The following is a 56751-nucleotide window of genomic DNA, read 5'->3' on the forward strand; positions in this document are numbered from 1 at the left end:
CGAGCTTCGGCTCGCTCTGGATCCGGCCGTGGACGCTCCGTATCAGCTCGGGCCGCTGATCGATCCGGAGTTCCACTCCTGCGGAAGCGTGGAACCGCACGGCGAGAGCCTGCTGGCGCATCCCGAGACCGGCTTCTACATCGTGGGAATGAAAAGCTACGGCCGGGCGCCGACATTCCTCATGGCCACCGGTTACGAGCAGGTTCGTTCGATCGCCGCCGCACTCGCCGGTGACCGGGCCGCCGCCGATGATGTGCACCTCGACCTGCCCGAGACCGGAGTCTGCTCAACCGACCTCGGTGGCTCGTGCGACGCACCGGCCTCCCCGCAGCTGATCTCGCTCGGCGCCACCACCTCTTCCTGCTGCTGAAAGGGATCTGCCATGACCATCGATGCACCCGAACTGGACGTCCACGTTCTCCAGCGCACGGCCGATGACCTCGCTCGGACATACGAGGGCATCTTCTCGGCCGAGACGATAGAACGCTACGTTTTCGAGTCCTACACCGCGCTGGCTCGCACGGCGACGATCAAGCGGTACCTCGCGGCGCTCGCCCGAAATTTCGCCTCCGACAGGCTCCGTGCACTGGCGTTGTCGCAAGGGAAGATCCAGTCGGACGTCCCGCAGGTGTTGTTCGTGTGTGTCCACAATGCCGGCCGCTCCCAGATCGCCGCGGCACTCCTCAAGCACTACGCCGGTAGCGGCGTCGAGGTCCGGTCAGCTGGCTCACTCCCGGCCTCTGAGGTCGACCCTGTCGTGGTGGAGACCTTGGCATCGCGCGGAATCGACATGGCGGGGGCGTTCCCGAAGCCACTGACTGATGACGTGGTGCGGGCTGCCGACTACGTCATCACGATGGGGTGTGGGGATGCCTGCCCGGTGTATCCGGGCAAGAACTATCTGGACTGGGACCTTGTCGACCCCGCGGAGCAGACTCCGGAGATCACCCGCCAGATCGTCGACGACATCGACGATCGAGTCCGCGCCTGGTGGGCCACGGTTCACAGGTGACCCGCCGCAACCCGGTGGTCACACGTCGTGTCCGGCATCGGATCCAATGACGGAACGAGACGCGACACCGCCTGGGATCGACCGCCCCCGGGGCGGACTCGCGGCTCTGTGTATCGCGCAAACTACCAGCTGGGGCCTACTTTTCTACTCACTGCCCGCGGCTGTCGCGCCGATCTCCCAGGACACCGCTGGAGTGGCACCGCCATCACCGGCGCACTGTCAGCTGGTCTCACAATCTCGGCAGTCGCCGGCCTCAAAGTCGGTTCCGTTCTGGATTCCCGAGGGCCACGCACGGTGATGACCCTCGGGGCGGTCATCGGTGTGGCTGCCCTGGCGCTGGTGGCGTGGTCTCCCAACCTGCCCATGTTCTATCTGGCCTGGCTCGTGGCGGGGTTCGCCCAATCGGCTGTCCTCTATCCACCCGCGTTCGCTGTCATCACCCGCTGGTACGGCCCGCGACGAGTCGGCCCCCTGATGACGCTGACACTCGTCGCCGGGCTTTCCTCCACCATCTTCGCCCCGCTCACTGCCTCCCTGATCGAGCAGTTCGGTTGGCGCACCAGCTACCTCATCATGGCCGGCATCCTCGCCGCCGTATCTGTGCCCCTGCACGCCTTCTTTCTCAACTCCACCTGGTCAGACACCGCCAGCGAGCCGACCGTGCAGCAGTCCCGAACCGAGATCCGCCAGGTCACCAGAACCCGCCAATTCCTCACCCTGCAAGTAGTGATGACGGCAGCCACGTTCACGCTATTCGCCGTCACGATCAACCTCATCCCACTGTTGCTGGAACGAGGAATCGACTACTCGACCGCAGCACTGGCCTTCGGACTGGTGGGCGCAGGACAAGTCATCGGCCGACTCGGCTACCCACCACTGACCCGAAGAACCACACCCCAACACCGCACACTGGTGATCCTCGGCGCCGGTGCACTCGGCCTGTGGGGACTGGCAACAACTCCCGGCCCGACCTGGCTGCTCATCGCTCTGGCCGTAGGTACAGGCGCGGCCCGCGGCTGTCACACCCTTCTCCAGGCCACCGCCGTCTCCGACCGGTGGGGCACCCAAAACTTCGGCGCCATCAACGCCCTATTCAACGCACCAATGACCGCCGTCACCGCACTCGCCCCCGTGTCCGGACCCCTATTGGCCAGCCTCATCGGTGGATACCCTGCAATGGCAGTCATCATGGCCGTCCTGCTCACCGTGGCCGCAGCACTAAGTGCCCGAACGTGAACAGGAGCTGACCACCATTTCGGACACAGACTGGACCCCGGAGCACCACGAGGCAATCATCATCGGCGGTGGGCAAGCAGGTCTGGCCACCGCCTACTACCTGCTGCGGTCAGGCGTGGACACCCTCGTTCTGGATAATCAACCCAACCCGGGTGGGGGCTGGTTACACGTCTGGCCGTCCCTGCGCCTGTTCTCCACCGCTGAGTTCTCCAATCTGCCGGGCTGGCCGATGCCCCCTTATGACGGGTTTCCACCGGCCTGCCATGTCGTGGACTATCTCGCTGCCTATGAACGGCGCTACCGGATTCCGGTCCAGCGTCCCGTCACGGTCAACGAGGTGATCTACGAGAAGGGCACCTACCACGTCTGGGCGGGCACGAAGTCGTGGACGACCGAGAACGTGGTCGCGGCCACCGGGACGTGGTCCGCCCCCTTTGTTCCCTCCCACCCAGGAACCTTCGCCGGCACGCAGTGGCATTCCGCCAACTACCCCGGTACAACTCCCTTTCGAAGTACCACAGTCGCGGTCGTGGGCGGCGCGAACTCCGGCGCCCAGATCGCCGCAGAACTCACGAGCGTCGCCGAGGTGACCTGGTACACCCGTCAGCCACCACGCTGGATGCCCGACGAGGTCGACGGACGGGTGCTGTTCCGCCGCAACCGACTACGTGCCCTTGCCCTGCAGCGCGGCGAGCCCGACCCCGGGACAGACTCAGCCTTAGGAGACATCGTCGTCCTGCCAGAGGTGCGCCGCGCTCGGGACACCGGACGGCTGCAGGCCACGCCGATGTTCACCTCACTGGATGAGATCGACGCCGATCACCTGATTTGGTGCACGGGTTTTCGCTCCGCGATCGGGCCGATACGCCGGTTGCTCGACCACGGTCGACCAAAGCATCCGGGCCTCCATGTGGTCGGCTACGGCGACTGGACCGGTCCCGGAGCGGCAACGATCACCGGTGTGGGGCCCTATGCCAAACAGGCTGCCCGGAGAATCGCCGCATCAGTTGGCAGAACCGTGAAATAGGCGCAGCCACCACCAGAGTGATCTCCCTCGGGGGTGAGGGGAGTGCGAGCTATGCCGCCAGTTCGGCGGGGCTCGGATCCCTCCCGTTGGTTATTACGCGCCCTGGGCTGGTGTCGGTCCCCACAGGGCCTGTGCGGACATCAGGGCGGGTTGCCCTTGGGAGCTGGCGAAGTTGTTAGGGAGCGGGCTCCAGGGTGGTGTGGAATGAGGCGGGGTATGAGCCGGACGTAGGTGACCATGCCGACGAGTTCGACGAGGGTTTGGGTGACCACGACGACCGCGACCAGGGCAAATGGGTCGGGCAGGGCCAGGGCGAGGGGCAGTATGACCAGCGAGTTGCGGGTCGCCCCGGAGAAGACCAACGCCCGTGTCGACGGGGCATCCTGGCTGAAGACCCGGCCGGTGAGGATTCCCAAGGGGATCATCACGACCAGGAAGCCGACATAGACCGGGATGACCCGCAGCAGTGAGGACAGATCCGTCCGGACGGCGTCGACTTGCGAGGCAACCACGACGGCGAGGGTGGCCATCATCAGCGGCACCATCAGTGACTCCATCGCGTCCATGAGCTTCCGGGCGGAGGCGGACCGTGCGGCCAGGTACTGCGTGATGGCCGCCAGAACCAAGGGTGTGACGATCAATAACAGGAAGGCCTCAAGGAACGGGGCGACGTCCAAGACCTCGAACAGGCTGGGGCCCATAAATAGGCCCAGGTAGGCAGGCAGCAACAGCATCTGCACGAGCATCAGCAGCGGGGCCGCGGCCAGTAGCCGGTCGTGCGCGGAGCCAGCTAACCCGGAGAAGACGATGACGTAGTCGATGCACGGGGCAAGCAGCACCAGCAATACACCCAGCAGCAGGGCCTGGTCGTCAGCGACGAACCGGGAGAGCCCGTAGACCACGACCGGGACGATGGCGAAATTCAGCACCAACAGCCCGGCCAGGAACCGGCCGTCACGCAGCGCGCGACCGAGCCGGGTCAGCGGCACGCCCAGGAATGTGGCGTACAGCAGCACCATCAGTACCGGGTTGATTGCCTGCTCCAGACCCGGGGCGGCGGAAGGGGTGGCCAGCCCGAACACGGCACCGACCCCCAGGGCCACCAGGTACAGGGGTATCTGCCACCGCTCCAGCCACGTGATCATTGTTCGTCCTCCTCGGGACAGGGCCTTGCCTTCGGCCTCACGTCGCTGACGATCCTGGTCGGCAGTGGCAGTGAGAGTGGGCGGCGGGAGGGCCGGCCGTGATTAGAGTCCGAAGGCTCCGCCGCTGACCAGGATAAAGATGCCCAGGCCGATCAGGACAATGGGGAACAAGATGTGTTCCCAGCGTTCTAAACCTCAATTCACCGATGAAGTAGCCGGGGCGGTCGCTGGCATGGTCGTGGGTCGTGACCGTATGGAGGGCGTGTGAGGTCCGCCGGTCTGCCCGGCTTTCCACTTTGGTTCCTGGTCGTAGGTGCTGGAGTTGGGAGTCAGATCGGCACGTTGGGCCGGCGCGGGGAGAAGACGGTGTCGTAGAGCGCCTGCCAGGCTGTTTGCCATGGCCAGCTTTCGGGTAGATGGAGTCGGAGCCGCCGGGCTGAGGAGGCGATCCGGGCCGGGATGTTGATGAGTTTGCGGCGGATCGTCGCGGTCGTCGCGCGTGCCAGGCTCGAGCTTGTGGTCAGGGTGGCGGCGGCGCGGGTGAGGTTGAACGCCATGACGGCGCAGGTCAGCCAGGCGGCGTTGGCGTTGAACACGCCCGAGGGCAGGTGCGCCAGCGCGGAGGCTTTCAGGTCAGCGTGGACGTTCTCGATGATCGCGTGTGCGCGGTGGGTCTTGTCGGCCGCCACTGTGTCGTACTGCTCTACGGATGTAGTGGTGAAGAACGCATGGAACCGCCAGGTATCGAACAGGCTCGCCTGCCCACTTGCAGCCTTGGGATTCAGGTCGGGGATACGGCGCACCACGAGCCGACCCGGCACCTGGTCGTTCTTGGGCTTCGAGGTGAATGCGGTGAAGTCGACCTCGGCGACTTCGGCGCGGGAGATCCAACGGTTGGTGTGTTCGTCGAAGATCGCGTCGGTGTAGTTGATCGTGGTCCACGCGTCGTCGTCGATGGTGGCGATGGCACGTTTGACCGCCGGGTCCATGCGTACGGTGACCGAGACCTCGGCTCCGGCGGCCAGGCAGGCGGTGACCATGCTGTGGGAGTAGAACGCCGAATCGCCTCGGACCAGCACGTCACGGCCGTGAAGGTGGGTGCGGCGGATCAGTGCCAGCGTGTCGGTGGCCAGCCGGGCAGCCCCTCGCGGGGACCCGGCAGAGCCCTTGCGCAGCCGTTGAGCGGCGATCACCGGAGCAGCCTGCTCGGTGGAGACCGTGGCCAGCAGCGCGTTCAGGCCACGTACCCCGGAGTAGCCGAACGAGGCGCCCTGCTTGGCGTGTCCGTAGACCTCCACGATCGTGTCGTCGATATCGACCATCACCGTCCCGGTGTCCGACTCATGACCGAGCAGTCCGGTGTGTTCGGCCAGTGCGCGCACGAACCGCGAGGCGATCGCATCGGTTTGGCGGACGTGGCCGAAGGTGAACTGCCGCAGGAACGATCCCAGCGTCGAAGGGGCGTACGGGCGGTCGAAGAGTGTGCCCATCGCCCCGTGGCGCAGCAGGGCCATGTCGTCGATGCTATCCGCGCCTGCGGCCATCCCGGCCACGAGCGAGGCCAGTTTCACTCCACCGTTGGAGCCCTTGTCGGTGGGCACGCTCAGATGCTCGTCACCGAGCCGGTGCAGGCCCGCCCGGTCGGCGAGTTTCATCAGCGGCACGAGGCCGGCGCCCGACACGAGGTTGGGCTCATCGAACGTCGCGAAGCTTACGGGCAGAGTGTGAGATAGTTGCATCTGCGGGATGCCCTTCTTGAATTGGCGATACGGACCTTAAGCAAGTCGTATCTTGCCAGTTCAGAAGGGCATTCTCGCGTTCCCACACCGCGCTAGAAGTTCATCTCATCGGTGGATCCAGGCTAAAGCCTCGGCGACTGGCCGACGGGTGGCCACGAACTTGGCCAGGCCCACCAGGACCGAGACCAGAACCAGGAACACGACGCAGTAGGCCACCACGGCTCCCGGGCCGACGCTGAGGAAGACTGGGACGTAGACGCCGATGTTGTCCCCGCCGTTGGCGAAGGTCACCGCGGCCACGGTCCACACGGTCACGTTCTTACCTTCGATTTTGGCGTCGTCGTCGTCATCGTCCCCACGCCAGGCCTGCCACGCGGCCCATAGTCCCAGGCCTAATGGGATCAGCCCGAAGTACGGGATGGCCTCCGAGGGCAAAAACGTCCCGGCGCCCAAGGCCACGAGCACAGCGGCGCCGAGGATGCCTAGGAATCCAAGGTACTGGCCGACCAGGATGCGTGCGGTGGTGCCGCGTTGGCCTGCGCCGCGGGCGAAGAACAGTGAGAGGACGATGATGTCGTCGATATTGGTGGCGATGAACAGACCGATCGCCTGCAGGGCTGAGGACAGGATCACCCCTGCACCTCCGTGGCGTAACAACCCGGCACCGAACAGGCCGGGTCCAGGCAGGAGGCGTTTTCATTGACTGCGAGGGTGACCTCGACCAGGGAGGCCAACGCCCGCGCCAGGTGCGGATCAGCGATCTCGTACCGGGTCTGGCGGCCTTCGGGCACGGCGACCGCGATGCCACAGTCGCGCAGGCACGCTAGATGGTTCGACACGTTCGAACGCGTCAGTTCCAGATCGCGGGCCAGCTCCGCCGGGTAGGCCGTCCGCTCCAGCAGGGTCAGCAGTATCCGCGACCGGGTGGGGTCGGCCATCGCCCGCCCCAACCGGTTCATCACATCCACACAAGACGATATAGTCAGCATTCACTGAACTGTACAGTAGGCGCTGAACTGACTGGGCGTCTGAACAGGTTAGACATTTCTGGGCTCTGTGACTCGGGCGCTACCGCCCCGGAAGGGCCGCGCAGAAGGTTAAATCGGCAGCGTCGTGCCGGTGATTGCGAAGTCCCGTAGCCAACTGATGAACAGTGCCCACACGCCACTGAACAGTGCTATGCCCACTGCGATGAGTAGGAGGCCGCCGATGATCTGGATTCGTCGAGTGTTGCGTTGTAGCCAGCCGACGGTTCGGATTGCCCAGGTGGAGCTCCAGGCGACGAGGATGAATGGCAGCCCCAGCCCGAGGCAGTAGGCGACGATGAGCATGACACCGCGCGTGCCGCTGAAGCCGCTTCCGGCGGCGACGGACAGTGCGGCGGCGAGCGTTGGTCCGAGGCAGGGTGTCCAGCCGAGGGCGAACACTCCGCCCAGGAGAGGCGCGCCGACCCAGGTAGAGACAGCCTTCGGCTGGAATCGGGTATCTCGTTGCAGCACCGGTACGAAGCCGATGAAGACCAAACCCATGAGGATGGTGATGACCCCGCCGATGCGCTGGAGCAACTCCTCGTGTGGTGCGAGGTATTGAACCGTTCCGAGGACCATTGCGCTAAGCGAGACGAACACAACGGTGAACCCGCCAACGAAGAGCAGAGATGCCCCGACGACCCGGTAGCGCGAGCGTTGTCTGGCCTTCTTTTCCTCGAGAGTGATCGTTCGCGACTCGCTGTGGCGCTGTTCGGCCTGCGCCACGGTGACCGGTGGTCGCTCGGCGCCGACGACGCTAGCGAGGTAGGCGAGATAGCCGGGGATGAGCGGGACCACACATGGCGAGGCGAACGAGACCAGACCGGCTAGTAGGCAGGCGCCGAGGGCGAGCAGAAGGGGTCCGCTGGCCGCTGTCTGTTGGAACGCCGAACCGATACCCTGCGCGAGCACCAGGCCGTCCATCGGCGGCATGGCACCGGCGAAGACGAGGTCGGCAACATTCGTCACGGCGTGGCACTCTCCTCGTCGTCCACCAATTCGGCGATGACGTCCCGAAGTTGGTAATCGGTGACCGCCGCCAAATACACGGCGGCCACCCGGTGTTGCCGGTCAAGCACGAGGGTTGTCGGCACGATCGAGGTGGGAAAGCCGCGAAGTGCACCTACGGCCGCGTTGGACGGGTCCCAGATCGACGGGTAGGTAAGGCCGTTGTCGCGCACGAAGTCGACCGGCTTATCGCGATTGGGATCACGCACGTTGATCCCGAGCACGGTGGCGCCCTGGGATTCGAACTCCTCCTGAAGGCGCTGAAGATCGTCGACCTCGGTGCGGCAAGGCCCACACCATTGGCCCCACGTATTGAGGATCACCACCTCGCCCTTGTAGTCAGCGAGCCCGATGGTCTGGTCTGGGTCAAGCAGATCCGGCCCGGCGAGTTCGGCAACCGGTTTCCGTTCTTCCTCGGGGTAGTGGATCTCCAGCTGTCCATCTGGACTGACGAACTCAAACGTGCCGCCCTGCGCGACCGCATCGGTGCCACTCCCACAACCGGAGAGGACAAAGGCGCCCGCACACAGGGCCGCCCAGAGGCGCGCGCGGAAACCGATTGCTCGGATACTGCCCATGCTTTTCACTCCGGTCTGCGACGGGTCATTGCCCCCTCGGCTCCGAACCGGCGGTGCCGCACGGGGTGGCTCTCTCGAACACCAGTGACGTGACCGGCACTGGCGAGATGTTCCCGCTGTCCGATCGTGCCATAGCCACTATCCGCCCTGTTAAACGCCCCAGAACGGCGCGGCAAGCGGGTGGGTTCCGGGGGTAGGCCAGGTACACCTGTGCCCATTGACTGTGTTGGCCTTGCGGTTTCGTCGTCTTTAGATGCGTGGTCACACCGCCAGGGACAGTTCACTGAGTCCTGTACTATTCAGTGCATGCTGACTGTTGCTTCGCGTCAAGGTGTGATGAACCGACTCGGTCGTGCGATGGCCGACCCGACTCGTTCTCGAATTCTCATGAGGCTGCTGGATGGGCCCGTGTATCCCGCCGAGATTGCCCAGGAGCTGGGGTTGACGCGTTCAAATGTGTCGAATCATCTCGCCTGTCTCAGGGATTGCGGGATCGTCGTGGTTGAACTCGAGGGTCGGCAGAATCGGTACGAGATCGTCGATGCCCATCTGGCACGTGCGTTGAACGCCTTGGTCGAGACGACTCTTGCCGTTGACGAGAACGCGCCCTGTCTGGACATGCAGTGTCCGGTCGAGGGTTGCTGCAGTTCGGAAGGGGGTCGGCGGTGACAACGTCCGCGTGTGGTTGTGAGCCGGCCGGGCCAGTGGCCGGCCCTGACGAGTCCGCTTCGTGGTGGCGCAACGGTGCCGTCCTCATCCCGGTGTTCTCTGGCCTGACGCTCCTGCTGGGTGTGATCCTCGAGTGGCTCGCCAACGGCCCCGGGGCGGAGACTGCAGCGGCGTGGCTGTTCTGGACCGCTCTCCTTCTGGGCGCCTCGCAGTTTGTTCCAGGCGCGGTGCGGGGTCTGCTCGTCCGGGGTCGGTTGAGTATCGGGCTGCTGATGACGATCAGCGCCGCCGGTGCGGTCGGGCTCGGGTTCATCGAGGAGGCCGCCGCTCTGGCCTTCTTGTACTCCATCGTCGAGGCGCTGGAGGATCGGGCGATGGACAAGGCCCGCTCGGGCTTGCGGGCCCTGTTGGCGCTGATTCCCTCCAGTGCCACCGTCCTCGGCGCCACCGGGGGCACCCGCACCGTGCCCGTTGAGTCTCTGGAACGCGGCGATGTGCTGCGTCTGGTCGCCGGCGAACGTTTGGCCACCGACGGGATCGTTCGTGTCGGGCAGAGCAGCCTGGATGTCTCGGCGATCACGGGTGAATCCATTCCCGTCGAGGTCGGGCCCGGTGACGCGGTGTTGGCCGGCTCGATCAACACCTCCGGCGTCCTGGAGGTCGAGGCCACCGCCGCAGGGACAGACAATTCCTTGACCACAGTGGTCGAACTGGTTGAGCAGGCACAGACAGAGAAGGGGGAGCGGGCACGTATCGCCGACCGCCTGGCCCGCCCGCTGGTGCCGGGTGTTCTCATCCTGGCTGCTCTGGTCGCCCTGATCGGCTCGATCTTCGGAGATTCCGGACTGTGGATCGAGCGAGCACTGGTGGTACTGGTCGCCGCTTCGCCGTGCGCACTGGCGATCTCGGTGCCGATTACGGTCGTCTCCGCGATCGGTGCGGCCAGCAAGTTCGGGGTGATCATCAAATCCGGTGCCGCGTTCGAGCGCATGGGCTACCTCCGGCATGTGGCAGTGGACAAGACCGGCACCTTGACCCGAAACCAGCCCACCGTCACGCAGGTCCTCACCACTGGCAACGCTGCCCAGGACGAGGTCCTGAGCTGGGCGGCCGCTCTGGAAACCCACAGCACCCACCCGCTGGCCGCAGCGATCACCGCCGCAGCTACCGAGGTCCCCGCCGCATCGGCGGTCACCGAGTCCGCGGGCGCGGGAATCGCCGGCCTTATCGATGGCGCGCACATCGCCGTCGGCAGCCCGCGCTGGCTCGACCCAGGTCCTCTGGCAGATCACGTTCACGCGATGGAGGCCCGCGGCATCACCGTGGTGGTCGTCCACCGCGACGACCACCCGGTCGGGGCCATCGGGGTGCGCGACGAGCTGCGTCCAGAGGCCGGCGAGGCCATGACGTCGCTGGCGTCGAGGGGTATGGGCGTGACGATGCTTACCGGCGACAACGCCCGCACCGCTGATGCACTGGCCGTCGAGGCGGGGATCACCGACGTGCGTGCCGAGCTGCGTCCGCAGGACAAGGCGCAGGCAATCGCCGAGTTGCGTGCCGACGGCCGGGGGGGCGTGTCAGATGGTCTGTGTGAGTTGAGCCGGAGGAGGAATCATGAACGCTATGGCTGTTGACGACCACGACGCTACGGATGTATCAGATGCTGCTGGGCTTCGCCGGGAGGTGTTCTCGGATGCGCTGATTGATCACGTACTCGCCGAGACCCGTTCGCGAGGGTTGGAGTTGACTGGCAAGGACGGCTTTTTGAACGAGATGCTCAAGGCCGTCCTTGAGCGGGGCATGGGCGCCGAGCTGACCGAGCATCTGGGCCGCGATGCCCACGCCCGTGGCGGGGACGGAAACCACCGCAACGGCACTTCGCGCAAGACCGTGGCCACCGAGGTCGGCCCGGTGGAACTGGATCAGCCCCGCGATCGGCAGGGCTCGTTCGCCTCCCAGCTCGTCCCGAAGGGCGCCCGCCGGCTCGGCGGGCTGGAGGACCAGATCATCTCGCTGTACGCCGGCGGAATGACCGTCCGGGAGATCGAGCACCACCTCGCGCGGACCCTGGGGGTGGAGCTGTCGCACGAGTCCATCGCCAACGTCACCGACGCGGTCCTGGACGAAGTCGCCGCCTGGCAGCACCGCCCGTTGGAGGCGTTCTACCCGGTGGTGTTCCTGGACGCGATCCACATCAAGATCCGCGATGGAGCCCACGTGAAGACCCGCGCTGCCCACATCGCGGTCGGGGTCGATCTTGAGGGCGTCAAGCACGTGCTCGGCATCTGGGTGCAGGCCAAGGAAGGCGCGGCGTTCTGGGCCAGCGTGTGCGCCGAACTGGCCAATCGCGGCGTCAAAGACGTCCTGATCGTGGCCTGCGACGGGCTGACCGGACTGTCCGAGGCGATTGCCGCGACCTGGCCTTTCGCCGAGGTGCAGACCTGCGTGGTGCACCTGATCCGGGCCTCGATGCGGTTCGTGTCCTACAGCGACCGCAAGAACGTGGCCAAGGCACTCAAGCCGATCTACACCGCCGCCAACGCCGAGGCCGCCAGAGCCGCACTGGAGGCCTTCGCCGAATCGCCGCTGGGCGCCAAGTACCCCACCGCCGTCAGGTCGTGGGAGGCCGCCTGGGAGCGGTTCATCCCGTTCCTGGCCTTCGGCCCAGCCACACGCAAGCTGATCTACACCACGAACTCGATCGAGTCGCTGAACTACCAGCTGCGCAAGATCACCAAGAACCGCGGGCACTTCCCCAGCGATGCCGCCGCGATCAAGCTGCTATGGCTAGCCATACGCAACATCGAGGACCGACGAGACCGAGAACGCGCCAAGGACGCTCAACGCCGAGCAGACGGCCACGCAGGCCCCCGGAAATCGATCCCCAGACTCGTCGAAGGCGCCACCATCCACGGTTGGCGAGCCGCACTGGCCGAACTCGCACTGGCCTACCCGGAACGCTTCGACCCCCACATGTGACAGACATCACTAACCAAAACTCACACAATTATCTTGACAGGCTCGGCCGGGGGCCAGTGGCGATGATCGGCGACGGTGTCAACGACGCCCCCGCGCTCGCCTCGGCGGACATCGGAATCGCCATGGGGGCCACCGGCTCCGACGCAGCGGTCGAGTCGGCGGATGTCGCATTCACCGGCGATGACTTGCGACTGATCCCGCGCGCCATAGACCACGCCCGCCGCGGTCGTCGCGTCATCAATCAGAACATCATCCTGTCCTTGGCGATCATCATCGTTCTGCTTCCACTGGCGATCACCGGAATTCTGGGACTCGCAGCGGTCGTCCTGGTCCACGAGGTCGCCGAAGTCTTCGTGATACTCAATGGCCTGCGTGCCGCACGCACCAGGCAGCTCGAGCGACCCTCGAGCCCAAGAACTGCCGACCGCGACGACAGCCGGCACATGCACCAGCTGGCACCGCTCCCTCATTGACACTGTGCCCGCGTGCCCCGCACCGCACACCGCCGGAAAAAAACGACGGCAACCATCACAACACTCGGTATCGACCGGACGGCCTTGCGCTGCGCCCCGGCATCGACGGGAGGGCATCAGCTGCCAGGCACGACTGAGCAAGAACAATGCGTACACCGATGGCCGAGACCCACCCGAACTTATCGACGGTTCGTGCTAACATCGCTCTATGGCGATCAATTATGGGGTGCCCGATTCAGTGACGTTCGAGGATCGAAACACCTATGCAGCGTTGTTCCATGCTCTGGCAGAACCAACTCGACTGGCGTTGTTGGAGCATCTGGTCAGTGGTGAGCATCGGGTTCGGGATCTGGTCGATCACATGCATCTGGCACAGTCCACGGTGAGCAAGCACCTGGCTTGCCTGCGGGATTGCGGGTTAGTCAGAATGCGGATCGAGGGGCGCTCCTCGTGGTTCTCGCTGGCTGAGCCGGCCCGGCTGGCGGACCTGGTGGAAGCCGCCGATGCGCTGTTGAGTGCGTCCGGGGTGTCGCCGTCGCTGCGCGATCACCAGGACCACCCCGACCTTGACCTCGGGCAGGAGTGAGTCGAGATGGGGCATAGCCACGGTCACGACCATGGAAGTACTTCTCCCCAGGCCGATCGCGGGACGCGTCGTCGGCTGCTGATCGCGTTCTGCATCACCGCGATCATCGTGGTGGCCCAAGCGGTGGGCAGCGTGGTCACTGGCAGTCTCGCGTTGTTGACCGACACCGCTCATGCATTGGCTGATGCGTCGGGATTGTTGGTTGCGGTCATAGCCGCGACGATGATGCTGCGTCCACCGAGCAGTAAACGGACCTGGGGATTCGCCCGGATCGAAGTCATCGCCGCACTAGGGCAAGCTGTCCTGCTGATCGTCGTCGGTAGCTATGCCGCGATCGAAGGCGTCCGCAGACTCTTCGAGCCGGCGGACGTGCCCGGTACCGAACTGCTGGTGTTCGGCGTGATCGGCCTGATCGCCAATATCGCCGCCATTGTGGTGCTGGCCTCCAGGCGAGGCGACAACTTCAACATGCGGGCGGCATTTCTGGAGGTGCTCAACGACGCTTTGGGGTCGGTGGGGGTGATCGTTGCGGCGATCGTCATCAACACCACCGGTTTCCAGCGAGCCGACACCATTGCCGCGCTGTTCATCGCCGCCTTGATCATCCCGCGCGCGTTCACGCTTCTGCGGCAGACGGTTCGGGTGCTGATGGAGTACGCGCCTACGGGGCTCGATCTGGATGAGGTTCGGGATCACATACTGGAGCTGGACCATGTTCGGGACGTGCACGACTTGCACGCATCCATGATTGGGACCGGCCTGCCGGTCATCTCCGCGCATGTCGTGATCGATGATCAGTGCTTCGAATCCGGTCACGCCCCGCAGATCCTGGAGGAGATCCTCACCTGCGTCAAGGAGCATTTCCCCGTCTCCATTGACCATGCCACCATTCAACTGGAGACTGCCGCCGTGCGTGACCGTGAATCTCCCGCAGTCCGACACGCTTGACCCGCTACGAGCCGGAGATGAACGGTTCACATTTCTGCACGATGGGTAGTGCGGGTCCGGCCAGCGGACTTGCTCGGCGCGGCGGCAGGAAAGGGATCGGCGGGCGCGGAGACGGCCACCAATGCGGGTGAAGGTACGACCCTGAAGGCCTCGGCAGGCTGGCCGACCCACGCGATCACCGCCCGAACCCGAGACTGTCTGATCAGCTGAGGCCCGGAGTCCGAGAGAGCGGCGGCCGAGTGGGCGCATGCGAGCAGGCCCGGTAGTCCGCCGGCAGGTGGACGGCCCGCATGAAACGTCGCCGGTCACGGGGGTGCGCAGAGCAGGCGCGAATCGGACCCCGGGATACCCGCTTCCTACGATAGGGATCATGTCGCCGTCGTCGAAGGCACCCTCGTCCAAAGCTTCCGCCACCGCCAGACCGCTGCGTACCCGCGGTGTGGTGCCGGTCGTGGTGCTGCTCGCGGTCGTGGCGGCAGGTGTGGTGGTCCCGCTCTCGCGAATGTCCACGGACCTGGCACTCGAGCTCCTCGGCGTCCCGAACCCGGGCCTGCTCACCACCGCCGGGCTCCCGGCGGTCCGCGCGATCGCCGAGCTGCTGGCATCGGTGGCGGTGGGAATGGCGCTGTTCGCCGCGTTCTTCACCCCGCCGCAGAAAGACAAGACCCTCGACGTGGACGGCTACCGCGCACAGCAGATCTCCTCGTGGATCAACATCGCGTGGGCGATCGCGGCGGCCCTGCTCATCCCGCTGACCCTGTCGGATGTGTCCGGGCGCACGCTCTGGCAGTCCCTGCCGCCGGACCAGTGGATCGTGGCGATCACTCAGATCGAGGTGGCGTCCTCGTGGCGCTGGGCCGCGATCATTGCACTGGTCGCCGGGATCGGGCAGCGGCTCACCGTGAGCTGGCGCTGGTCGGTCATCTGGCTGGGGGTCACGGTGCTCTCGCTCCTGCCCGTTGCCGCGACGGGCCACGCCTCGGGCGGCACCGCCCACGACATCGCCGCCAACTCGCTGATTATCCACCTGTTCGCTGCCGCGTTCTACGTCGGTGGGCTCGTCGCGGTGATCGCCCACGCGATGCGTGGCGGGGGCCGGGTAGCGCTTTCATTGCGCCGCTATTCGGTGGTGGCCACGGTGGCGATCGTCGCGCTCGGGCTGACCGGGATCATCAACGGGCTGGTCCGTCTGCACCCCGCCGACCTGTTGTCTTCGACCTACGGGCTGCTGATTGTGGCCAAAGCGTTGTGCCTGGCACTGTTGGCGGTGTTCGGGCTGGCGGTGCGCCGGCGCATCATCAACCGCATCGAGGGAACGTCGGCCAACGCCCCGGTGGACCGCGGCACGCTGCTGCGCATCGGACTGGTCGAAACGGTGATCATGGCGGGCACCCTGGGTCTGTCGGTCTCGCTCGGCCGCACCCCGCCCCCGGCACCGCTCTATGTGCCCACCCGGCAGGAGTCGCTGCTGGGTTTTGAGTTGCCGGGGCCGTTCTCCTTCGAGACGGTGTTCGGTCTGTGGCGCTTCGACCTGGTGCTGGGTCTGGCCTCGGTGATCCTGCTCGGGCTCTACGTGTGGGGGCTGATCACCCTGCGCCGACGCGGCGACTCCTGGCCGGTGGGACGAACCGTGGCGTGGGTGCTCGGGTGCGTGCTGCTGTTCCTGACCACCAGCTCCGGTATGGGGATGTACATGATGGCCGACTTCTCCAGCCACATGGTCGGGCACATGCTCATCTCGATGCTCGTTCCGGTCCTGCTCGCCCTAGGAGACTGCTGAACAAGCTGCGATCCTGGCACGGCCGGTGTGCGTGAGGGCCGGTTGGCCGTCGCGCGAGGTGCGGTGTTGGAGATTTCTGGGTTCGGCGAGAAGGGCGAGAGGTTCGCGGCGCCCACCGCGGGTTGTTCGAGCCTGTGCTGGGGCGGGAATGCCTGGCCCCGGCCCGCTGATCAGGCCAGGGCCCAGGTTCCGTTCTGGCTCGTTAGTCCCATCGCGACTAGCCGGCGCAGGTTCAGGGCGGCAACGCGGTGGTGGAGCCAGTCGTTGTTCTTCTCGACCCCGCGGTACGGCACGCGGCGGGCACCTCGGGTCAGCCAGGCGATCGAGCGTTCCACCATCGGTCGGTTCTGGCGGTAGACGGTCTTGAAGTCCTCATCGCCGGCCCGCTGGCGGTGCTGGCGTTGCAGCAGGTGATGCTCGCCGAGCACGACTTTGCGCCCCGTGGCTGAGGTGGTGCACCGCTGACGCAGCGGGCAGCCACGACACGCCGCCCCGAAGGTGGCATTGCCCTTGGCAGACAGGCCACGGGTGATGTTGGCGGGGCAGGTCAGGGTGCCCGCCACGGCGTCGAAGGTGAAGTCATCCAGGGTGAACCCGCCCTCGACTGCGGGCCGTAGCGGCCACGGCTTGACCAGGGGCAGCCACTGCTTGCCGGCCAGGGTGTGCAGCATGTCGCCGCTGGCATAGGCGGAATCGCCGAGCACTTCGACCGGCTCGCCGGCGTCGATGGTGGGATCGGCGGTGACCAGCTGCGCGCCGACCGCGGCATCGGAGTTGGTCGGCCCGTTGGGCTTGGTCAGGGAGCACATGGTGGTCAGGCCGGTGTCGGGCTCGACCACGATGTGGGCCTTGAACCCGTCTTGGCGGCGCTGGCGGGTCTTGTGGGCGTGGCGGGCATCGGGGTCCACGGTGGAGATCACCCGATCCGGGGCGGTGCGGCGGGCGATGCGCCACCGCCCGTCGGTACCGTCTGAATCCTCGGCCGGTTCGACATCCTGCCCTGCTACCAGCGCCAACAGGGCGACCGCTTCGGCCGGCTTGCCGCCGGCGGCGGTGATCGCCTGAACATCGAGTGCCGCCAACAGCGCCAGAGCATCGGCCACCAGGGCGGAGACCAACTCATCACGGGCGGCCTGGTCATCCCAGGCGATGCGCGGCTTACCGGCCTCGGTGTAGTCCTGCCCGCACACCGCCGCCAGCCGGGTGCACTCGGTGGCGATCAGCTCCTTCGCCCCGGGCACCTCGCGGCCGACCCGGCGGATCTGGGCGATGAGCTGGGTGATCGTGTCTTGACGGGCCACTGCGTCGTCCAAGACCGTTGAATCCAGCGCCCGGCGGGTCTTGGCCTTGACCGCACCGGTCTCGGCGATGACCTGGCGCACCACCTCGAAGATCCGCTGCGGTCGGTCACTGGCCGCCAGGCGGCGTCGCCAATAGGTCAACGTCGACGAGTTGAAACCCTTCGCATCGACCGGATACCCGCAGGCGGCCTTCCACCGCAGGTCGAACGTCAGCGCGTCGACCGCTTCCCGGTCTGAGTGACCGAACAGTGCCTGGAGCACGATGACCGAGGCGATCACCTCACCGGGAATCGACGGCCGGCCCCGGCCCGAGGGAAACAGGTCGGCGAACAACTCGTCCGGGAACAGCCGGTCCCGGTGCTCGGCGAGCAACGCGAACACGCTGCCCTCCTCGAGCAGATGCCCCGCCACCGACTCCACATCCAGCAACTCGCGCTGCCGATCCGACTCACCCTGCATGACCCACATCATTTCAGGGCCACCCCAACCCCGCAGGCCGGACACGCACTTTGTTCAGCAGTCTCCTAGGCGGGCCGCTGACACTGGCACTGCGGGCGCTCCCGGCGGCGGGCCGCGGCAACCCGCCGGGACCACGCGAGTGGATCGTGGAGTTCATCAACAACCCGCTCTCCCGATTCCTCACCCACCCGATCGTCGCCTCGGTGCAGTTCGTGGCCGGGTTCTACCTGATCTACTTCGGAGGGTTCTACGAGACGCTGGCCTCCGAGCACCTGGGCCACATGTTCATGAACGTGCACTTCCTCATCAGCGGCTACCTGTTCTACTGGGTGATCATCGGCGTGGACGCGGCGCCGCGGCACTTCTCGCCCTTCTACAAGCTCATGGTGCTGCTCGGTTCGCTACCGTTCCACGCCTTCTTCGGCATCGTGCTCATGAACTACAAGACCGTGCTGGCCGAGAGCTGGTACTCGGGGATCGGGCTGCCCTGGGTCCCGGATCTGCTGCAGAGCCAGCAGGTCGGCGGCGGGGTGGCGTGGGCGGCGGGGGAGATCCCGCTGTTCATCGTCATGCTCGCCCTGGCCTGGCAGTGGTTCCAGACGGACATGCGTGAGGCGCGGAGGGGGGAGCGGCAGGCCGAGCGGGACGACGACGCCGAGCTCAAGGCCTATAACGACATGCTCCGCGAGATGTCCCAGACCGACCGGAAGTAGGGGACAAGCGGACCCTCGTCGTCGAGGATGGTTCCCTCACACCCCCTTGTTCGTCCCCCAGGCACGTCGGCGATAGGAGCGAGCCCATGAACGAGATGGCCGCCCGCCGCAACATCCCCAACCCCACCAACCGGCGGGTGCGACAACCCGGTGGTCTCCACCTCAGTGGCGAGCAACCCCGCTACCAGGACCACGACACCGATCACGGCGAGGGGAAACAGAGAATGGGCGACGAACTGAGTCACAGCGCACGTAATCAGGCCGAGTTCACACGCTCGCACTGGCGGGCGATGCGAGAATTCGTGCTCGTCGGCCTCACCGCCATCATCGCGGGCGGCCTTGTCGCCGCGGTCACCGGTCCCACCGGTTTCGATGAGGGTTCCTGGGTGGCGGCCTACCTGGTGCTAGTTGCGGGGGTGGCCCAGGTAGGGCTGGGCGTCGGACAGGCACTGCTTACTGGCGGCACACTGTTCGGTCGCCTGCGTGTTGTCCAGCTTCTCGCCTACAACTTGGCCAACAGTGCGGTACTCGGTGGCACCCTGACCGGCTCCGTGATCGTGGTGGCCGCGGGCGGTGTGCTGTTGCTGATATCGCTCACGTTGTTCCTGGCCACTGTGCGTCACGCGCGCCCGCGTACGTGGTATCTCGTGCTCTACCGGATTGTCATTGCCAGCCTCGCAGTGAGTGTGCCGGTGGGCGTCGTCTTGTCAGTTGTTCGTCACAGTTAGAAGCCCAGTGTGGGGGAGCCAGGGCCTTGTCGGCCAGCCTGCGCCGTCAGAGTTCCGGCGTCATAGGGCGCTGCTGCTTGACCCCGAGTTGACCATGATGCCCCGTTCTGCCAGCCATGCCGACGGATCGACAGCCCGCGAGCCGCCGTCGGCCCATACCTCGAAGTGCACGTGTGGGCCGGTGGAGAAGCCGCGGTTGCCCATCACGCCGATTTGCTGACCAGCGACGACAGTGTCACCGACCTGAACTGTATTGCTCTCATTGTGGCCGTAGACGGTCATGAAGCCGTCCGGCGACATGATCCGAATCCAGATGCCGAAACCGGAGGCCGGGCCTGAATCGATGACGATTCCATCGGTCGCGGCGAACAGCGGCGTGCCGATGGCGTTGGCGACATCGAGACCCGAATGGGACGTGCCCCATCGGGGGCCGAAGGAGGACGTTGAGATGCCCACTGCCGGGAGGGCCACAATGGGACGCCGCGCCTGCTCCTCGGCAAGCTCACGCTCGTAGCTGAGTTCGGTGCCCCTCTGCAGACTGCCGACGAAACCCGCGGCGGTGGGTCCCGGCTCGCCTGACACGTTCGCGTCATCGGAGGTGAGGGGGAGCGGAGCCGAGGGGGTCGCGGCTTGGGCATCTTTGGAGTGTGCGTCATCGGTGCTACCGGCCGGGGGCTCGTCGGTCGCGAGAAGAACGATCCGCTGATCACTGACGGGAGCCGCTGCCGCAATAGAGGCACCCGCGGCCAGGGCCACGACCGCGGCGATACTGCGGTGGTTGTTCGGTGAAACCCGGCGATGGGCTCCGCGGCGGCGCCGCGGGGGGCTGGTCGACTGAGAGGCGTGCTTCGGTCCTGCTCGCTTCTCCACTGCTACCGAATCCCGTCGTCGTCTAACCGTAATCGTTTCGTGACCTGACCCCGGTTAAAGGTAGTGGCTGACCAACCGGGTCGCAAGGCAGATGCACGGCCGAGACGACCGTCACAGAGAGGACCAGTGAGGTGACAGCTCCGCCAGGGTTAGGCGCTGGCTGAGCTTCCGAGGTGGAGACGACTTCTCCCCGACCGGGAGTCGATCTGGGCGCACTGGGGCTGGCGATGATCACGAATTACGCGCTGAGGGGTGACACGATCGATACCGAGTTGTTATATTGGGTCGTGTTGCCGACGAAATCGGTCACCCGCATCGCATAGACGTCGCGGGAACACATCACCCCGAACGATGGAGACAGCCCCATGATCGACTCCACCCGGACCGTGACCGTCGCAGAGCTCACCGAGCGTTTGGGCGTGCGCAGCGCGACTTTGGCCGGCGGCCGCCATCGTGTGGCCAGCGAAACCGCGACGGTGTCGCGGTTTGTTGGTAGCGCCGTCGTCGGCGTAGCCCTCTCGGGCGGCCTTGGTCTGGCTTTCGCGCCAGCCGCCGCCGCTCAACCCGTCGCGATCAATCATGCCCAGGTCGTCGAGGCGATCCAGGCCGCGGCCGAGCAGTTCGGCATCGACCCCGCCGAGATCCAAAGGATTGGGGACCAGTTCGGCGTGGCCCCAAGTGAGGTCCGGCAGTACGCCGCCGGGCTCGGGCTCGGTTCCCTCGGCGACAGCGCCGGTAGCCCGCAGATCGGTGGTGCGCATGCCCCTACCGCGGGCGCGATCACCTCGGGGTTCGGCTCGCGTTGGGGCAGCTTCCATAACGGCACCGACTTTGGAGCGCCCATTGGTACGCCGCTCTACGCCGCCAAGAGCGGCGTTGTCGAAGCCGCTGGCCCCGCCGCCGGGTACGGCATCTGGATCCGCATCCGCACAGATGACGGCGAACTGCTGGAATATGGCCACAACGACCAGAACTACGTCAGCGTCGGCCAGCGGGTCAACGCCGGTGAAGTGATCGGAACCGTCGGCAACCGCGGAGACTCCACCGGCCCCCACCTGCACTTTCGCGTACAGACCGCCGCCGGTCAGTGGGTCGACCCGGTGCCGTGGCTCGCGGCCCAAGGAGTCCTCGTCTAGCACCGTCCACTTCGGGCGTGCCGACCGCCTCCCCGCGGGGGAGCGCGTGCTGGTGTTCGCCAATTTCCGGGCCGGCGTTGCAACCCCGCGCGGTAGTGCATTTCTTCGGGGAATCCCCGACTTACTAGATCTCAAACAAGCCCCTGCAGGTCACGGCGTTGCGCCCACTCCGAAATGACTCCAGAACCGGAGAATTCTCCGGAACGCTGGCAGGAGTGGTTCCTGGTTTCCGGCCGCGTGCGCGACGTGGAAGCGTGTCCCGGCTGGGAGCGAAAACCGGGGTTCCGCGGACCGTCTTGATATCGCGGTCATTGAGCTGAGTCGTACGGGATTCGATCAGCAGGCCGGTGACCGGACCAGATGCTTACCGCCTCCACCGGCGGCGTCGAGTTGGTTGCGGTGCTCCTCACGCAGATGCTGCCGGGCTCGCTCGTGCTGCAGGAGTTGTGGGCCGACGGGACTCCGTACGCGCCGGGCGTGCGGTACCTCAACGGGCTACCCGGTACGTCGAGGTCGTCCTGCCGTACACGTCGGGCCTGGCCCCCGGTTCGATGGCGACCAACGTGGTGGTCCAGGACGGCTGCGAGCAGAACCTCTCCGAGCACGTTGCCGTGGCCGATCCCCGCGCCCCCGACTACGTCCTGAACGCTCTCGACCCCGGCAACCCGCGTCAGCCGCGGTGCGAGGCGAGCGCCCCGATTCACGATCCGCGGGAATCTTCCTCCCGATGTTCACCCCACCGCGAAAGGCCGGGGTCTTTGTCAATTTGCTTTTGGCCCCGTTTCGCGAGTGGTCAGGATCTGACGAAGGCCCGCCACGAAGTACACGACGAGCACGATCAGCATGATCCCGCTGACGATTACCGCAGCAGGCCGCTCTGCATCTCCGGCGAACAACGCGCCGAGGTCGGCAAGCGGCATGAGAGATCCCAGTGCCCCGAGCACGGCGATGACGAGCGCTGCGATCATCACCCCTCGGCTGGCGTTCGGGACGCGGCTCGCGATGAACGCCGCGATGAGCAGCAGCACACCGATAAACGCCGGTATCAGCGAGGTGGCACTCTCCATCCCGGTGGTGAAGTAGGCGATGAGTCCGGTGGCGGTGAGGATGCCGCCCGTCCACGTGGTCAATGCGATCATTGCTGATCTCCTAGGTCGGTATCTGATTGCAGCTAGGCTGGCACGCCCGTTGCTCTGCGAGCAGTCATCGGCTCCAACGACGCCTAATCAGGCTACGGTCCCGGACGCTGCTGGGGGCGAGACTCCAGGGCGCTCTTCAAGTGTCCCATTCGGTCATGAGTCCCGCGTTTCTGCTTGGGGGGTTAGGTGACACGGGCAGAGTCGACACGAATTGCTAGACCTCAACATGCCCGTGCAGGGCACAGCGTTGCGAACACCCCGGAATGGCTTCAGAACCACCGAATTCTGCGGAACGCCGGTCAACCGGAAGGTGCTGGCGGCCCAGTAGGTAGGCGCCCAGCGCAGCCACGCCGGGCCCGTAACACACCGGGGCTCTGGCCTCGGCCGGGAACGCAGCGGTAGTCACTACTCCGCATGAACATGCGCGCCGCTGGGCGCGGTGCTCGATGGCGAGCATGTTCGATCGGCGGGAGGTCGAAAACCTGACGACGCTGATCACGGACCACCAGGGCACCGGACAGGTCGTAAATGAGGTGCGCGCCCCCCGGATGCTCCTATGGATGTCAAGCGGCTTTGGCGAGGTCGGCGGTGGTCGGTGCTTTGGTGGCGGGGTCGCGAGCCTGCAGGTCGTTGATCAGGGCATGGTAGATCTCGCGCGCGATGTGGCGTTTGAGGCAGCGCATGATGTCTTTCTTGGACAGGCCTTGCGCGGTTCGTCGGTGAACGTATGAGCGGGTGCGTTCGTCCCATCGCATGCGGCTCAGTGCGATGGTATGCAGGGCGTGGTTCGCGGCCCGGTCGCCACCGCGGTTGAGTCGGTGTCGGTCTCGTCGTCCTGAAGAGGCAGGGATCGGGGCCACGCCGCACAGGTGCGCGAACGCCGCTTCGGAGCGCAGCCTGTCTGGGTTGTCGCCCGCGGTGGCCAGAAGCTGCCCGGCGACGTCAGGTCCCACGCCCATGCGGTTCATCAGGGTCGGAGCCGTCTGCGCGGTCAGGGCTTTTAGCTCGACGTCGAGGTCGGCGATCTCCTCACTCAGTGCCAGGATCCGGCGGCTCAGAATGCGTAGTGCCGCCTTGGTCGCGCCGAGGGGACTAGCGAGGTCGCTGGGACGGAACCGGGCGCAGACTGCGGCCAGCTCGCGGGCGGGCAGGCCACGCAACTGGGCTCGCAATTCCTCCGGAGCGGTGATCACCAGCTGCCTGGCCTGGTTGATCGCTTGGGTGCGGGCCTTGACCGCGGAGCGCCGAGGCACACGCAAGGCCCGGACGGCCTCCACGATCCCGTCGCGGGTCTTCGGCACGCCAGTGGCACGCCCGGAGGCGACCGCGGTAGCAGCGGCATAGGCGTCTATCGGGTCGGACTTGCCCTTCATCCGCCGGGTCTTGCGGTCGGGTCGGTCGACTTCGACCACCGGTAGTCCGGCCCGGGCCAGCACCCGAGACAGCTCGGCGCCGTAGGCTCCGGTGCCCTCGACCCCAACGGCCTGCACGGTGCCGTGGCCGCCGAGCCATGAAAGTAGCTGCCGGTACCCGGAACCCGTGGCCGGGAACTCTCGGTCGGCCAGATGCCGCCCGAGGGAGTCGATCACCGCCGCGTGATGGGTCTGGCCATGCGTATCCACTCCGGCGATGACATGCACGTGCTGATCGGACATCATGGTCACTGCTGCCTTTCTCGTTGATCCCGGTGGGGCAGCACGCGCCGGCCAGGCGGGCGGACAAGACAGTGGCGGGGCTTCTGAACCAAGCTCCTATGAGGTCACAAACGCCCGTCCGGTCGCGTGCGTAGCGATCCCCCGAGCGGGCCGACAAATCCGCTTCTAGTCAGCCACCGCGACGGTCAGCCCGTGAGTCAGACCCGCCCGAAGAACCACTACACACATCATCACTGTCAGCCCAGTTTTCCGACAGGCCCGTGCAGCCGGCTCCCGTCGCCGTGGTGATGCGCAGGGTGATCGGACAGCCGGCACGATTACTGTTTGGCAGGTGAAACGGTTCTCTCGCATGCTCAAGCCGGGATGGTTGATCACCCTTCTGTTCATCAGCCTCTTCGCCTACCTGTGCTTCACGATGCTTGCCCCCTGGCAGTTGAACAAGTACGAGGATCTCAAGGCACGCAATGCCAGCTCGTTGAGAGCAGCGTGGCAGGGCCGGTTCCGTTGGACGAAGTGATCCGGCGGGAGGGATCTCTCGGTGATTCCGAGTGGCATCTGGTTACTGCGCGCGGAAGTTACCTGCCCATGGAGGATGTCCTGTTGCGGATGCAGTCCGTCGACGGTGAACTCGTGTACCAGGCACTTCGTGCATTCCGCACCGACAGTGGTGACTCCCTGCTCGTCAACCGCGGATGGGTCCGCGTCGGCGACGACAACGCGGTCCCGGACTTCCCGTCCGCGCCGACGGGCCAGCTGACCATCATCGCCCGCCTCAGGATCCCGATGGATGCTCCCGCCCAACCCATCGTTCTGCACGATTGGAACATCGTGCGCAACATCGACCCCCCCGTCATCGGGGACCTCCTCGGCACCGACTTGTCGCCCTATTATCTCCAGCTCGCCGGTGGGCAGCCCGGGTCTTTGGAACCGATGCCAGTGCCGTCCACCGAGTCGGGTCCGTACTTGTCGTACGGACTGCAGTGGATGGCCTTCGGGGTCCTCGCTCCCATCGGCCTGGGCTACTTCGTGTGGAGCGAGATACGTCAGCGCCGTCGTCTGGACGACGAGGACAACGATGCCGCCGCGGCGCGGCCACGCAAGGGCGGGAACCGGGCAGCAGGTCCCGGGCAGGACACCACAGCGTCGCAGGCCCCGTCGGGCCCTCCCGCGGCCACGGTTGGAGACGATGGTCCATCGGACGAGGCCGCGGACTCAGACCGGCTCGTAGCGGCGGCCATGCGTGATCGCTACGGTGACCGGTTCGCATCCGAGTATCGACGCAGCTCGCGTGGAGGCAACCGCGCCTGATCGTCTGCGACAGCAGTCGATAGCTGTACGAGGAGTTGGACAGCGGGCGGGGGACCGGGTCCGAGAGCCATCCGGCGTGCGCTGCTTTGATCTGGGAGCGCCTGCGCAGACTGCGGTGTGCCGCCCCCGAGTGAGCCGAGGACTGACTCGCGGAACGCGATCTGCTGTTCGGCGAGCGTTTCTAGACGAGGGTGGTCCAGTAGTCCCAGAAGCGGTGCGTGATGAGCAGCAGGACAAGTAGGTACCAGGCGGTAAGTATCGCGCCCCGGTATTCGGTAACTACGGCGATGAGGCGCGCAAGACCCGCCGAATCGCTGCGGCGTAGTGGCTGAAGATTGCACAGGGTGCAGTACCAGAAGATCGGTATGGTCACCGCCCAGACGATCATGCAGTACGGGCACAGGGCACCGATGCTGTACAAGCTTTGGTAGATGAGCCAGTGGATGAACACCACCGCGAAGGTGACGCCTACTTGGATGCTGGCCCACAGCCAGCGCTGAAATGCTCCCCCCGCCAGGAGCGCAGCACCCAGGGCCGTGGTGGCGGCGAATCCGGCGATGCCGATGATCGGATTGGGGATGCCAAAGGCCTCGGCCTGCGCGGTGGTCATCACCGACCCGCAGGACAGGACAGGGTTGATGCTGCAGGACGGGACGTAGCCCGGGTTCTCGATCAGCGCGATCTTCTCCACCAGCAGCACTACCGCCGCGACCAGGCCGATGAGCCCACCAACGATCAGCACCACCGCGAGCCTGCGGTGGGGGTACTGATCCGGGCCGGCGTTGGTGGAGTGTGCGACCGGGGTGGCTGAGCTATTCGAGGGCAGCATTGATGCTGTTCTCGAGATCGGTGACGCTGGTCGGCTCGAGGCGCTCCCCGTCCAGGAAGAAGGTCGGCGTGCCACTGACCCCGAGGCTCTGACCGTCCTGCTTGCTCTGCTCGATGCGCTCGAGGGTGGCCGGGTCGTTGTATGCGCTCTCGAAGCGCTCCATATCTAACCCCAGTTCCTCGGCATAGCCGAAAAATGTGTCCATTTGCGGGGTTTGTTGGTGGCCCCACTGCTCGGGAGTGTCAAACAACTTGCGGTACATGGCCTCGAACCGGCCTTGCTCGGCGGCGGCCTCGGCGGCCAGGGCCGCCGCCATAGAGTTGTCGTGCAGGGGCATGTGGCGCACCACGAACGTCACCCGGTCTCCGTACTGCTCGCGGAGGTCCTCAATTGTCGGATAGAGCGCGATGCAGGCTTCGCATTCGAAATCGAGGAACTCAACGAAGACGGCGTCACCGCCCTCAGACAGTCGGGGACTGTCCTCACGCACCAACACTCCGGTGCCCGGACTGTCATCAGGACGTGCCTGCTCGGAGCCGGAATCGTTCCCGGCAGCCAGTAAGGCCACCACCAGGACGACCAGCGCAGCCGTGATCAGCGCTAGCGAGAGCTTCAGATTCTTACTCAACAGATTGTCCGCTTTCTAACTCATGCGTGCCCCGACGTGATCACTGGATGATAATCGGGCAGCCGTTGCTTCGGCGGTGAGGCGGTGACCATGACCCCCGGTGGTTGCGTGCGGCTATCCCTCCAATGCGCTCTCTCCGACGTAGCCGCCCTCGTGGCACCCCGGTGGGATCGCGAACACGGCGGAGCCGATCGGAACCGTCCAGGTGTTGAGCATGTCCTGCTCTGCCAGTCGCTGCTGGATCGGCACGAACTGGCGTACCGGGTCGGCCTGGTAGGAAGCGAACAACAGACCGGAGTTGCTGATCTGGCCGGACTCCGGGACATCGTCATAGTTGTACGGTCGTCGCAGGATCGTCTCGGCCCGGACCCGTGGCCGGGCCCGGGCGATGTGTGACTCGGTGGGGATGACGGTCAACCCGGTGCGGTCCATTGCCTCGAAATCAGCGGGGTCGTGTTCTGTAGTACCGGTCAGTGGCGCGCCCGAGTCGAGTTTCCGTCCGATCGAGAGCTCACGGGAGCTCCGTTCGATCTCCTCCCAGGTGTCCATCGTCATCCGGATACGGCGCAGCACCAGGGAGGTGCCGCCCCGCATCCATCGCCGGTCGGCGCCATCGGAATAGAGCAACTGGTCGTAGTCGGCATCGGCCGGTGAGGGATTGGCGGTGCCGTCAATCTGACCGAAGAGGTTGCGTTGTGTCTGCCCGGACGGGTCGGTGCCCACGGCACGGCGGAACCCTCGCTGCGCCCACCGCTGAGTGACCGCGTCGCGAACACCTGAGGACAGAATTCGGGCCGAGTGTGCGACGGTGAGCGGGTCGTCGGCACAGACCTGCAACAGCAGATCGCCGCCGGACCACCGGTCCTCGAGCCGGTCGATCTGTGGGAAGTCCGGCAGCGGCTGCAACCACTCCGGGGTGCGGCGGCCAAGCCCGACCTTGCCGAGCAGCTCCGTGCCGAAACCGATGGTGACCGTCAACCGGGACGGTCCTTCAGCCAACTCGTGTTGCAGGTCGGCGAGACCGCCGCGCCCCTGCGTGAGCCGGGCCGCGTCCTGGGTCCAGGCTCGCAGTACGCCGATGAGGTCGGTGCCGCGAACACCCTCTCGCAGATCGAATGCCACATACGCCGCATGCGCCTGCGGCGCCGTGGTGACGCCGGACTGACGGTCACCATAGAAGGGCTCGGTGGCCGCGCCGACGGCCCGGGAGTTGGCCACCGCGTCGCGATCAGGGGTCCGAGCAGTGGCGGTACGCTCACCAACTCCCCACCCCGCCGCACCTCCGGCGACGGCGGCCCCGCCGACCAGGAAGGATCTGCGATTCAACGCCGAGCGATGGTTTTGGTCGCCCATGTCCCGTCACTCCCCGCCCTGGTACTGCTCATTGCCCCCCTCGAACGACCGTGCCGAGGCGACGATCTCGCTCGTATCGCCGTTCTCCAATGTGAGGGTCACGGTGACTTCCTGGCCCGTGCGGATCGCTTCGTGCACTCCCATCAGCATGATGTGATTCCCGCCAGGCTCGAACACAAGCTCTCCGCCCGCCGGGATGACAAAGCCGCCCTCTCGCGCCCGCATCATCGAGCCACCCGCCGCCCCCGAGACGGTCTCGTGCAACTCGGCCTCACCGGAAACCGCGGAGGTCACCTCGACCAGGCGGACATCCGCATCGGATTGATTTCGCACGATTCCAAACACCGGTGCCATCGCGCCGCCGTCGCCGTGCGCGTTCGAATCACCGGAACCGGGGTCACCAGTGACCTCGCCGTGGTCAGTACCCCCATTGACGTCAGTGGCCTTGACCCACGCATCCTCCACCACAATGGGCGCCGCGCCAGCGGTCGCGGCTGCGGTCGTCTCCGTCTCGGTCTCGGTGTTCTCCGAGGTGCACCCGGCCAGGCCCAGGGCGACCGCGGCGATCACCGCGACGAAGGGGGTCCTACGCATAGCTCACTCGCATCCATCTAGCTCCACGCACTTGAACCGAGACAACCCCTATCTCCAAACGGAGCGCCGCACCGGCGTGGAAAAGTTACGGCGCAGTTCGGACTGCAACGGCTAGCCAAGAGTCTATAATGTGGCGCTTCGGTCCGGCCCACCGGTCGTGGCGTGCGGTGGAAGAGACAGAGCCGGGCCGCATCGGCCGGGTACGGCCGCGTCGTCACCTAGTCGGACAGGTACGACCGAACTAGAGGCGAGCGCGACGTCATCGACTGGCTGCCGACCAAGCGGGCTCGCGCTCTGCGGGCAGGGGATAGACCTGCCGGGTCAGCCGCTGCCAGGCATCTGCCGCAGAATATCGGTGCAACTCGGACTCTCTGTCGCGGAAGGCGCGCAGGTCCTGACATCGCGCGTCGTGATCGTCGCTGACCCGCCACCAGATCTCACCCCACCTCCCGACTGATCCGGGCGCGCACCGCTCAGGCCGCGCAAGCGGTGGAACCGGTGCTCTGATGGTGGCGCTAGGAGCGCACCCCGACAGCGGCCACCAGGCCGAACAAATATAGAGCCAACGCTGCTACGGCCACCTCAGTGGTCATGAGGTCCCCTGGCTTGCCGGGCCGAAGCTGCTGGCATCTCCAAGGCCTCGGCCTTGTCGCGACCGGTGAGGGTGGCCACGATCAGCACCACGGCGCCACCGGTGATGAAGACATCGGCGAGGTTGAAGGTAGGGAACCAACCGGTGTGTAGGTAGTCAGTCACCAGCCCGTCGGTGGCGCGATCGATGAAGTTGGCCACAGCTCCGCCCAGGATCAGGGCCAGCGCCAGTCGTACTGTGCGCGTTGCGGTGCGGGTGGCCCGCCAGGTGAAGATCGCCAGCGCACCGATGATGAGTCCAGTGATGGCGAGAACGACGCCGGCGGGGAGGCCATCGCCGAGGCTGAACGCCACCCCGGAGTTGAAGCCCAGGCGCAGCTGCATTAGTCCTAGGTCCACCGTATGGCCGTCGGCCAGTGCTCCGCCCGCCCAAGTCTTAGCTCCGAGGTCCGCCGCGACCAGCAGCGTGACCGAGACGACCAGAGCAGTTCGCGCCAGGGCACCTTGTTCGCTTTGGTGGGGTGGTTCAGTAACGGGATTGACGTCCTTCGGCATGACGTCATCCTCCTCGACTCGAAGCCCAGGCGGCAGGATACCTCGATCGCGAATGACCAAGCCCCCACGTGGAGGCGGTGTTCAGGCGCAGCAGGAGGTGGGTAGTTCGGTGTGGAAGGTGCCTGCGACCAGGCGCAGGACTTCAGAAGTGGTCAAATACGGGGCCCAGATGTCGGCAATCTGGCGGGTGGTCATCCGGGCTGTGATGGCGTAGGTCGCCGCGAGCATGATTTCTCCGGCGTGGTCTCCGATGGCGCTGAGTCCGAGGATTCTTCCGGTTTCTGTTTCGGCGACCATTTTGATCGCCCCGCGGGTGTCCTGGTCGACTAAGGCGCGCGGCAGGTCTTCGAAGCTCATCACCCGGGTTTGGCAGCGGTGCCCGGCGGCCCGGGCTGCGGCCTCGGTGAGCCCGGCGGTGGCCAGGTGGGGGCGGGAGAAAATCACCGCTGGCAGTCCGGTGTAGTCGACGACCTCGCCTGGGCCCTGCGGATCGGTGCGAAGGGCATTGGCGGCGGCGGCTTTTCCGGTGGCAGCAGCGACGTAGACGAACTGGGGTGCCGAGGTGGCGTCACCGGCGGCGAAGACGCGCCGGTTGGTGGTGCGCTGATGCTCGTCGACGAGGATGAATCCGTCCGGGTCGGTGGTGATGCCTGCGGCTGGCAGGTTGAGGCGGTCTGTGGACGGGCGACGCCCGGTGGCCACCAGTAGACGCTCTGCGCAGTGGCTGCGGCCCGAAGCGGTGCGGACTGTGACCTGTGCGTGCTGCCGGTCGACAGAGGTGGCGTGCTCCTCGACCACCGTGATCCCGTCCTGGGCCAGGGCCTGGCGAAGGATGGCGACCAGTTCCGGCTCGGCAGCAGGGGTGATCCTGCCGATGATGGTCACCCGGGTGCCCAGATGGGCGAAGAGTTGGGCCTGTTCGATACCGACGTAGCCACCGCCGATGACGATCATGGAGTCGGGCAGTTCAGTTAATTCCATGGCGGTGGTCGAGGTCAGATGCTCCACCTCGTCCAGCCCGGTTACCTCCTTCGGTAGTGCCGGTTCTGCTCCGGTGGCCAGTACCACCGAACCGGCCGCCACCGGATCCCCATCGATCACCAGAGTGTCGGGATCGAGGAAGGAAGCCTCCCCACGGCGGATTTCGAAGCCATGGGCGTTCGCGACGTCGGCGTACTTGGTCTCTCGCAGTCGAGTGACCAGCTGGTCCTTCTGCTTGACCAGCGCTCCCAGATCAACGCCCCGGGCAAGGGTGGGGACCCCGGGGAAGGGATTGGTCAGTGCGGCCTGGCGGGTGCCGGCAGCGGCCAGCAGCGTCTTGGACGGGACGCACCCGATGTTCACGCAGGTGCCGCCCATGGTGCCGCGCTCGATCACCAGCACCGTCCTGCCGGCCTGTCGAGCGGTGATAGCGGCCGCCATGGCTGCCCCGCCGGAGCCCACCACCGCCAAATCGAATTCGAAACCCAGTTCCATCAGATGGCCCCTCTCTTTCTTCGCTCATTAGGATGGACCCTCCAGTGCACTGGAAGGTCAACCCAGACGGTCTCGAAGGAGCGGTAATTCCAATGAGGATCGGCGAACTGGCTGCCACGGCGGGCACCACTCCGAAAACCCTTCGCTACTACGAATCCGTGGGCCTTCTCCCGCCTCCACAACGAACCCTCAACGGTTACCGTGACTACCCTGAGCACGTGATCTCCCGGCTCGATTTCATCCGGCGGGGCCAGAGCGCGGGACTATCGCTTGCCCGCATCGGTGAGATCCTCCGGATTCGCGATGACGGACAGGCACCTTGCGCTCACGTCGACACGCTCCTGGTGACTCGACTGGACGAGATCGACCAGCAGATAGCCGATCTCTTGCAGCTGCGTCAGGCAGTCGCCCAGCTCCAGTCCGCCAGCCGCACAGTGGACCCTGCGACCTGCCAAGCCGAGACGATCTGCCGCTACCTCTGACTGGCGGTGCTGTGGTCCATGCGGGACGCACCGCCTTCCCTGCCGGCCGGGGGCCGCGACCCGGCGGGGGGTTGTTGATGCGGGGAGGGGGGTTGTCAGGTGAGTCTCATGGTGGTCAGGCAGGTGAGGTCCTGGTCTCCGGTGGCGATCGGAACAGTGGCCGACTTGTCGTCGTAGTCGATGGTGAGCGTGGCAGTGATGTCTCGCGGTAGCCAGAATCCGAGGAAGCCGTTGTCGTAGGTGGTGCGTGGTTCGTCGATGAGGATGTCTCCGGTGGCGGTATCGGTGACGGTGACGTGCACCTCCTCGGTGGCCATCTCACCGCGGCAGGTGGTCAGGCTGTGGAACTGGCAGGGGTGGGTGCTGGTGTTGTAGGGCGCCACTGACAGATAGAACTGGTCATCTGGCATCGGCATCGTTGCCAGGCCCTCATCGCTACTGGTCAAGACCAGTTCGGTCGGCTGCACCGAGGCGATCAGATCATCCGGCCTATCGGCCACCGGCATGGTGTCGAGTTTGTTGATGATCTGGGGCGCGTCGAGACCGGCGAGGCCGTAGGACTCCAACGACGGGTTGGGTGGTTCTGTCGAAGCGTTCTCGGACGGCCCGGTCGAGCAGCCGGCGAAAGTTAACGCGGCGGCAGCAAGGAACGCGGACGCGACTCGTCGCCGCGAGTGGTGTCTGATGGTCATCGTGTTTATCATCGCTCCATCGCTCTTGTGACGGATTCTGGACTCAGGTCGAGGCGGCGTAGCAGCTGGGCGTTGAGAGCGACAACGACTGTCGATAGCGACATGAGGATGGCGCCGACGCTCATGGGCAGCACGAATCCGACCGGGGCCAGGACACCTGCGGCCAGGGGCACGGCGGCGAGGTTGTAGCCGGCGGCCCACCACAGGTTCTGCTTCATCTTGCGGTAGCTCGCCCGGGAGAGTTCGATGACCGAGAGCACAGAGCGGGGATCCGATGAGGCCAGGATGACGCCGGCGGAGCCGATCGCCACGTCGGTCCCGGCGCCGATGGCGATGCCCACATCGGCTTGGGCCAGTGCGGGCGCGTCGTTGACCCCGTCGCCGACCATGGCGACCTTGCGGCCCTCGTGCTGGAGTTGGGCGACCTTGGCGGCCTTGTCTTCGGGCCGGACCCCGGCGAAGACCCGGTCGATGCCAAGCTCGGCGGCGACGGTGTCAGCGACGGCCTGAGCATCGCCGGTGATCATGACGACCTGCGCACCGGCAGCATGGAGCGCGTCGACGGCGTCACGGGACTCGGGCCGGATCTCATCGGCCAACCGCAGCGCGCCGATCACCCGGCTATCGGCGAGGACGTGCAGGATGATCGCGCCCTCGGTACGCCACTGATCGGCGACGGGGAGTTCGTCGCGATCGTGCTGGTCGAGGAGATAGGGGCCGCCGACCTCGACCACGGTGCCCTCCACAGTGGCCTTCACGCCCACAGCTGGCGAGGAGGAGAAGTCGGTCGCCTTCGCCACGGTCAGTTCGCGGGCCCTTGCGGCCCCGACCACTGCTCTGGCGAGCGGGTGCTCGCTGTCGCTCTCGGCCGCCGCGGCGAGGGCGAGTACCTCGTCTTGGGTGTGTCCCTCGATCGGTTCGATTCCGGTGACGGTGGGTTCGCCCTTGGTCAGGGTGCCGGTCTTGTCGAACAGGACGGCGTCGACGGTGCGCATCGATTCGAGCGCGAGGCGGTCCTTGATCAGTACGCCGCCGCGGGCGGCGCGTTCGGTGGCGATCGAGACCACCAGCGGGATCGCCAATCCCAGCGCGTGCGGGCAGGCGATCACCAGCACGGTGATCGTGCGAACCACCGCCGCATCCGGCAACCCCAGAACACTCCAGATGACCGCGGTGATCGCCGCCGATGCGAGGGCGAACCAGAACAACCAGCCGGCCGCGGTGTCGGCGATGCGCTGGGCACGCGAGGAGGATGCCTGCGCGTCGGCCACCAGCTTCTGAATTCCGGCCAGAGCTGTGTCGTCACCGATTGCGGAGACCTCGACGCGCAAGCCGGAGTCGGTGGCCACCGTGCCGGCGACCACTTGCTCGCCGATCTCACGGCGGACCGCCTTGGACTCGCCGGTGACCATGGATTCGTCCATGCTGGCCGAGCCGTCGATAATCTTGCCGTCGGCGGGCACAGAAGCACCGGGGCGGACGATCACGACGTCACCGACCGCCAGGTCGGCTGGTGCGACTGTGACCACGTCGTCGCCGTCGAGCTTCTCGGCCTCATCGGGTAGCAGTGCCGCCAGGGAGTCGAGTGCAGAGGTGGTGTGCGCCAGAGAGCGCATCTCAATCCAGTGGCCCAGCAGCATGATGACCACCAGCAGCGCCAGTTCCCACCAGAAGTTCAGCTCATGATCCAGGATGCGCAAGGTAGCGCCCCAGGAGGCGATGAACGCCACGGTGATCGCCAAGCCGATGAGCAGCATCATGCCGGGCTGCCGAGCGCGAACCTCAGACACCGCGCCAGTAAGGAACGGCCGACCACCCCAGAGATAAATCACTGTGCCCAGGGCGGGGGAGACCCACCACACCCATCCGGCGTCGGGCAGCTGGTAACCGATGAGGTCGGCGAACATGTCATTGAAGCCGACCACCGGCACCGCCAAAACGAGCATGATCCAGAACAGCCGTCGGAACTGCCCGACATGGTCTCCGTGCCCCGCATGACCGCCATGGTCTTCATGGCCAGCGTGATGCTGCCCCGCATGGGCGTGGCCCGTCGTCTCCTGGGGCCCGTCCGGGTGATGGTGCTCAGCTACCGCCGTGTCTCGCTCGTTGAGGTGCCCGGCCGCGGCTCCGCCGGATCCGTGACTGTGGGCGCGGTCATGATGATCGTGCGACTGATTCATTTGGTCCCTTCCGTCTTGTCCATTGCCACCTGGTTGGCGTGATCTTCGAGCGGCATGCGTCCGGCAGCTTCGATATGCAGGAGTTTCGAGGGAGTGAAACAGCAAGAACATGATTCCCTGACAGCGGTGAGCCCTAGCGCATGATGTGTTCTAGGGGTCATGGACATCTCTTCCCGTGGGGCCAAGTAGCAGTTGCTCCGGGCCACGAGCCGATACCGCCGCAGGGTATCGAATCGTGCTGACATCTGTGCTCGGCCGACCACGTTCGTGACACCGCCCATCCCAGGATCGCCGTTCCCGTCGGTGATGACGCACGTCCTGGCGTTCTGGGGTCCGGCCGACAGTCAGGATCGTGGGTGAGCCAGCGGATTGTGGTGGAGATTGTGTGAAGGTTTGCTCAAGATGTTCGTCAGGGGAGTGGTTCGGGCTGGCGCCACGATGATGGCGGCTCCCTTCTAGGGCGCTCGGAACGATGGAAGCACCCTCCGCCGCTGCTGGTCTTTCGGGCGCCCAAGGGCGTGGGCCAGGGTGAGCTGCCTTTGGCCCGACTTCGTAGCCACATTGCTCGAACCCGAAGGCTTTTTCGGTGACGACCTGCGGTGATGGCCTGGCACGATTGGAACAACCGGGTTGCCAGCCCGGGATAGGGCCCGCGAGTTCGTCGAGCTAACCGGCGGCGTCGACCGGATCCTGAATTCGATCAGATGTCATGTTCTCTCCTGGTTTCTGCCGTGCGAGTTCATTGGCTTTCCCACCCGCAAACTATACCCCAACGGGGTATGTTGGTGAGGCGTGTTCACCGAATTTCGGGGCTCGGCTACATCCGCGAAGCATCCTGCTCGCGACCTTGCCGGGGCCTCCCATGCACCTACCCGCCCCCGCTTAGCGGGAGAAGCGGGCGATGGCGTCGGCCACTTCCTTGAATTTGATCTCTGCGGCCTCGTCGGACTCGTTCACTGCGTCGGCGACGCAGTGGCGCATGTGGTCGTCGAGCAGGCCGAGGGCGACGTTGCGCAGTGCGGAATTGATGGCGCTGACCTGGGTGAGGATGTCGATGCAGTACTGCTCCTCATCGATCATGCGGTGGATGCCCCGCACCTGGCCCTCGATCCGCTTGAGCCGGGCCTTGTAGCGGTCCTTTTCCTTCATGTAGCCGTGGTGACTGTGGGTCTCGCAGCCAGCGGCTTCGGCATCGTGCTCGGCTGCAGGGTCGATGGCGAGGTCCGGGGTATCCGTCATGACTGGCTCCTGGTCTGGTCGTGGTTGGGGGTCGCGTGGCTTGAGGTGAACCCGCGCAGGCGTAGGGAGTTGGTCACCACGAACACACTCGAGAACGCCATTGCGACGCCTGCGAGTATGGGGTTGAGCAGTCCGATCGCAGCGACGGGGATCAGTGCGAGGTTGTAGGCGAACGCCCAGAATAGGTTGCCCTTGATGGTGCCCAGGGTCCGGCGTGACAGCCTGATCGCGTCCACGGCGGATCGCAGGTCGTCGTTCATCAGAGTGATGTCGGAGGCTTCGATCGCCACGTCCGTGCCGGCGCCCATCGCCAGTCCGAGCTCGGCCCGGGCGAGAGCTGCCGCGTCGTTGACGCCGTCGCCGACCATGGCGACGTTCTTGCCCTTGGCCTGCAGTTTCTCGATCTGGGCGACCTTGTCGTGGGGCATGACCTCGGCGATCACGTTGGCCGGATCAATGCCGACCTCGCTGGCCACGACACGTGCGGCTCCGGCGTTGTCGCCGGTGAGCAGCCACGGGGTCAATCCGAGAGCTTTGAGTCCGGCTACCGCCTCGGCGGAGGTGGGCTTGACGGTGTCGCGGACGGTGATCACGCCCGCGACGGTGCCGTCGATCTGGGCGACCACAGGGGTGCCGCCCTGCTTCTGGGCATCGTCGAACGCGGTCCGCAGGTCCGCCGGCAGGGAGCCCTCAGGGCGACCAATGGTCACCACGGCACCGTCGACGGTGCCCGTGACGCCACGGCCTGCAGTATTGGTGAACCCGGTGACCTCCGGCAGAATGGCGGATCCGGCCTCCCTGTCGGCCACGGGGCCCTCGCCCGCCAGACTCTTTGCACCCTCGCGGGCGATGGCCTGGGCGATCGGGTGCTCGGACGCGGCCTCCACCGCAGCGGCCTTGACCAGCAGATCCGTCCGGTCGAATCCGGCGGCAGTGGTGACCTGGCTGACGGACATCACTCCGGAGGTGACGGTGCCGGTCTTGTCCATGACGATGGTGTCGACGCGCCGGGTGGACTCTAGGACCTCGGGCCCCTTGATGAGCAGTCCCATCTGGGCGCCGCGGCCGGTACCGACCAGGAGTGCGGTGGGAGTGGCCAGGCCCAGTGCGCACGGGCAGGCGATGATGAGCACGGCCACGGCGGCGGTGAACGCGGTGGCCAGTCCCGCTCCCACCACAAACAAGTGCACGAGCAGGGTGATGATCGCGATGACGATCACGATGGGCACGAAGACCTGCGAGATGCGGTCGACCAGTCGTTGGACCGGGGCCTTCTTGGACTGCGCCTCGGTGACCAGCTTGGCCATCTGGGACAGTGTGGTGTTCTCGCCGGTGCGGGTGACCTCGATCAGCAGTCTTCCCGAGGTGTTCATGGTTGCGCCGGTCACCGTGGAGCCGGACGTGACCTCAACCGGGACGGATTCGCCGGTGAGCATGGACTCGTCGATCGCGGACGAACCCTCGGTGACGCGACCGTCGGTGGCGATCTTTTCGCCCGGGCGCACCACGACGATGTCGCCGACCTTCAACTGACCCACGGGGATGCGGACCTCGACGCCGTCGCGGAGGACGGCGGCGTCCTTGGCTCCCATGTCGAGGAGCGCCTTGAGTGCGGCGGAGGACTGCCCCTTGGCCTTGGTTTCAAACCAGCGGCCCAGCAGCAGGAAGGAGATCACCACGGCGGCGGTCTCCAGATAGATCTCGTCCATCGTGGAGTTTGTGGGCAGCAGATGCACTTCCATGGTCATGCCGGGCATGCCGGCGTTGCCGAGGAACAGTGCCCACAGTGACCAGAGGTAGGCGGCCGCCGTGCCCATGGAGACCAGGGTGTCCATGGTGAACGAGCCGTGCCGCAGGTTGGCGAGGGTGGCCTTGTGGAAGGGTGCGCCTCCCCAGAAGAAGATGGGGGTGGCCATGGTCAGCACGGCCCACTGCCAATTGGTGAACTGCAGTGCCGGGATCATGCTCAGCAAGACCACCGGGACCGTGAGTGCAGCCGAGACAATCAGACGGTGTTTGAGGTCTGCGGTCTCGCGTTCCCTGGCCTCCTCGATCTGGTCTCGGGGACCGGCGCCGCCACCTGCGGAAGTTGCGTCCACAGCCTGGTCGTCGTCATTCTTCATCGTGAACGCGTCGTATCCCGCACCGCGCACGGTCTCGATGAGCGCGTCCGTGTCGACCTTGCTCGGGTCGAAGGAGATGGACGCGGACTCGGTGGCGAAGTTGACCGTGGCGTCCACCCCGTCGAGCTTGTTGAGCTTGCGCTCGACCCGCCCCGAGCACGAAGTGCAGGTCATGCCCGTGACGCCCAGATCTATGTCGATCAGATCCACCGCGGGGTGCATCTGGGAGGGTTGAGTCTGGGTCATCGAGGATCAATCCTTCACGGTGAACGGGTGGTGTGCTCGGGGCCAGGGATCTCGCCAGCTGCTGGGGCTGGCGAGATCGCTTCGCGTCAAGAGGTGACGGTGTAGCCGGCTTCCTTGACGGCGGCGACGACCTGCTCGTCGGTGAAGCCCTCGCCGGAGACCGACACCGTTCCGGTCTTGCTCGAGGCCTCCACCATGGAGACGCCCGCGATTTCGCCGACTTCCTCCTTGACCGACGACTCACAGTGTCCGCAGGTCATGCCCTGGACGGTGTACTCCTTGGTGCTGGTAGCCATGACGGCTCCTTCCGTTGACGGGTGTAGTTCGTTGAGACATCCGATGGCTCGGATCAATCCGAACACCAATGAACCTATACCCCGTAGGGGTATTGGTCAAGGGTGATGTTCGCTTGTGTCCGCGGCTCACTCCGCCTGCACTCTGATCGCCCGGACGCCGTATGGATTGACCAGTAGGCGGGCGCAAGAGCCGTGGCGGCAAGGTCTTTGGAAGCGCGGAGACGAGCTCACCGTGCTGGCGGTGCAGCGCGAACCAGGCCCTTGCTGCCGCAGTCGAGCAGTTCGTCATAGAGACGGGCGACGCGTATTAACGCAGGCCAACACCCGGCCATGTCTGTATCCGCAACCAATTGTTCGGAACCCTGGCCGAGGGCCTCTTAGGCTAGGTCGGCATTTCCAGCACGCCAGGTTTCCCACGGGATGTTCCAGTCGCCCAGCCCGTCGGTCCCGGGAAGCGTCGGTCCGACGGTATTGATGACCTTGACCACGTCGCCCCGGTTGCTGCTGTGCTGGAACGACTTGGCGTAGGCGTCGGTGACATTGATACAGCCGTTACTGACGTTGGTGAAGCCCTGTTGTTCAACGGACCATGGGGCGGCATGGACGTAGATCCCGCTGTAGGACATCTGGGTGGCCCAGTTGACTGAAAGCCGGTAGCCGTCGGCCGAGTCGACCGGCACACCAAACGTCGATGAATCCATGATGAGCGATTCGTATCGGTCGCCGATGTAGTAGGTGCCGTTCGCAGGGCCGCAAACCACAGCAGCGGCGCATCGCGCAGTCCCCATTTGATACCGAGGAAGCAGGCAGCCAGGGCGGCGGTGATCCATAACATCCGAAGCGGGGACGGTTTGCCGGTTAACGCAGGGGATCCGCCTTCGGCTCGCGGGGAGGTCATCGACGCCCCCGCGGTTGACTGTCTGCCGATTTGTCGCTCGGGCTGGCCATCCGGTCCGGGGGTCTTGAGCTACAAGAACTCAATCGGCGCGGGAGGGGAGAGGTGACGCTTTCAAGGGGAAGGGTCGCGAAGAGCCCGCTGGGTTTGGCCCACGCAAGGAGCTGCGAGCGAAGCAATAGGTTGACGAGCGGATCGACGAGCCCGCTGGCGGGCAGGCCGGCGAGCGGGTGGTCCTTGCCTGCCCAGTGGGAATTCTGCCGATTTGTGCCACCCGTACCGCGACCGAGGGGCAACCTCACCAGGGTGTGGTGTAGCTCAGAGCACCTCATCGCGTCGGTGACCCCTACTTCGGCAGCGGTGGCTGCACCGGCGGCGGGAGAGGACGCGATCCATGTATGCACTGCCTGGAAGGTCATCGCCTCTTCTGTTCTGTCGGACATCGGTAGCCTCCTCGCCGCGGTGGGTGGCCCGCGATTTTCTAGCTCGCATCCAATGTGACTGTATGCGGTGTTACGGCCGGAGTTGGGCAGAGCCTCCCTCAAAGTATGAATGTGAAGAATGCCACCGCCATAATCCCGGAGTGCTCTTTCAGAATGTTTATTGAACCTTCATCGGAGGTGACTCCAAACTTCATCTTTTTGCGAGATCATTACCAGTATTTGAATGAGGAGCAGATGTGACGGACCAGGATCCAATTACCGGCCTGCCTGAAAGCCCTATTGGGGAGACGGTGGTGTTGGCCGCTCACGGTGTGGCTAAGTCCTACCGAACCGGGTGGTGGCCACGACGGCGCACCCGACGCGTGCTGCGCGGCGCGGACATCGAGCTTCGACCTGGCGAGATCGTGGGTCTAGTGGGCGAAAATGGGTCGGGGAAATCAACTCTGATGAAAATTTTAGTGGGTGCTTTACCCCGAGATAGCGGCACCATTAGCCACACTGGGCCCATCGGATTCTGTCCGCAGGAGCCGATCCTGTACGAGAGGCTGACCTGCGACGAGCACTTCGACCTGTTCGGTCGGGCCTACCGCATGGACGACGACGAGATCGAGCGGTCCAAAGACGACATCTACACCACGTTGGGCTTTGTCGCGTGGAGGCACGCTCGCGTTGAGGCGCTGTCCGGGGGGACTCGGGCCAAGCTCAACCTCGGCTTGGCGCTGCTTCCGGACCCTGACCTGCTGCTACTGGATGAGCCCTACGCCGGGTTCGACTGGGACACCTACCAGCGGTTCTGGCAGTTGACCCGAGACCGGCGCGAGTCCGGGCGCAGTCTGTTGATCATCAGCCATTTCATCACTGACGCCGAGCGCTTCGACCGCATCTACGACCTGGTCGACGGCAGGACGATCTTACGATGACGACCCCATTCACTGTGTCGTTGACGTGGCGGTATCTGGTCGAGTATGCCCGCCGTCCAATAAATTTGGTGCTACTGGGCGTCGTGCCCCTGGTGTTTGTGACCTTGACAGCGGACACGATTGCCGAGTTCGCCCGGATCCTGGGTGGGCAAGCCAGCCTCGGACAGTTGGAGGCGGTGACCGCCGGCTGGGCCTCAGCATTTCTGGCTGGCGTGGCGGGGTTCTTCCACGTCAGCGGGTCCCGTCAGGCAGATCGACGACTGGCTGCCACGGATTCCTCCCCGACGAGGGTCGTGCTGGCCAGGCTGGCGTCGTCTCTGGCGTTGGCGGGCGTGGCGGTTGCCGGTTCACTTCTGGCGCTGGCGCTTCGTACCGACATCGTTGACGTGGGCCGCACAGTGACAGCCACCGTCATGTTTGCCCTCATATACCTGGGACTCGGCACAGCGGTGGGTGCGCTAGTGCGCTCCGAAGTCAACGGCTCTTTGGTGATCGTCTTCGTGTGGATGTTCGATGTATTCCTCGGACCGGCGATGGGTCCGTCCGACTCATGGATTACCCGCGTGTTCCCTTCTCACTTTCCGACGTTGGTGATGCTCGATGCCAGCACTGGCCACGCGGGCCCGCTCAGTGACCTTGGCGCCGCAGCGGTCTGGACCCTTGGCGGGCTGGTGCTCGCGTTCGGTGTCCTCGTGTTGACTACCGGCCACCGCCGCACCAGTCGTCGTGCACCCGAGTCGACCTGGGGGCGCACACGGGTGGCGTCGCGGTTCGCCTGGCGCGAGTATCGACGCAACGTCGCACTGTGGGTTCTGCTTGTCGGTCTTCCCTTCTTTTTCATCTCTCTGTCGATCGCCATCACCCCTGATCAGCCCACCCCCGTTGCACTCACCGAGCGCGGCCAGGACACGATCGCCATTGTCTCGATGATCGATGTGCACGGAGCGATCATGGTGCCGATCACCGTGGCCTTCCTGGCCGGCCTGGCTGGCCTGTTCGTCGTGCTCGGATCACTCGAGGCCGACCGGCGACTCGTTGTGGCCGGCTACCGCACCGCAGAGGTGCTCGCGGCTCGTCTCGGGGTGATCCTCTTGGCCGCAGTGTTGGTCAGCGCAGTCTCCCTGGGCGTGACCAGCTTCAGCTTCCAACCGCGTTCGTGGGTGGCGTTCGCGCTCGCGACCCTGGCGGTTGCCCTGACCTACGCCATGCTCGGAGTGCTGATCGGACCTATAGTCGGGCGCCTGGGCGGCCTGTACTTGATGTTCATGCTGCCTTTCCTTGATGTCGGGTTGGCCCAGAACATCATGTTCGACGCCGCCCCACCCGACTGGGCGACTTGGATGCCCTCCCATGGAGCTGTTCGCGTCTTGACCGACGCAGCGTTCACCCCCAGTTTCGACGAGACCGCCGGGGCGTTACTGGCCCTTGGCTGGCTAGCTGGGATCACGCTCGCGGCAGCCATGGTGTTCCACCGGATTGCCGCACCGGGCCGCACCCCACTGAGGACAGCCAGCTAAACGTCGAAGACGACGTCGTGGTTCACCTCGTGCACGAACCCCTGGACTCTCAAGTGTGGTGGGAGGCAATTTGACAGGGGTGCGCGGCTCGATTTTCTGCCCCCCGCGACATCTCCCGTGTCAACCAGAATCCGGCGCCGAGCAGCAGTACAGCCCCGTAAATCGTGCTCCGCGCCGGAACTTCGGCGAAGACCAGATACCCCAATGTCGTGGCTACCACAGGGGAGACAATGATATCGACCAGCGAGTAAACATTGGCGTTGAGAACTTTCAAAACGATGGAGATGCCGAAATAGGCGAATCCTGTGGAAATCACGCCCAAACCCCCCACCCAAAGCATCACCGGCACGGAGATACCTAGCCCGGGATAGGAGATTGTGGCTGAGACCTTGCCGGGCCCGACGAGCAGCAGCGAGGGCGACAGCACCAGTGCCGCGGCCAGGAGCGACCAGGCTATGTCGTTACCCGTCTCGGTCTTGCCCTCATAACGCATGTAGGTGATCATCGCCGCATAGATCGCCCCGGTTGCCAACGCCACAAGATTGCCCAGGGTGTGACCGCCGCTGAGCGGGTTAGCCACGGCGATACCGGCCAACGCAATGACGAAAATCCCGATGTAGCGCTTGTGCGCCTTCTCGCCAAGAAACAGTGCAGAAAAAATGAACACGAAGAACGGGGCAATACTCCAGAATATCACCGCATTGGCGATGGGCACCAACGTCATGGCGTAGTTGAACACTCCGCCCTGGGCCGCGATCAGCGCGCCGATGATGACCGTGTCCTTTACGTTCCCGCGCGGGAACCGGGGCCATTCCCGGCTCGCCAGTGCCCGCGCAATGAACAGAAACACCGCCGCGAAGGCCATCGCGTAAAACGTCAGCGTCTGGACGGGAATCAACCCGTCGCTAAGCTTGACAAATACGCCGATAGTCGCTTCAGACACGGTGATCAAAGCCAGCAGCAGTAGCGCCTTCATGTTCTATTTTTCGGCGCGGGCCGCGTGATGTCGATCGCTTCGGCGCCAGCCTCATCAAGGTGGCCGGTCTCCACTTGCAAGGTGGTGAAGAAGAACCCGAACTTGTTTTCGAGCACAGTGGAGGCTGTTTGCAGGACGGTTTGTGGATCGGCGCCCTCGACCACTCGAAGGTGTCCGGAGAAGATATAGCGTCCGCTGGTCAGTGCTGACGCGTGAACGTGGTGCACCCCTTGGACCCCCTCGGTGTCCTCCAGTGCTGCCGTGATCTCGGGAAGGCTGAGGTCGGTCGGTGTGCCCGCCATCAGTAGATGGGCAGCATCCCGCAAGATGCCCCAGCTCGCCCACAGCAATACCACACCGAAAGCAATGCCCAAGAGTGGGTCGATCAGCAAGAAACCGGTAAAGCGGATCACGAGTGCGGTGACGATGATCAGGAGGCTGCCCACAAAGGTCTGAAGAATGTGCCACAGTGCGCCGCGGACGTTCAGATCAGTGCGACTTTGTTTCCATATCAGACCCAACGAGATGACTTCAGTGAGCAAACCGCCCGCGGCTGCCCACAACATCGGCGTAGTGGACAGGTCGATCGGGGCAGTTAGCCGCATCCCGCCCATCACGATCACTACCAGCGCCATCACCAGCAGGAAACCGCCGTTGACCAATGCGCCGACAATTTCCGCGCGATACCAGCCGAAGCTGCGGTCTTCATCTGCTGGCCGGCGAGCGAGCCGTGCAGCAATGATGGCCACCAGTACGCCACCGACGGCCGAGAAAGTGTGGAAGGCATCTGAGATCACCGCGACCGAACCGGTCCATAACCCGATGCTAATTTCAATGAAGAAGTAAATTCCCGTCAGCCACGCCGAGATGGCCAGTCCCCACCCAGGGCCGCGCGCACCGTCCGTGTAACTGTGGCCTCCGTGTCCGTGAGTCATGAACCCCTCCTCCTGACCGCAAGGTCAGTTCTGGTGTGATTGCTCATCCCCACCGGGAGCAACCGGCAGGGCGAAATATGGTCGAAATTGAGGATCTGATCGGGTCAGTGCGAGTTAGTGCTCGCGTCTGGAGGAGAGCATCTCTGGTGGAGGTCATTGCGGCGGGGCGCTTCCTCGCTCGGTGGTGGCGGCGAAGTCTGTGGGTCGGGTGTCGAATACTCTCGCGCAGTGGCCGGAACAGAAGTAGTAGGTGTGGCCCTCGTGGGTGGCGCTGGCAGTGGCAAAGGCCGGGTCCACGCTCATGCCGCATACCGGGTCAGTGGCATGGGGAGTTGGCTCTGATCCAGGATCGTGGCGGTCGTCGCCGACTTCCACCACAGGTTCGGAGGCGAGCGACACCGCGGTGTCATCAGCGGCCCGTTCGGCAGTGAAGCCCCGGAGTCGGTTGGCGTTGACCACGACCGACAGGGAGGACAATGCCATCGCCGCAGCGGCAATCATCGGGCTGATGGATCCCAGGAGCGTGTAGTGGCGGGTTAATGGCCGTGGCCACCGGGCATTGCGAACATCATCAGGCCCATCATCGCCACGCACAGCGCGCCAAACACGATCACTCCGGTGCCTGCGACCCCGGTCACCAGCAGGACCCCGACAAGAACGAGCATCGGGACACAACACGCGAGCATCATCCAACGATGACCGGAGCGTCCGGGCTTCGAGGGCTCGGGCGGGTACTGCTCTTCCAGAGGCCCATCGCTGTAGGGGGAAGCCGACCCCGCAACGGGGGGCTGATCAGGGGGCGCGTCTAGTGGCTGGCGCCGTCGCTCCTGGGGTGATTGCTCGCTCATGAGGGGTGTCCTTTCCGAAGCGGGAGGCGGCCCAATTTTTTGTACAGTGGACAGTGCCCGGTCCCACCAGTGACGATCAGGTCCAGACCAGCCACGATCAACAACAGCTCCACGATCACCGCGCCCGTGGAGTCCGCCTGGCTGAGCAGAATTCCTCCGCCAACGACACCGAGAAGACCCAACACGATGCGAGCGCCCCTTTCGATAGGGGTGATGTTGATACTCCATCTCGCCTGCATCGTTTCCTCCTGGGTGCTCGATCCAGCCCCGAGTGCACGGGACCATTGATCGGTACACCCCCAATCTGCCAAGTGTTTGTGAAGGACGAACTGTCCTTCACGTGAAGGTTCGGCGAAGCCGGTACGGCGTGTGCCACAAGTGTGGGGAGATGCGCGCCTCAACGCGCTCAGCGGACGCGCGTCGTGCGGCCTGAATCGCGCTGGGTTGGTTGGAGTCTCTGGTGTGCTCTGTGTTCTCACTGGTGTTGGTGGTGTCGCACGGCGAGCCACTGGGCGAGGACGATGGCTAGGGCCACTAGCGCGGTGATGACGAGGGTGAACGGGTCCGATTGGCTCTTGGTGAGCAGGAAGGGCACCAGTACCGCGAGGTCAAGGATGATCGCGAGCAACGGGATCCAGGAGTTGGCGGCGACGTCGTTTTTGAGACGGCGGATGATCCCGAAGTGGATGGCAATGTCCATGGCCAAATACAAGATAGCGCCAAGGGAGGCGATCTGGGAGAGGTCGAAGAAGGCGGCCATCACGATCGCCAGCCCGGCGGTGATGTAGAGCGACTGATGTCCTGGCCGGCCGGGCAGGCCCGGGGCTTGGCCCATTTCTCGGAGCATGTCGTAGAGCTTCGAGACTGAGAATAGGCTCGCGATCAGTCCAGACAGTGTGGCGACCACCGCGATAAGCACGGTTATTCTCATGCCCCAGTCGCCGAACATCGGCTGGGCTGCTTCGGCCAGTGCGTAGTCGCGGGCCTCGATGATCTCTGGCACGGTCAGGCTCGCAGTGACTGCGACGGTGATCAATAGATAGAGCGCCGTGCACAGGGCGATGGAAATAATGATTGAGCGGCCGATATTGCGCTTGGGGTTCTTCAGATCCCCGCCGTGGTTGGTGATCGTGGTGAACCCCTTGTACGCCAGGATGCATAGGGTGACACCGGCGAGAAAGCCCACCCATCCCTGGTCTGGTGGCGTGCGTCCAGCGGCGGTAATGAGCCGGGGCAGGGAGGAGAGTCCCGCGGCGAGGATTCCCGCGATCGCCAGCACCGCGATGCCGACGATCTTGAGCGCTGCGGTGACCGTGGCAGAGCGCTCCACTAGTTGGTTGCCCACCAGGTTCACCAGTGCGGCGCCGGCGATGGCGAGGACGGCCAGCACCGGGACCCACACGTCGGAGTCCTGCATCCCGAACGGTCGCAGCATGTAGGTACCGAAGGTTCGGCCGAGAAGGGACTCGGCGAGGATCATCGACACGTACATGAACAGCGAAACCGAGCCAGCCACGACCCCGGGTCCATACGCGGCTTTGAGTTGCATCGCGATTCCGCCCGAGGAAGGGTTGGTGGCTGAGTAGCGGATGTAGGAGTAGGAGCTGAAGGCCACCACCACTGCCCCGGCAAGGAAGGCCCACGGCATCCACCCCCCGGCCAGCTCGGCGACCTGCCCTACCAGGGCGAAAATGCCCGCCCCGATCATCACCCCCGTCCCGAGCGCAACGGATCCAGTGAGGGTCAGTGAGTTCGAGGACTGGGCGCTGCGATCCATGCGGTACCGTACTTTCTTCTCGTCGGGCGGGGTTGGCGGTGTGCTTGCGGTCGGGTGCGCCGAGTTCAGCGGGCCAGGATCGTGCCCATCATGCCGAGGTCCTCGTGGTCGAGGATGTGACAGTGGTAGACGGTGCGGCCGACGATGTCGTCGAAGGCCACGCGGATGGTGACGCGGCCGAAGGCCGGAATGTTGACCACGTCCTGCCAGGTGGGTGACTCGCCGTCGTCGAGGACTTGCATGGGCCACACGTGCAGGTGCATTGGGTGGTCCATGGGGCTGGTGTTGGTCAGGGTCCATTCCTCCACAGTTCTGGCGCGGACCGTGATGTCGTTTCGGTCGGCGTCGAACTGTCGGCCGTTGATGGTGAACGACATCATCGATTCGGCTCCGCGCATCCCACGGCCCATGCCCATGCCCATGGCGAATTCCAGGGTTCGACGGGCAGTTACCGGTGCGGTGCGCAGGTCCCGCAGGGCCGGTCCTGCGGGCACGGGATCGGGTTCGTCCGCCGGGGGCCCAGTCACGTCCAGCGTGAGCAGACCGATCGGCTCGTCGTCCGCCGGGAACGCACCGGCCATGGGTCCGCCCATCATGCCAGGCATGGCGCCGCGGTCCACCGGGATGCTGAGCAGAGTGGAGGTGCCCTGGCGAGCGTCCACCAGGAGTTCGACTCTGTTTCCGGGAGCCAGCGTCACCTCGGTGAGGTCGACAGGTTCGGGTAGGCGGCCGGTGTCACGGCCGAGCAGGCGCAGAGACTGACCATCCAGGGTCAGGCGCAGGTAGCGGGACGGGCAGGCGTTGACGATCCGCCACTGCTCTCGCTCTCCCGGCGAAGCGGTGGCCCGGGGCCGAACCTGGCCGTTGACCATCACTATCTCGCCTTGACGGCCCATCATCTTCTCGGGCGGGGACGCGGCAGCCGGGTTGCCAGTGCCGTCGAGGGTGATGTCGGAGACGACCAAGGTGCGCTCACGGGACACCGGGACCGGCTCGGGGTCCTCAACAACGATCGCTCCGTAGAGTCCGGCCGCCAGTTGGTCAGCGACATGGCCGTGGTGGTGGGGGTGGTACCAGAAAGTCCCGGGCGGGTGGTCGTTTGGCAGGACGATTTCGTAGTCGAAGGACTCGCCGGGGGAGATGCTGACGAAGGGGTTGTCGCCATTGCCCTCGGGGGAGACGTGCAACCCGTGTACGTGCAGGTTGGTCGGGGTGTCGAGTTCGTTGGCAATCGCCACTCGGATCGTGTCTCCGCCCCGAACGCGCAGGGTGGGGCCTGGGAGTGTGCCGTTGAACGCCTGCACGTTTGCGTTTCGCCCGCCGATCTTGACCCGGGCGGGGGCGGCGACCAACTCCAGATCGAGCACACCGTCCCGACTGGCCACCACGTCCGGCTCGAGAAGGTCGTCACCACCGTCGGAGAAGCCACCACTGTTCGTGGTGTTGCCCTCACTGACGGTCCACCACAGGCCGGCCCCGCCCACGGCGGCGGTGCCGGCCCCTGCCAAACCCAGTGCGAGGAGCTGCCGTCGGGTCAGCTCGCTCACTGCCGTCCCTCGCCCAGAGTGTGTAGTCGCTCCCGGTACTCCTCGGTGGTTAGCTCTCCACGGGCGTAGCGTTCGTCCAGGATCTCTCGCGGCTGGCGCGGGCGTTCCCCGGTTTTGACATGCTCATGCCCTCCGGTCTGGCCCCGGCCGCCGGTGAACGCTTTCGCCAGGACGACGGTGACCACCACCGTGCCCAGAATGACCAAGAGCCAGAAGATCCACATCCAGCCCATTCCCGAACCCATCCCGTTGTTCCACATCATCGCGATCGTCCTTCGCTACTTCTCAGTCCCGAGCGTGTGGCCCGCCGGTGTCTGGGGGGTGGTGGCGCCGGGTGCGGGGCGTGGCGGTCGGTCTGGAGACCGTGGATCGGCATCGGCACCGAGGGTCTGGGTGTGGAGCAGCACGTGCAGGATTCAGCGATCGCTTCCAACGGAAGGTTACTGCGAGGCTGGATAGACATCTTCTCCTCTTCATATTCGTTGCTGGTGCTCACTGGAACACCTCCAATTATACCCCTATGGGGTATGTGGGGTAGGTGGTTGAACCCGGCTCACCCATCGATTGGTCCCTGGGTGTCTCACGCCTGGGGAGCGGTCCCTGTCAGGGCGACAATGAGGCAGAGCACGCTGGCCCAGAACACGCCCAGGCCAATGGCCACCACGGTTACACTCGCCCACTCCATACCGCGCCCCTGCCTTCCGGTCGAGTTCCACATTGGCCGGTACGCCCGCGTATTTGTGTGGAGATCAGGTGGAGGTCTGATCAAGAATTTCCGCTGGCGAGCTGACACTCAGGACAGGCTGGAACGATCGAGACCATGGTGGAGAACCCTCGTGCCCTCGAAGATGGGGGAAATTTGGGGAAGGGTGAGTTCGCAGAAACTACAGCTCGGCATCGTTTAGTGGCCCTTCATAGTGAAGGGCCCGTTTAGTGGAAGGTCTGCGTATTAGCTCCGGGCGTATTCGCGTCCACCGGCTGGTTGCACCAGATGTCGCGCACCATCTTGCGCACCTGCTGGCTGCCATTGTTCGTTTGTGCCGGTGGGGCCGCCAAAAACGAATCCGGCGAGACTCCCTCGTCCATGAACGTCGAATGTCAGGAAATTCAAACGTCGATCAATGACCACGGAAGAGTGTGCATTTTGGCTATTCCCGCGCTCGCCGGACGATTTTGGCCTGGCCTTTGGTCGAGGTCAGAATAGTGACTGGACCCCTCAGGCCTGATCGGCATTTCCGGCACGCCAGGTCTCCCACGGGATGTTCCAGTCGCCCAGTCCGTCGGTCCCAGGAAGTGTTGGTCCGACGGTATTGATGACTTCGACCACGTCGCCACGGTTGCTGTTGTTCTGGAACGACTTGGCGTAGGCGTCGGTGACATTGATACAGCCGTTACTGACGTTGGTGAAGCCCTGTTGTTCAACGGACCATGGGGCGGCATGGACGTAGATCCCGCTGTAGGACATCTGGGTGGCCCAGTTGACTGAAAGCCGGTAGCCGTCGGCCGAGTCGACCGGCACACCAAACGTCGATGAATCCATGATGAGCGATTCGTATCGGTCGCCGATGTAGTAGGTGCCGTTCGGGGTGGGTGTCGATGCCTTTCCTAGTGAGACCGGGCTACTGCTGACGACCTCGCCATTGATTCGGGTCGTCATTGTCTTGGTGTTGTCGTCGATCGTGGTGATGACCTCGTCGCCGATCGTGAAGTTGCTGTTTGCGTCCTGGGCTCCGTAAAGGCCTTCGCCCATATCGGTGCCGTAGATGTTGACGTCGACGTCGACCTCGGTGCCCGGTGCCCAGAATTCGGCGGGGCGCCAGCGAACCTCCGAGGGCGACACCCAGTAGAAGGCTCCTTCGACGGCGGGGGTCGTGGTGACCTCGATGGCGTCCTGGACGGCCTTACGGTCGCCGACGGCGGACTCGAAACGCACCGCGACCGGCTGCGCGATACCTACCGTGTGGCCCTGACCGGTCACCAGGCTCGCGCTGGTGGTCGAGTTCGGGACCACGGTGCTGAACGAGGACGAGTCTGTAATCGTCTCACCGTCGTCGTTAGTAGCGCTCGCCTCGATCGAGTAATCCCGGTTGTAGCCCAGAGTCTCGGTGGTGCGCCACTGGGAGCGTTCCGCGTTGAACTCGCCTTCGACCTCGCGGCCTTCTTCGTTTGTGACCGTGACATCGTCGAACGCACCGTCTGTCACATCCAAGACGATCGGTTCCCGCGGCGTCGCGGCCACTGTCCCATCTTCGAACGAGGTGTGAATGACGGCCGCAGCGGCGGGGGCTTCTTTCGGTGCAGCGGCCGTCGAGGCGTCCTCGGTGTCCCCGATCGTGCACGCGCTCAGTCCTACTGCGGCCACCAAGGCCACCGCGACCGAGGCAAGCCGTTTCGCCGGTGTGCGCTCTGGTGCGGCTCCGCCTGCGAGCATCGCTTCTTTCCTCACCACTTCTCCCTCGAGTTCGTATGCGTTCTGACCGGTAGTTTCCATTCCGTCTTCGGTCGGCCTTGGTTTGCGCCGCCGACGACGTTTCAGGGAATCGTTAATGTATGAAATGACCGTCCATCAGCAGCGTAGGCAGTGTCCTGGTCCGCGGCGATGATGGCTTCGACATCACCGACAACTGGTCCCTGCTGCCACTCATCGTCGTTGACGTTCTTGCGCCAGGCGGTGCCGTCGGTATCGATCCCCCAGAGGGTGCCGTCTTCGGCTGCAGATATCAGCAGGAGTTCGGGAGCAGCTGGTACTGATGCGAATGTGCGCCCGATGTCGGTGCTGAGTTGTAGGCCTCCTGCGGTTGTGGCCCAGATGCCCTCGTCGGTAATCGCCAATGCTCTCGCGGCTATCTCGATGCCGTCGGTCCAACTGACGCCCGAGTCGGTGGACGTTCGAATTCCGTTGGCGGTGTCGAGTCCGACAAGGGTGTTTCCGTCAGTGGTCAGGGCGTGAAAGTCGACTTCGCCGGAGAGGGATTTCGTCGCCCACGACTGGCCGCCGTCGACACTCTCGATGAGTCCGAGAGGATTGGGGGCGGAGCTTGACGGGCCAGGATGGCCCGAGGCGTAGAGGTTATCCGTCCCGGGCGCGCCTGTGAGCCCCATGAAGTCGTCGTCGGCGTCGCCGACGCGGGTGGTCGCGCCATCGGGGTTGAGGACGAAAAGCCCCGTATGCGTGCCGGCCAGCACCCTGCCCTCAGCATCGAGGTGGAGTCCGTGCACATGGTCAAGCGCGGGTGTTAATGCGGTGCCGACCGTCGATGAGGCGTCCCCGGATTCGGGTGCTGGCGTCTGCTGCGGGCTCGAACACGCGGTCGCGATGAGAGCCGATGCAAGGATGGCTATTGAGGCCCAGGCCCGCTTTCGGTGCGAAAGCATGAATGCGTATCTCGTTTCTGGCAGGGACAAGAAAATGTGTTGATGCCCAGACGGTCTCCGGCGGGGTCGGACTGCCATCGACCCCGCCGGGTATACAAGGCTTCGTTTTCTACATGGGGTCAAGCAACTGCCGCATGGTGTCGATTTCCTGCTGCTGGGTGTCGATGATGGTTTGCGCCAGATCGACAGCCGGCGGGTACGTGCCGTTCTCCACCTGGTCTTCGGCCATGGCCACGGCACCTTCGTGGTGGGCGATCATCTGGTTAAGGAACAACTCGGCAGCCTCAGGGCCGGGAGCGTCGGACAACTGCTGCACGTCCTCATCGGAGAGCATGCCCTCCATCTGCGCCATGTCATGGTCACCGCCCATGTCCATGTCCATGCCTTCGGGCTGCGTCGGCTCGCCCCACTGCTCAAGCCAGTCGGTCAGCTGCGCGATCTCGGGCCCCTGGGCCGCCTTGATCTCCTCGGCCAGCGAGGTGACGTCGGCGGGGACATCATCCTTGGACAAGATGATGTCGCTCATCTCGATGGCTTGCTCATGGTGGGGGATCATCATCTGGGCGAACATCACGTCAGCCTCGGAATGCTGAGCTGATTCCTCTGCCTGCTCGGTGGTCGAACTCCCGCTGGTCGCAGTGGTCTCGACGGCGGTCGTGGTCTCGCTGGCCGTGTCGGTCTCGTCGCTGGTGCAGGCGGACAGCCCCAGCAGGACCGCGGCGGCAGCGGCGGTCATCACAAGCTTCTTTCGATTCATCTGGGTTCCCTTTCTTCTGCGGACTTTCGGGCCCGCGAGTGGATTACCTTGCCGGTCAGGCGAGGTAAGACAGAGTGGTCATCATCCCGGCCTCTTGGTGATAGGCGTTGTGGCAGTGCAACGCCCACTGGCCAGGATTATCGGTGTCGAACTCGATCTCAATAGTGCGCATCGGCCGAATCGTGACGGTATCCTTGCGAAGCCCGCTGTCCGCGAGCGCGAACGTATGTCCGTGCAGGTGCATCGGATGGAACATGTCGGACATGTTCCGCATCCGCATCCGCACCCGCTCCCCACTGTTGACCTCCAGCGGCACCGAATCCGGGTGGACTTGGCTGTTGAGGGTCCACCGGTACGGCGACATCGTCCCGCCCAGGTCAACACTGTGGTACCGATCATGACTTCGGTTAGACAGACGCACTGCCTCGCTGGGGGATAAGTCGGTACCCAATAGCGGACGCCGGTCCACTTCGACTGGTCGGGAATTTGTCGGGAGATCGCCCGCTGCTGTACGTACAAGGGCCTGCGCGTGGCCATCCTTGCCTTCGGGCTGAGCGAACAACGGGAACACGCCGTCGCCGAGCGTGACCACAACATCGAACCGTTCACCCATGCCGATCAGAAGGGAATCGGTGTCCTCGGGAAGCACGGGAAAGCCGTCAGTGTGAGTGACGGTCATCCGGTGCCCGCCAAGCGCTACCCGGAACGCGGTGTCGGCGCCGGCATTGACGAACCGGATGCGCACGCGTTGGCCCCCCGCCGCTCTCCAAACGTAGGGGTCGACAGGGAGTCGACCATTGATCAGAAAGTGCGGGTAGGTGACATCCCCGGCGCTGCCGAGGATGGGGGACATCATCGACCCCTCACCCCCGTGCATGTCCATCATGTCGTGGTCCATCCCCTGCATCCCGGCATCTGCGGTGTCGGCACCGATGCCCAGATCACGGGCGACATCGTCGGAGGTCCGACCGGTCCCGTCGACCCAGTCGTCAAGGACCACGAGCCATTCATGGTCGTAGTCGCCGGGCTCGCCCGGATCATCGATGATCACCACTCCGTACAAGCCCCGATCGAGTTGCAGACCCGAATGTGAGTGGTAGAAGTACGTGCCCGGGTCTGGGGCGGTGAAGTCGTAGGTGAACGTGGTGCCTGGTGCGATCGGGTCCTGCGTCAACCCGGGAACCCCGTCCATGTCGTTGCTCATGGCGATCCCGTGCCAGTGCACGCTGGTCTCCTGGGGCAGCTGGTTGTCCACGGTGATCTGCAGCCGCTCTCCAGCTTGGGCCCGCACCAGTGGGCCTGGCAATTGTTGGTCGTATCCCCACGTTGAGACGACTCGGCCACCCAGATCAACGTCGACCGGACGGGGGGTCAACTGCGCAGATACCACCGTTTGGCCGGGGGAGCGTCGCTCCTGCTCAAGCCGCCTCACGAGATCTGACGAGGCTCCCACGGGACTGCCCGTGGCTGCTCCGGAACCAGAACATGCAGTCAGAGCGCCGGCGCCGGCGAGAAGCGATCCGGCCAAGAAAGACCGGCGGGAGACCAGCACGCGCGGCGCACGTCTTAGCGCACCTGCCCGCCCCGTGGCGTCAGCGTTCATCATGATCGGCGTTTCGCGAAGTCGCGGTCCCTACGTGAGATCCGAAAGAGATACCGGAAGAGACGACCCCAGTAGCAGGAGAGTGAGACCCGCGTAGGTGCCGATGCCCTCCGAAAAGACTGGTCGTCAAGGCCAGAACCATCGCCCAGAAACCGAGTACGAACGCGATCAACAGGACGATGTCGATCCAGTTCATACCGTAAAACCACCCCATCAGACTCAACTCCTTGCCTGTATTAGAAACTCGATTCTGCGGGGCGAAATGCGAGATCTGGGTCATCGTTTCGTCAAGATCCGATCAAGGTTCTTTTCGGACAGACAGACTCGACTCGAGTTAGGAGAGACCATCGGAGCACTGTCAGATCGGCAAAGTGGTGTCTGAGACGGCGAAGTCGCGGAGCCAGTACACGAACTGCGTCCATATGCCGCTGAGCAGCAAGATTCCGACGACAATGAGCATGATGCCGCCGACGATCTGAATCGTTCGCGTGTGTCGTTGCAGCCAGCCCACCGTGCGGATGGCTCTCGTCGAACCGAAGGCCACCACGATAAATGGCAGTCCGAGCCCCAGGCAGTACGCCACGATGAGCAGTACTCCGCGTGCGGCGTCGAGTCCGGTTCCGGCGGCCACCGACAACGCCGCTGCCAGCGTCGGTCCGAGACACGGCGTCCATCCCAGGGCGAAGACGGCGCCAAGTAGCGGCGCGCCCGCCCAGGTGGAAAGCGCTTTCGGCTGCATTCGAGTGTCCCTCTGGAGGGCGGGTATGGCCCCGATGAACACCAGACCCATCAAGATGGTCACCACACCGCCGAGCCGCTGCAGCAATTCTTGCTGGGGGGCGAGGTATTGCACGGTGCCCAGCACCATCGCCGACAGCAGCACGAAGACCACCGTGAATCCAGCAACGAATAGCACCGCGGCGAGGACGACTCGTCGTCGCGATGACACCCGCTGACGCTGCTGTTCAAGAGTGAGCGTGCTGGCTTCGGCGCGGCGTTGCTCGGCGGCCTGCACGGTCACCGCCGGGCGCTCTGCACCCACGATGCTGGCCATATATGCCAGATACCCGGGCACGAGCGGGACTACGCACGGCGAGGCGAACGAGACGAGTCCCGCAAGGACACATGCTCCCAACGCGAGAAGTAGAGGCCCGGAAGCAGCTGTTTGTTGGAACGTCTGGCCAATGGATTGCGCGATCAGCACCGTGTTCATGCAGCGTCGCTTTCAGCAGGCTCGGCCAGCAGTCTCTCGATGACCGGCTCCAACTGGGTGTCGGTGACCTCTGCTAGATATACCGCAGCGACTCGGTGCTGTTTGTCGAGAATCAGTGTCGCTGGCACCACCGAGGTGGGGAAACCATGTAGCGCTGCCACCGCGGCCTGCGATGGGTCCCAAATTGAGGGATAGGTGACCCCGTTGTCCTTGATGAAGTCGACAGGCTTTTGCCGATTCGGGGAGCTTGTCAAGATAATTGTGTGAGTTTTGGTTAGTGATGTCTGTCACATGTGGGGGTCGAAGCGTTCCGGGTAGGCCAGTGCGAGTTCGGCCAGTGCGGCTCGCCAACCGTGGATGGTGGCGCCTTCGACGAGTCTGGGGATCGATTTCCGGGGGCCTGCGTGGCCGTCTGCTCGGCGTTGAGCGTCCTTGGCGCGTTCTCGGTCTCGTCGGTCCTCGATGTTGCGTATGGCTAGCCATAGCAGCTTGATCGCGGCGGCATCGCTGGGGAAGTGCCCGCGGTTCTTGGTGATCTTGCGCAGCTGGTAGTTCAGCGACTCGATCGAGTTCGTGGTGTAGATCAGCTTGCGTGTGGCTGGGCCGAAGGCCAGGAACGGGATGAACCGCTCCCAGGCGGCCTCCCACGACCTGACGGCGGTGGGGTACTTGGCGCCCAGCGGCGATTCGGCGAAGGCCTCCAGTGCGGCTCTGGCGGCCTCGGCGTTGGCGGCGGTGTAGATCGGCTTGAGTGCCTTGGCCACGTTCTTGCGGTCGCTGTAGGACACGAACCGCATCGAGGCCCGGATCAGGTGCACCACGCAGGTCTGCACCTCGGCGAAAGGCCAGGTCGCGGCAATCGCCTCGGACAGTCCGGTCAGCCCGTCGCAGGCCACGATCAGGACGTCTTTGACGCCGCGATTGGCCAGTTCGGCGCACACGCTGGCCCAGAACGCCGCGCCTTCCTTGGCCTGCACCCAGATGCCGAGCACGTGCTTGACGCCCTCAAGATCGACCCCGACCGCGATGTGGGCAGCGCGGGTCTTCACGTGGGCTCCATCGCGGATCTTGATGTGGATCGCGTCCAGGAACACCACCGGGTAGAACGCCTCCAACGGGCGGTGCTGCCAGGCGGCGACTTCGT

Annotated in this window: 55 protein-coding genes and 4 pseudogenes (2 of these 59 running past the window's edge); 20 read left to right on the forward strand and 39 right to left on the reverse strand. The window is 64.9% G+C overall.

Annotated elements, in window-relative coordinates; genetic code table 11:
• The 4 genes from CK206_RS17475 to CK206_RS17490 all read left to right on the forward strand — a co-directional run.
• Positions 1-370 carry the end of an FAD-dependent oxidoreductase gene (locus CK206_RS17475; protein ID WP_096907159.1) on the forward strand. 965 nt of this gene lie to the left of the window's left edge, so 370 of the gene's 1335 nt are visible here — the last part of the coding sequence; the start codon falls outside the window, past its left edge; it ends in the stop codon at positions 368-370.
• A 12-nt stretch (positions 371-382) separates the two neighbouring features.
• Positions 383-1012 carry an arsenate reductase ArsC gene (locus tag CK206_RS17480; protein ID WP_096907160.1) on the forward strand — a complete coding sequence of 210 codons (630 nt, stop codon included), beginning with the start codon at positions 383-385 and terminating at the stop codon, positions 1010-1012.
• Between the two features lie 108 nt (positions 1013-1120).
• Positions 1121-2248, forward strand: coding sequence for an MFS transporter (locus CK206_RS17485; protein ID WP_216824149.1), 1128 nt, complete (start codon positions 1121-1123; stop codon positions 2246-2248).
• Entirely contained in the window at positions 2235-3275 is a 1041-nt protein-coding gene (locus tag CK206_RS17490; RefSeq protein WP_017838568.1) for an ArsO family NAD(P)H-dependent flavin-containing monooxygenase, read from the forward strand. The genes CK206_RS17485 and CK206_RS17490 overlap by 14 nt, the downstream gene beginning before the upstream one ends.
• A 140-nt stretch (positions 3276-3415) precedes the next feature.
• Here CK206_RS17490 and CK206_RS17495 read toward each other — a convergent pair whose 3' ends face one another.
• The 7 genes and pseudogenes from CK206_RS17495 to CK206_RS17520 all read right to left on the reverse strand — a co-directional run bounded on the left by CK206_RS17495 (position 3416) and on the right by CK206_RS17520 (position 8773).
• Positions 3416-4420: an arsenic resistance protein gene (locus tag CK206_RS17495; RefSeq protein WP_096907161.1), complete on the reverse strand. Its 1005-nt coding sequence runs from the start codon at positions 4418-4420 to the stop codon at positions 3416-3418.
• A 102-nt stretch (positions 4421-4522) separates the two neighbouring features.
• Positions 4523-4612: pseudogene (locus tag CK206_RS19740) on the reverse strand (cadmium transporter); the annotation flags it as partial.
• A 137-nt stretch (positions 4613-4749) separates the two neighbouring features.
• Entirely contained in the window at positions 4750-6159 is a 1410-nt protein-coding gene (locus tag CK206_RS17500; RefSeq protein ID WP_069389547.1) for an IS1380 family transposase, read from the reverse strand.
• 105 nt (positions 6160-6264) lie between these two features.
• Positions 6265-6792, reverse strand: coding sequence for a cadmium resistance transporter (locus CK206_RS17505; RefSeq protein ID WP_371607030.1), 528 nt, complete (start codon positions 6790-6792; stop codon positions 6265-6267).
• The gene (locus CK206_RS17510; RefSeq protein WP_031265411.1) at positions 6789-7148 is read right to left on the reverse strand and encodes a helix-turn-helix transcriptional regulator; all 360 of its coding nucleotides are present in this window, start codon (positions 7146-7148) and stop codon (positions 6789-6791) included. Before CK206_RS17510 ends, CK206_RS17505 begins: the two co-directional genes overlap by 4 nt.
• Positions 7149-7256: 108 nt before the next feature.
• A complete protein-coding gene (locus CK206_RS17515) occupies positions 7257-8111 on the reverse strand; it encodes a cytochrome c biogenesis CcdA family protein (protein ID WP_371517683.1) in 855 nt (284 codons plus the stop codon).
• A gap of 41 nt (positions 8112-8152) precedes the next feature.
• The gene (locus CK206_RS17520) at positions 8153-8773 is read right to left on the reverse strand and encodes a TlpA disulfide reductase family protein (protein ID WP_096907162.1); all 621 of its coding nucleotides are present in this window, start codon (positions 8771-8773) and stop codon (positions 8153-8155) included.
• Between the two features lie 306 nt (positions 8774-9079).
• Between CK206_RS17520 and CK206_RS17525 the strand changes: the two genes are divergently transcribed.
• The 7 genes and pseudogenes from CK206_RS17525 to CK206_RS17555 all read left to right on the forward strand — a co-directional run bounded on the left by CK206_RS17525 (position 9080) and on the right by CK206_RS17555 (position 16208).
• A complete protein-coding gene (locus CK206_RS17525) occupies positions 9080-9442 on the forward strand; it encodes a helix-turn-helix transcriptional regulator (RefSeq protein WP_063973160.1) in 363 nt (120 codons plus the stop codon).
• A complete protein-coding gene (locus CK206_RS17530; protein ID WP_371607031.1) occupies positions 9439-11076 on the forward strand; it encodes a heavy metal translocating P-type ATPase in 1638 nt (545 codons plus the stop codon). The genes CK206_RS17525 and CK206_RS17530 overlap by 4 nt, the downstream gene beginning before the upstream one ends.
• Positions 11066-12421, forward strand: coding sequence for an IS256 family transposase (locus CK206_RS17535; RefSeq protein ID WP_069388925.1), 1356 nt, complete (start codon positions 11066-11068; stop codon positions 12419-12421). Before CK206_RS17530 ends, CK206_RS17535 begins: the two co-directional genes overlap by 11 nt.
• 47 nt (positions 12422-12468) lie before the next feature.
• Positions 12469-12894: pseudogene (locus CK206_RS17540) on the forward strand (HAD-IC family P-type ATPase); the annotation flags it as partial.
• A gap of 208 nt (positions 12895-13102) precedes the next feature.
• Complete coding sequence (locus tag CK206_RS17545; RefSeq protein WP_042330374.1) at positions 13103-13480, forward strand: helix-turn-helix transcriptional regulator; 378 nt, start codon at positions 13103-13105, stop codon at positions 13478-13480.
• 6 nt (positions 13481-13486) lie between these two features.
• Positions 13487-14428 carry a cation diffusion facilitator family transporter gene (locus CK206_RS17550; protein WP_017838579.1) on the forward strand — a complete coding sequence of 314 codons (942 nt, stop codon included), beginning with the start codon at positions 13487-13489 and terminating at the stop codon, positions 14426-14428.
• 370 nt (positions 14429-14798) lie between these two features.
• Positions 14799-16208, forward strand: a complete 1410-nt coding sequence (locus CK206_RS17555; protein WP_254050642.1) for a bifunctional copper resistance protein CopD/cytochrome c oxidase assembly protein — start codon at positions 14799-14801, stop codon at positions 16206-16208.
• Positions 16209-16378: 170 nt separating this feature from the next.
• On the opposite strand, the gene CK206_RS17560 is transcribed toward CK206_RS17555, so the two are convergent.
• The gene (locus CK206_RS17560; protein ID WP_096905213.1) at positions 16379-17968 is read right to left on the reverse strand and encodes an IS1182 family transposase; all 1590 of its coding nucleotides are present in this window, start codon (positions 17966-17968) and stop codon (positions 16379-16381) included.
• Positions 17969-18033: 65 nt separating this feature from the next.
• Here CK206_RS17560 and CK206_RS17565 point away from each other — a divergent pair.
• Positions 18034-18681 (forward strand): annotated as a pseudogene (locus CK206_RS17565) (cytochrome c oxidase assembly protein); the annotation flags it as partial.
• An 86-nt stretch (positions 18682-18767) separates the two neighbouring features.
• On the forward strand, positions 18768-19409 hold the full coding sequence (locus CK206_RS17570) for a hypothetical protein (protein ID WP_017838581.1): 642 nt from the start codon (positions 18768-18770) through the stop codon (positions 19407-19409).
• A 60-nt stretch (positions 19410-19469) separates the two neighbouring features.
• On the opposite strand, the gene CK206_RS17575 is transcribed toward CK206_RS17570, so the two are convergent.
• Entirely contained in the window at positions 19470-20165 is a 696-nt protein-coding gene (locus CK206_RS17575; protein ID WP_063973417.1) for a M23 family metallopeptidase, read from the reverse strand.
• A gap of 479 nt (positions 20166-20644) precedes the next feature.
• On the opposite strand from CK206_RS17575, the gene CK206_RS17580 reads away from it, so the two are divergent.
• A complete protein-coding gene (locus tag CK206_RS17580; RefSeq protein ID WP_069389212.1) occupies positions 20645-21415 on the forward strand; it encodes a M23 family metallopeptidase in 771 nt (256 codons plus the stop codon).
• A 761-nt stretch (positions 21416-22176) separates the two neighbouring features.
• Here the strand turns inward: CK206_RS17580 and CK206_RS17590 are convergent.
• Positions 22177-22554 (reverse strand): hypothetical protein, encoded by a 378-nt coding sequence (locus CK206_RS17590; RefSeq protein ID WP_017838585.1) that lies wholly within the window; start codon positions 22552-22554, stop codon positions 22177-22179.
• Between the two features lie 563 nt (positions 22555-23117).
• Positions 23118-24209: an IS110 family transposase gene (locus tag CK206_RS17595; protein WP_216824185.1), complete on the reverse strand. Its 1092-nt coding sequence runs from the start codon at positions 24207-24209 to the stop codon at positions 23118-23120.
• Between the two features lie 349 nt (positions 24210-24558).
• On the opposite strand from CK206_RS17595, the gene CK206_RS19935 reads away from it, so the two are divergent.
• Both CK206_RS19935 and CK206_RS17600 read left to right on the forward strand, forming a co-directional pair.
• Positions 24559-24726, forward strand: coding sequence for a hypothetical protein (locus CK206_RS19935; RefSeq protein ID WP_159981201.1), 168 nt, complete (start codon positions 24559-24561; stop codon positions 24724-24726).
• Positions 24723-25517, forward strand: coding sequence for an SURF1 family protein (locus tag CK206_RS17600; RefSeq protein WP_254050712.1), 795 nt, complete (start codon positions 24723-24725; stop codon positions 25515-25517). Before CK206_RS19935 ends, CK206_RS17600 begins: the two co-directional genes overlap by 4 nt.
• Positions 25518-25698: 181 nt before the next feature.
• Here the strand turns inward: CK206_RS17600 and CK206_RS17605 are convergent, their stop codons facing one another.
• The 6 genes from CK206_RS17605 to merA form a co-directional block, all read right to left on the reverse strand.
• Positions 25699-26346 (reverse strand): vitamin K epoxide reductase family protein, encoded by a 648-nt coding sequence (locus CK206_RS17605; protein ID WP_017838588.1) that lies wholly within the window; start codon positions 26344-26346, stop codon positions 25699-25701.
• Positions 26330-26974, reverse strand: a complete 645-nt coding sequence (locus CK206_RS17610; protein WP_017838589.1) for a thioredoxin domain-containing protein — start codon at positions 26972-26974, stop codon at positions 26330-26332. Before CK206_RS17610 ends, CK206_RS17605 begins: the two co-directional genes overlap by 17 nt.
• A gap of 114 nt (positions 26975-27088) precedes the next feature.
• On the reverse strand, positions 27089-28327 hold the full coding sequence (locus tag CK206_RS17615) for a Dyp-type peroxidase (protein ID WP_096907165.1): 1239 nt from the start codon (positions 28325-28327) through the stop codon (positions 27089-27091).
• Between the two features lie 6 nt (positions 28328-28333).
• A complete protein-coding gene (locus CK206_RS17620; RefSeq protein ID WP_254050643.1) occupies positions 28334-28897 on the reverse strand; it encodes a copper chaperone PCu(A)C in 564 nt (187 codons plus the stop codon).
• A 606-nt stretch (positions 28898-29503) separates the two neighbouring features.
• Positions 29504-30067, reverse strand: coding sequence for a signal peptidase II (lspA, locus tag CK206_RS17625; RefSeq protein ID WP_254050644.1), 564 nt, complete (start codon positions 30065-30067; stop codon positions 29504-29506).
• 81 nt (positions 30068-30148) lie between these two features.
• Positions 30149-31543 (reverse strand): mercury(II) reductase, encoded by a 1395-nt coding sequence (gene merA, locus CK206_RS17630; RefSeq protein WP_096907167.1) that lies wholly within the window; start codon positions 31541-31543, stop codon positions 30149-30151.
• Positions 31544-31635: 92 nt separating this feature from the next.
• On the opposite strand from merA, the gene CK206_RS17635 reads away from it, so the two are divergent.
• Entirely contained in the window at positions 31636-32025 is a 390-nt protein-coding gene (locus CK206_RS17635; RefSeq protein WP_061230215.1) for a heavy metal-responsive transcriptional regulator, read from the forward strand.
• 95 nt (positions 32026-32120) lie between these two features.
• On the opposite strand, the gene CK206_RS17640 is transcribed toward CK206_RS17635, so the two are convergent.
• Both CK206_RS17640 and CK206_RS17645 read right to left on the reverse strand, forming a co-directional pair.
• Entirely contained in the window at positions 32121-32717 is a 597-nt protein-coding gene (locus CK206_RS17640) for a CueP family metal-binding protein (protein WP_173674812.1), read from the reverse strand.
• Positions 32718-32725: 8 nt separating this feature from the next.
• Entirely contained in the window at positions 32726-34663 is a 1938-nt protein-coding gene (locus CK206_RS17645; RefSeq protein ID WP_096907169.1) for a heavy metal translocating P-type ATPase, read from the reverse strand.
• Positions 34664-34711: 48 nt separating this feature from the next.
• Here CK206_RS17645 and CK206_RS17650 point away from each other — a divergent pair, with 48 nt between their 5' ends.
• Complete coding sequence (locus tag CK206_RS17650) at positions 34712-34939, forward strand: hypothetical protein (RefSeq protein ID WP_254050645.1); 228 nt, start codon at positions 34712-34714, stop codon at positions 34937-34939.
• Positions 34940-35779: 840 nt separating this feature from the next.
• Here the strand turns inward: CK206_RS17650 and CK206_RS17655 are convergent.
• From CK206_RS17655 to CK206_RS17670, 4 genes and pseudogenes are all read right to left on the reverse strand, one after another.
• Positions 35780-36136, reverse strand: a complete 357-nt coding sequence (locus tag CK206_RS17655) for a metal-sensitive transcriptional regulator (protein WP_017838595.1) — start codon at positions 36134-36136, stop codon at positions 35780-35782.
• Complete coding sequence (locus CK206_RS17660) at positions 36133-38505, reverse strand: cation-translocating P-type ATPase (protein WP_067718071.1); 2373 nt, start codon at positions 38503-38505, stop codon at positions 36133-36135. The genes CK206_RS17655 and CK206_RS17660 overlap by 4 nt, the downstream gene beginning before the upstream one ends.
• 86 nt (positions 38506-38591) lie before the next feature.
• A complete protein-coding gene (locus CK206_RS17665; protein WP_007625927.1) occupies positions 38592-38801 on the reverse strand; it encodes a heavy-metal-associated domain-containing protein in 210 nt (69 codons plus the stop codon).
• Between the two features lie 377 nt (positions 38802-39178).
• Positions 39179-39544 (reverse strand): annotated as a pseudogene (locus CK206_RS17670) (L,D-transpeptidase); the annotation flags it as partial.
• Between the two features lie 831 nt (positions 39545-40375).
• Between CK206_RS17670 and CK206_RS17680 the strand changes: the two are divergent.
• Entirely contained in the window at positions 40376-41059 is a 684-nt protein-coding gene (locus CK206_RS17680; RefSeq protein WP_096907171.1) for an ATP-binding cassette domain-containing protein, read from the forward strand.
• Positions 41056-42576: an ABC transporter permease gene (locus CK206_RS17685; protein ID WP_096907172.1), complete on the forward strand. Its 1521-nt coding sequence runs from the start codon at positions 41056-41058 to the stop codon at positions 42574-42576. Before CK206_RS17680 ends, CK206_RS17685 begins: the two co-directional genes overlap by 4 nt.
• Before the next feature lie 49 nt (positions 42577-42625).
• Here CK206_RS17685 and CK206_RS17690 read toward each other — a convergent pair whose 3' ends face one another.
• The 16 genes from CK206_RS17690 to CK206_RS17755 all read right to left on the reverse strand — a co-directional run.
• Positions 42626-43552 (reverse strand): DMT family transporter, encoded by a 927-nt coding sequence (locus CK206_RS17690; RefSeq protein ID WP_067717485.1) that lies wholly within the window; start codon positions 43550-43552, stop codon positions 42626-42628.
• Complete coding sequence (locus CK206_RS17695; protein ID WP_096907173.1) at positions 43549-44487, reverse strand: cation diffusion facilitator family transporter; 939 nt, start codon at positions 44485-44487, stop codon at positions 43549-43551. The genes CK206_RS17690 and CK206_RS17695 overlap by 4 nt, the downstream gene beginning before the upstream one ends.
• A gap of 153 nt (positions 44488-44640) precedes the next feature.
• Positions 44641-44970, reverse strand: a complete 330-nt coding sequence (locus CK206_RS17700; RefSeq protein ID WP_216824150.1) for a YHS domain-containing protein — start codon at positions 44968-44970, stop codon at positions 44641-44643.
• Between the two features lie 53 nt (positions 44971-45023).
• The gene (locus CK206_RS20635; protein WP_256385638.1) at positions 45024-45152 is read right to left on the reverse strand and encodes a hypothetical protein; all 129 of its coding nucleotides are present in this window, start codon (positions 45150-45152) and stop codon (positions 45024-45026) included.
• A 179-nt stretch (positions 45153-45331) separates the two neighbouring features.
• Positions 45332-45574, reverse strand: a complete 243-nt coding sequence (locus tag CK206_RS17705) for a DUF2892 domain-containing protein (RefSeq protein WP_076599981.1) — start codon at positions 45572-45574, stop codon at positions 45332-45334.
• 236 nt (positions 45575-45810) lie between these two features.
• Positions 45811-47112, reverse strand: a complete 1302-nt coding sequence (locus CK206_RS17710) for an APC family permease (RefSeq protein WP_096905123.1) — start codon at positions 47110-47112, stop codon at positions 45811-45813.
• A gap of 65 nt (positions 47113-47177) precedes the next feature.
• On the reverse strand, positions 47178-48659 hold the full coding sequence (locus CK206_RS17715) for a multicopper oxidase family protein (RefSeq protein WP_096905124.1): 1482 nt from the start codon (positions 48657-48659) through the stop codon (positions 47178-47180).
• The gene (locus tag CK206_RS17720; RefSeq protein WP_003862069.1) at positions 48656-48922 is read right to left on the reverse strand and encodes an SHOCT domain-containing protein; all 267 of its coding nucleotides are present in this window, start codon (positions 48920-48922) and stop codon (positions 48656-48658) included. The genes CK206_RS17715 and CK206_RS17720 overlap by 4 nt, the downstream gene beginning before the upstream one ends.
• Positions 48923-49589: 667 nt before the next feature.
• Positions 49590-49745 (reverse strand): hypothetical protein, encoded by a 156-nt coding sequence (locus tag CK206_RS19940; protein WP_156523497.1) that lies wholly within the window; start codon positions 49743-49745, stop codon positions 49590-49592.
• A gap of 130 nt (positions 49746-49875) precedes the next feature.
• The gene (locus tag CK206_RS17725; RefSeq protein WP_181694399.1) at positions 49876-51150 is read right to left on the reverse strand and encodes an Ig-like domain-containing protein; all 1275 of its coding nucleotides are present in this window, start codon (positions 51148-51150) and stop codon (positions 49876-49878) included.
• 41 nt (positions 51151-51191) lie between these two features.
• On the reverse strand, positions 51192-52034 hold the full coding sequence (locus CK206_RS17730) for a F510_1955 family glycosylhydrolase (RefSeq protein WP_241724152.1): 843 nt from the start codon (positions 52032-52034) through the stop codon (positions 51192-51194).
• 109 nt (positions 52035-52143) lie between these two features.
• Positions 52144-52791 (reverse strand): DUF305 domain-containing protein, encoded by a 648-nt coding sequence (locus CK206_RS17735; protein WP_167507162.1) that lies wholly within the window; start codon positions 52789-52791, stop codon positions 52144-52146.
• A gap of 55 nt (positions 52792-52846) precedes the next feature.
• On the reverse strand, positions 52847-54394 hold the full coding sequence (locus CK206_RS17740; protein ID WP_096907542.1) for a multicopper oxidase family protein: 1548 nt from the start codon (positions 54392-54394) through the stop codon (positions 52847-52849).
• 358 nt (positions 54395-54752) lie between these two features.
• Positions 54753-55607 (reverse strand): cytochrome c biogenesis CcdA family protein, encoded by an 855-nt coding sequence (locus CK206_RS17745; protein WP_043568439.1) that lies wholly within the window; start codon positions 55605-55607, stop codon positions 54753-54755.
• The gene (locus tag CK206_RS17750) at positions 55604-55861 is read right to left on the reverse strand and encodes a TlpA family protein disulfide reductase (RefSeq protein WP_371607038.1); all 258 of its coding nucleotides are present in this window, start codon (positions 55859-55861) and stop codon (positions 55604-55606) included. Before CK206_RS17750 ends, CK206_RS17745 begins: the two co-directional genes overlap by 4 nt.
• A 33-nt stretch (positions 55862-55894) precedes the next feature.
• Positions 55895-56751: the 3' portion of an IS256 family transposase gene (locus CK206_RS17755; RefSeq protein ID WP_216824164.1), read on the reverse strand. 499 nt of this gene lie beyond the right edge of the window; only the last 857 of its 1356 coding nucleotides appear in the window; the start codon falls outside the window, past its right edge; it ends in the stop codon at positions 55895-55897.

Source organism: Dietzia sp. WMMA184 (genome assembly GCF_002441635.1).
Classification (GTDB): Bacteria; Actinomycetota; Actinomycetes; order Mycobacteriales; family Mycobacteriaceae; genus Dietzia; species Dietzia kunjamensis.

Bases quoted from the DNA above. Each gene is read 5' to 3' on its own strand.
- CK206_RS17650 (WP_254050645.1), top strand. From the start codon at position 34,712: ATGACCGCCATGGTCTTCATGGCCAGCGTGATGCTGCCCCGCATGGGC.
- CK206_RS17640 (WP_173674812.1), bottom strand. From the start codon at position 32,717: ATGACCATCAGACACCACTCGCGGCGACGAGTCGCGTCCGCGTTCCTT.
- CK206_RS17525 (WP_063973160.1), top strand. From the start codon at position 9,080: ATGCTGACTGTTGCTTCGCGTCAAGGTGTGATGAACCGACTCGGTCGT.
- CK206_RS17520 (WP_096907162.1), bottom strand. From the start codon at position 8,773: ATGGGCAGTATCCGAGCAATCGGTTTCCGCGCGCGCCTCTGGGCGGCC.
- CK206_RS17510 (WP_031265411.1), bottom strand. From the start codon at position 7,148: ATGCTGACTATATCGTCTTGTGTGGATGTGATGAACCGGTTGGGGCGG.
- CK206_RS17655 (WP_017838595.1), bottom strand. From the start codon at position 36,136: ATGACGGATACCCCGGACCTCGCCATCGACCCTGCAGCCGAGCACGAT.
- CK206_RS17580 (WP_069389212.1), top strand. From the start codon at position 20,645: ATGATCGACTCCACCCGGACCGTGACCGTCGCAGAGCTCACCGAGCGT.
- CK206_RS17710 (WP_096905123.1), bottom strand. From the start codon at position 47,112: ATGGATCGCAGCGCCCAGTCCTCGAACTCACTGACCCTCACTGGATCC.
- CK206_RS17695 (WP_096907173.1), bottom strand. From the start codon at position 44,487: ATGACTCACGGACACGGAGGCCACAGTTACACGGACGGTGCGCGCGGC.
- CK206_RS17515 (WP_371517683.1), bottom strand. From the start codon at position 8,111: ATGGACGGCCTGGTGCTCGCGCAGGGTATCGGTTCGGCGTTCCAACAG.
- CK206_RS17645 (WP_096907169.1), bottom strand. From the start codon at position 34,663: ATGCTCGTTTTGGCGGTGCCGGTGGTCGGCTTCAATGACATGTTCGCC.
- CK206_RS17550 (WP_017838579.1), top strand. From the start codon at position 13,487: ATGGGGCATAGCCACGGTCACGACCATGGAAGTACTTCTCCCCAGGCC.
- CK206_RS17595 (WP_216824185.1), bottom strand. From the start codon at position 24,209: ATGTCCGATCAGCACGTGCATGTCATCGCCGGAGTGGATACGCATGGC.
- CK206_RS17615 (WP_096907165.1), bottom strand. From the start codon at position 28,327: ATGGGCGACCAAAACCATCGCTCGGCGTTGAATCGCAGATCCTTCCTG.
- CK206_RS17500 (WP_069389547.1), bottom strand. From the start codon at position 6,159: ATGCAACTATCTCACACTCTGCCCGTAAGCTTCGCGACGTTCGATGAG.
- CK206_RS17605 (WP_017838588.1), bottom strand. From the start codon at position 26,346: ATGCTGCCCTCGAATAGCTCAGCCACCCCGGTCGCACACTCCACCAAC.
- CK206_RS17720 (WP_003862069.1), bottom strand. From the start codon at position 48,922: ATGATGTGGAACAACGGGATGGGTTCGGGAATGGGCTGGATGTGGATC.
- lspA (WP_254050644.1), bottom strand. From the start codon at position 30,067: ATGCCGAAGGACGTCAATCCCGTTACTGAACCACCCCACCAAAGCGAA.
- CK206_RS17690 (WP_067717485.1), bottom strand. From the start codon at position 43,552: ATGAAGGCGCTACTGCTGCTGGCTTTGATCACCGTGTCTGAAGCGACT.
- CK206_RS19940 (WP_156523497.1), bottom strand. From the start codon at position 49,745: ATGGACGAGGGAGTCTCGCCGGATTCGTTTTTGGCGGCCCCACCGGCA.
- CK206_RS17535 (WP_069388925.1), top strand. From the start codon at position 11,066: ATGGCTGTTGACGACCACGACGCTACGGATGTATCAGATGCTGCTGGG.
- CK206_RS17740 (WP_096907542.1), bottom strand. From the start codon at position 54,394: ATGAACGCTGACGCCACGGGGCGGGCAGGTGCGCTAAGACGTGCGCCG.
- CK206_RS17685 (WP_096907172.1), top strand. From the start codon at position 41,056: ATGACGACCCCATTCACTGTGTCGTTGACGTGGCGGTATCTGGTCGAG.
- CK206_RS17635 (WP_061230215.1), top strand. From the start codon at position 31,636: ATGAGGATCGGCGAACTGGCTGCCACGGCGGGCACCACTCCGAAAACC.
- CK206_RS17660 (WP_067718071.1), bottom strand. From the start codon at position 38,505: ATGACCCAGACTCAACCCTCCCAGATGCACCCCGCGGTGGATCTGATC.
- CK206_RS17590 (WP_017838585.1), bottom strand. From the start codon at position 22,554: ATGATCGCATTGACCACGTGGACGGGCGGCATCCTCACCGCCACCGGA.
- CK206_RS17555 (WP_254050642.1), top strand. From the start codon at position 14,799: ATGTCGCCGTCGTCGAAGGCACCCTCGTCCAAAGCTTCCGCCACCGCC.
- CK206_RS17545 (WP_042330374.1), top strand. From the start codon at position 13,103: ATGGCGATCAATTATGGGGTGCCCGATTCAGTGACGTTCGAGGATCGA.
- CK206_RS17745 (WP_043568439.1), bottom strand. From the start codon at position 55,607: ATGAACACGGTGCTGATCGCGCAATCCATTGGCCAGACGTTCCAACAA.
- CK206_RS17725 (WP_181694399.1), bottom strand. From the start codon at position 51,150: ATGGAAACTACCGGTCAGAACGCATACGAACTCGAGGGAGAAGTGGTG.
- CK206_RS17665 (WP_007625927.1), bottom strand. From the start codon at position 38,801: ATGGCTACCAGCACCAAGGAGTACACCGTCCAGGGCATGACCTGCGGA.
- CK206_RS20635 (WP_256385638.1), bottom strand. From the start codon at position 45,152: ATGCTCGTTCTTGTCGGGGTCCTGCTGGTGACCGGGGTCGCAGGCACC.
- CK206_RS17480 (WP_096907160.1), top strand. From the start codon at position 383: ATGACCATCGATGCACCCGAACTGGACGTCCACGTTCTCCAGCGCACG.
- CK206_RS17730 (WP_241724152.1), bottom strand. From the start codon at position 52,034: ATGCTTTCGCACCGAAAGCGGGCCTGGGCCTCAATAGCCATCCTTGCA.
- CK206_RS19935 (WP_159981201.1), top strand. From the start codon at position 24,559: ATGCTCAAGCCGGGATGGTTGATCACCCTTCTGTTCATCAGCCTCTTC.
- CK206_RS17560 (WP_096905213.1), bottom strand. From the start codon at position 17,968: ATGCAGGGTGAGTCGGATCGGCAGCGCGAGTTGCTGGATGTGGAGTCG.
- CK206_RS17570 (WP_017838581.1), top strand. From the start codon at position 18,768: ATGAACGAGATGGCCGCCCGCCGCAACATCCCCAACCCCACCAACCGG.
- CK206_RS17735 (WP_167507162.1), bottom strand. From the start codon at position 52,791: ATGAATCGAAAGAAGCTTGTGATGACCGCCGCTGCCGCCGCGGTCCTG.
- merA (WP_096907167.1), bottom strand. From the start codon at position 31,543: ATGGAACTGGGTTTCGAATTCGATTTGGCGGTGGTGGGCTCCGGCGGG.
- CK206_RS17495 (WP_096907161.1), bottom strand. From the start codon at position 4,420: ATGATCACGTGGCTGGAGCGGTGGCAGATACCCCTGTACCTGGTGGCC.
- CK206_RS17705 (WP_076599981.1), bottom strand. From the start codon at position 45,574: ATGCAGGCGAGATGGAGTATCAACATCACCCCTATCGAAAGGGGCGCT.
- CK206_RS17700 (WP_216824150.1), bottom strand. From the start codon at position 44,970: ATGGCATTGTCCTCCCTGTCGGTCGTGGTCAACGCCAACCGACTCCGG.